Source organism: Williamsia sp. 1135 (assembly GCF_002095395.1).
GTDB lineage: Bacteria > Actinomycetota > Actinomycetes > Mycobacteriales > Mycobacteriaceae > Williamsia.
Map to the genome: position 1 here is coordinate 1 of NZ_MJEI01000090.1, position 57671 is coordinate 57671.

Here is a 57671-nt window from a genome sequence, read left to right on the forward strand (position 1 = left end):
TCCGAGTAATCCTCCCGATTCAAAATCTCCAGAACGGCCTCTTGTTCCTCGGTGGCCAACGCCGCCGGCTGAAACCTCTGAGACTGCGGGGTCGGGTCTTCAACGGGCGTGTAGTGCTTGTATCCCCGGGTGATCCGGTAGTAGGTCGAGCGGGCCACGCCGGTCAGATCACACGCCGCTGTGACCCCAATCCAGGTATGGGCGGTCAGTGCGGTGACCAGCTCGATCAGGACAGATGATGTCGCTTGAGCCAGGCCTGGTACTGCTCGGCGCTCATCAAAGCTGGTGGGATCTGCGGACCCTCGTCCTGGGTCGAGCTCTTGGTGATCCCGTCCAAGAGCTCGAAGGCTTTTCCCATGATCTCCAACGCCGCCTCGGACTGGTCGTTCTTCTTCTCCAACCGGGCGACTTTGGCGCGCAACCGGGCCAGCTCAGCGCGGTCTTGACTGTCCATGCGGTCCCTCGTCTTGGCGGCGGCAGCGACCATCGAGTCACTGAACGCACCGGACTCGCGGGCCTCTAACCACTCTCGCACGGTCGCCCTGGTCAAGTTGTACTCGCGCATCAACTGGGTTTTCGCGCCGCGCTGCACCGCAAGATCCCAGCGCTGCAAGAACGCAATCCGGAACGCAATCGGGAACGAACGGCGCCCTTTCGCTGACCGTCCAATCGGGATATCGATCGGGGTACTCAACAAATCCATGTCACACTCCATCCCCACCACCCCTACCACTCCTGCTGTCTTACAACCAGGGTGGCAGGGAGGGTTCAGACCCTTGGGTTTGACCAGAACGGTGGGTTTGAGGTCAGGGAGCGCCGCAGAGGGAGGTCTCGGCCTGGATCTGACCTGCGATGTGGAGCGGATCGAGTTGTTTGACACCGATCGTGACCGCGGTGGATCCGGCGAGACCGGGCAGGCAGAGACCGCCTGACAGGATCGTTTCCTGAGCCGCCAGCTGATCGACGATCTCGACGTTGAGCGCATTGATGGCTGTCCGCACCGGCCCTAGGTCGGGCGAGCCCGACGGGGGCATGCCTCCCGGCGATGACCACACCTCGAACAGGCCGCGCTGGACGGTCTTGCTGGCCTCGATCTGGTCTCGGAACACCATTCGGACGTAGGCGGGATCCAGCTCGCGTTCGACGGCGAGCAGCGATACCGAGTCCAGCACCACCTGTTCGCGGACGGGATCGTCGATTGCTGCACCGGACGCCCGCTTGGACGCGGCAACGGTGTCGGCGAGGGCGAGCCGGTCGGCGATCGCCGACGTCAGGCCGGTCAGATCAACGGTTGCGACCGAACCGCCCGGCGCTGCCTGGGCCGCGGTCGGGGCGAGCAACGCCGTTGCCGACACCGCAATGCCGATGAGCAAGGATCGAATCCGCATGGCGCGATGATATTCCCAAAGTGGTGGGTTCGGGCGAGGTCGACCTGGGCGAACGCTCGCCCGAACCCACCACTTCCGGGCTACTGGAGGAAGACCGCCGCTTGGTCGGCCAGGTCGAGGAGGGGTTGGGGAAAGATGCCGAGCAGCACTGTCACCACGACACACAACGCAATGGAGATCGTGGTCCCGATGCCCGGAATCACGACGGTGGGTGCGTCGGAATCGGGCTCGGAGAAGAACATCAACACGATCACGCGGACATAGAACACGACTGCGATCGCGCTGCTGATCACGCCGACGATCACCAGCGGCACGGCACCACCGGACGCCGCGGCCTGGAAGACCGCGAACTTGCTGACGAATCCGCTGGTCAAGGGAATGCCTGCGAACGCCAGTAAGAAGAGGGCAAAAACGCCTGCCACCAAGGGTGATCGACGCCCCAGCCCGGCCCAGCGGGACATGTCGGTGACCTCACCGGACTTGTCGCGGACCAGCGTCACGATGGCGAATGCCCCAGCAGTGCTGAACCCGTACGCGGCGAGATAGAACATGGTCGACGACAGGCCGGCCCGGTTGATGGCCACCACTCCGGTGAGGATGAATCCGGCATGCGCGACAGAGGAATACGCCAGCATGCGCTTCATGTCCGTCTGGGTGATGGCGGCGATCGAGGCGATCACCATGGTCAGGATGGCGATCACGATCAAGACCGGGCGCCAATCGTCCTTGAGTCCGGGCAATGCGACATAGAACAGACGCAGCATGGCACCGAAGGCGGCGATTTTGGTGGCTGCGGCCATGAATGCGGTGATAGGCGTCGGCGCGCCCTGGTAGACGTCGGGCACCCAGTAATGGAAGGGCACGGCCCCGACCTTGAACAGCAAGCCGACGGAGAGCAGTCCCGCGCCGATCAGCGCCAGGGTGCGGTCGTTTGTCTCGGCGTCGATGGCTGTTGCGATCTCGCTGAGCTGTACCGACCCCGCGTACCCGTACAGGAATGCCGCACCGAACAGGAAGAACGCCGACGAGAATGCGCCGAGCAGAAAGTATTTGAGCGCTGCCTCTTGCGAGATCAGGCGACGCCGCCGCGCGAGTCCGCACAGCATGTACAGCGGAAGCGAGAGGACCTCCAGCGCGATGAACATCGTCAGCAGGTCATCGGAGGCAGGGAAGAGCAGCATGCCCCCGACCGCGAACATCACCAGCGGGAAGACTTCGGTCTGCACAATTCCCGCCCGCGAGGCGTTCTGCTCCGCCGGACTGCCGGGCACGGTGGAGGCCGCAGAGGCGAACGCGTCGAGCACCTTCCGGTTACCGTCGGACCCAGCGCCTGAGCTCGCGCCGGCAGCCGCACCGGCCATGACCCCGGCCGTGGCGCGTTGGGCCATCAGTGGAATCGCCAGTGCGGAGACGACGAGAATCGTCCCCTGCAGCAGCAACGTGGGACCGTCCACGGCCACCGACCCCACCGCCGCCGACGAATTGGTCCCTGCCAGCGCGACCACCGCGACAAACGCGGCTGCCAGACCTCCGAGACTGAGCACCAGCTGACCGCTGTAGCGATACCGTGCGGGACCGAAGGCCTCGACCAAGACACCGACCACCGCGACGCCGAACACGATCAGCATCGGGGACAGTTGTGCGTACTCGATCGATGGCGCGGGCAGGACCTCCACCGCCATTGCCGGAGATGTCATCGCCCTCCTCCGTCCGGTTCGGCCACGGCAGGCGCCGGGTCATGCTGATCGATCACCGTGAGGGTGTGCCCGACAGCAGGATCGATCACGTCCATCACCGGTTTCGGGTATATGCCCAACACCAGGAGCAGTGCGATGAGTGGGGCGACCACCGCGAGTTCTCGCCGTTTGAGGTCGGGTATCTTCTCGTTCCCCGCCGTGACCGGGCCGGTCATGACCCGCTGGTACATCCACAGCACGTAGATCGCTGCGAGGACGAGGGCAATGGTGGCGCACACCGCCGCGACCGGGTAGCGGGTGAATGTGCCGATGAGAACCAGGAACTCGCTCACGAACGGTCCGAGACCGGGCAAGGAGAGGGTCGCAAGGCCGGCGACGAGGAAGGTGCCCGCCATGATCGGTGCGACCTTCTGCACTCCGCCGTAGTCCGCGATGTTGCGGGTGCCGCGACGGGTGATCAGGAAGCCCGCGATGAGCATCAGTGCGGCGGTGGCTATCCCGTGGTTGACCATGTAGAGCGTCGACCCTGCCTGCCCCTGGCTGGTCAGGGCGAAGATTCCCAGGATGATGAAACCGAAATGGGAGATCGAGGTGTACGCGATCAGGCGCATCATGTCGGTCTGCCCGATCGCCAGTATGGCGCCGTACACGATGCCTATCACCGCGAGTGTGATGACCAGTGGTGTGAAATACCTTGTGGCGTCCGGGAAGAGTTGAACGCAGTAGCGGAGCATCGCGAACGTTCCTACTTTGTCGACGACCGCCATCATGAGCACCGCACTGGCCGGGGTGGCCTGCACTGCGGCATCCGGGAGCCAGGTGTGCAGGGGCCACAGCGGGGCCTTGACCGCGAACGCGAACATGAACCCGAGGAACAGTGCCTTGGCGACGGTCGGGTCGATGTCGAGCGATCCCGAGGAGATGGCCGCGACGATCTCCCGGAAATCGAATGTCCCGCTGCCCATGTCGGTGGTGGCGGCGTACAGACCGATGACCGCGGCCAACATGATCAGCCCGCCGGCGAGGTTGTACAGCAGGAACTTCACGGCGGCGCGTGAGCGAAGGCCTGCCTCGGCGGGACCGCCGAAACCCGCGATGAGGAAATACATCGGGATGAGCATGGCTTCGAAGAAGATGTAGAACAGCAGGATGTCGAGAGCGGTGAACGAGATCATCACCATCGCCTCGACGAGCAACATCAGTGCGACGTAACGGTGGGTGGCCCGACGCCGGTCCTCATCAGCATCGTTCCAGCCGGCGATCAACAGTAGAGGGAGCAGTACCGCGGTGAGCACTACCAGGGCCAGTGCGATGCCGTCGACGCCCAGCGCGTACTTCGTTCCGAAGGCCGGTATCCAGGAGCGTGATTCGACGAACTGGTACTGAGCGCCGCCAGGGTCGAAGCCGACGGCCAGTCCGACGGAGATCGCCAGCACCACCAGCGATGCGCCCAGCGCCAACCACTTCACGTGGGGCCTCATTCGCGGCGGCAGGGTCAGGATGAGGACAGCGCCACCGGCGGGTACCGCCCACAGCAGGGTCAGCCAGGGAAAGTCGCTCACCACACCCTCACCACCATCATCATCGCGACGAGCAGTGCGGCGCCGGCGAACATCGAGAGCGCGTAGGAACGTACGAGTCCGGTCTGCAGGCGGCGCACGTGTGTCGACAGCCCGGACACCGCGGCGCCGACACCGCTGACCAGTCCGTCGACGCCCTTGGTGTCGGCCAGTCCGAGTGCGGTGGTGAGCTTTTGGCCGGGCCGCATGAAAGCTGCCTCGTTGAAGGCGTCGCCGTAGAGGTCGGCGCGGGCGGCCTCGGTCAGCGACGACACGTCGTCGGGTGCCGAGGTCGGGACAGTCCGGCCGGCGTACTGCCGATACGCGATACCGACACCGATGAGAACGACTGCCAGGGTGCTGACCGTGATGACCCAGACCGGGACCGACAGATGACCGTGGTGTTCGCCCACCACAGGCTCCAGCCAATGTTGCAGGGAGCCGCCGAGTACGAGCAGACCGCCGGCGAACACCGAGCCCAGCGCCAGCACGACCATCGGCATCGTCATGATGCCAGGGGACTCGTGGGGGTGGGTGTCGGGCTTCCAGCGCTTCTCGCCGAAGAACGTCAGCAGCATCACGCGGGTCATGTAGAACGCCGTGATCCCGGCGCCGAGGACCGCGACCGTGCCGAGGATGATGCCTTTGACCCCGCCTGCCGCCCAGGCGGTCTCGATGATCTTGTCTTTCGAGAAGAACCCCGAGAACGGTGGGATCCCGATGATGGCGAGGTAGCCGAGACCGAACGTCACGAACGTCACCGGCATCAGGGTGCGAAGCCCGCCGAAGCGGCGCATGTCTGTCTCGTCGTTCATGCCGTGCATGACCGAGCCAGCACCGAGGAACAGGCCGGCCTTGAAGAATCCGTGGGTGATCAGGTGCAAGATGGCGAAGGCGTACCCGGCGGGCCCGAGCCCTGCGGCGAGCACCATGTACCCGATCTGGCTCATCGTGGACGCGGCGAGTGCCTTCTTGATGTCGTCCTTGGCGCAACCGATGATCGCACCGAACAGCAAGGTCACCGCACCGACGATCACCACTCCCAGTTGAGCATCGGGCGCAAGGTTGAAAATGGGCCCGGATCGCGTGATGAGGTAGACACCCGCGGTCACCATCGTTGCCGCGTGGATCAGCGCCGACACCGGCGTGGGGCCCTCCATGGCATCGCCGAGCCAGGACTGCAGCGGCACCTGGGCCGATTTGCCGCATGCTGCGAGCAGCAGCATCAGCCCCAGCGCGGTGAGTGTTCCCTCGCCTGCCTCACCGGCGCCGCCGAAGACGTCTGCGAAGCCGACCGACCCGAAAGTCGCGAACATGATCATCATGCCGATCGCGAGGCCCATGTCGCCGACTCGGTTGACGATGAAGGCCTTCTTCGCGGCAGCTGCGGCGCTGGGTCGCTCATGCCAGAAACCGATCAGCAGATAGGACGCCAGACCGACACCCTCCCAGCCGAGATAGAGGCCCAGGTAGTTGTCGGCGAGGACCAACAGCAGCATCGCCGCGAGAAAGAGGTTGAGGTACGCGAAGAATCGGCGACGATCAGGATCGTCGGCCATGTAGCTGATGGAGTAGATGTGGATGAGTGTCCCGACGCCGGTGATCAGGAGGACGAAACACATCGACAGCTGGTCGAGCTGCAGTCCGAAGTCGACCTGCAGTTCCGCGACCGGAACCCAGGTGAACAACGTCTCGGTCATCGCCCGCTCGTCTGTGGCCCGACCGAGCATGTCGAAGAACAGCACCAGCCCGAAAGCGAAAGACGCCAACGCCATCAGTACGCCCAGCAGGTGACCCCACGCGTCGCTGCGCCGTCCGGCGAGCAGCAGGATCACGGCCCCGGCGAGGGGGAGTGCGGGGAGAACCCAGATCGCATTGTCCATGGCCGGCTCAGAGCTTCAGCAGGTCTGCGTCGTCGACCGAGGCCGAGTGGCGGGTGCGGAAGATGGTCATGATGATGGCGAGACCGACAACGACCTCTGCCGCCGCGACGACCATCGTGAAAAAGGCGATCACCTGGCCGTCGAGGTTGCCGTTCATACGAGCGAAGGTGACGAATGCGAGGTTGCAGGCGTTGAGCATGAGCTCGACACACATGAAGACCACCACGGCGTTGCGTCGTACCAGGACCCCGCCTGCGCCGATGGTGAACAGCAGTGCGGAGATGTAGAGGTAATTCTCGGGATTCATGAGCGACCCCGAGAGTTCGAGGCCCCGAGGTTGGGACCTGCCGGATCGCGCGGTTCCAGTACGTCGCTGACCGACAGCTCGGAGTACGAGCCGTCGGGTAGCAGCGCCGGCATGTCGACGGCGTTGTGCCGGGCATACACACCAGGGTTGGGCAGTGGGGTGCGCCGGGCGCCCTGGGCGAACCTGCGGATCGACATCTCCCGCTGGCTCTCCTTGTCGCCGAGTCGCTCTCGGTGCGCGAGGACCATGGCGCCGAGGGTGGCCGTGATCAGCAGGGCCCCGGTGAGTTCGAAGGCCCAGAGGTACCGGATGAAGATGAGCTCGGCCAGGCCTTCGACGTTGCCTCCGGCATTGGCCTCCTCGACACCCACGAACGCGGTGACGGAGGCGCTACCGATGCCGGCGATCAGGAGTATCCCGAACCCGAGCCCGACGACGATCGCGCCGAGTCGTTGTCCCCGAAGAGTTTCGACGAGGGAGTCCGACGAGTCGACGCCCACGAGCATGAGGACGAAGAGGAACAGCATCATCACCGCGCCCGTGTACACCACGACCTGCGCGACCCCGAGGAACAAGGCGCCCTGGGCGATGTAGAAGACCGCCAGGATGATCATCGTCATCGCCAGGAAGACCGCCGAGTACACGGCTTTCGTCGAACACACGACGCCGAGCGCGCCGAGTACCGCTATCGTCCCGAGAATCCAGAACTGTACGGCCTCTGCCGTGGAGGTCTGGGTCAGTGGTTCCGCGGCCAGAATTGGCGCGGCGAGCAGGGTGTTCACGACGCCTTCGGGGTGGGACGTGGTCGACGTTCTGATGGGCTGTCGGGCATGATCTCGCCGAGGACATTGCCGCGGTAGTAGTCCTCGTCAGTGCTGCCGGGCATCATCGCGTGCGGTGGCGCGGTCATTCCCTCGGCGAGTGGGGCGAGCAGTTTGTCCTTGCCGTAGATCAGGTCGGCACGGTTGTCATCGGCCATCTCGTAGTCGTTCGTCATCGTCAGCGCCCGCGTCGGACACGCCTCGATGCACAGTCCGCACCCGATGCACCGCAGGTAGTTGATCTGATACACCTGGCCGTATCTCTCTCCAGGGGAGTATCTTTCGTACTCGGTGTTGTCGGCTCCCTCGACGAAGATCGCATCGGCGGGGCACGCCCAGGCGCACAGCTCGCACCCGATGCACTTCTCGAGGCCGTCCGGATACCGGTTCAGCTGGTGCCTGCCGTGGTAGCGCGCTGCCGTCGGAGTCTTGACCTCGGGATAGAATTCGGTGTTGTTCTTCTTGAACATCGACGAGAACGTGACGCCGAAGCCGGCGAGTGGTTCCAGTGGGTTACGCATCGGTGCTCTCCCTTTCTGTGACACCTTCTGGGGTGCCCTCGACGACCGTCGGATGGGTGCGGTGGACTCGGCGCAGCCGCGGCGGGACCGGAGGCGCCATCGGGGGAATGGGGAACCCGCCCGCCATGGCGTCGAACGGTCGTGCCGCCTCGACGGCATCGGAATCGGCCTGCGCACGATCACGTTTGTTGCGCAACATCTTCCAGAGCACACCGACAAGCCCGAGAGCCACCACGACGCCGGCGACACCGATCACCGCGGTGCTGATTCCATAGCCCTCGTTGTGGAGGGCACGCACGGTGGCGACAATCATGACCCAGGCCAGCGAGACCGGAATGAGCACCTTCCAGCCGAGGTTCATGAACTGGTCGTAGCGTAGTCGCGGCAGGGTGGCCCGGAGCCAGATGAAGAAGAACAGGAAGCCCCAGACCTTGGCGACGAACCAGATCAGCGGGAACCATCCGGAGTTGGCGCCGTCCCAGAGCGAGATGGGCCAGGGCGCATGCCATCCCCCGAGGAACAGGGTTGCGGCGAGCGCGGACACCGTCGCCATGTTGATGTACTCGGCGAGCATGAACATCGCGAACCGCAACGACGAGTACTCGGTGTGGAATCCGCCGACCAGCTCACCCTCGGCCTCGGGAAGGTCGAACGGTGCACGGTTGGTCTCACCGACCATGGAGAACACATAGACGACAAAAGAAGGGAGCAGCAGGAATACGTACCAGGTGCCGTCTTGCGCGCCGACGATCCCCGACGTCGACATCGTGCCGGCATCGAGGAATACCGCGGCGAACGTCAAACCCATGGCTATCTCGTACGAGATCACCTGCGCGCTCGAGCGCAACCCGCCGAGAAGTGGATATGTCGAACCCGACGCCCAGCCCGCGAGCACGATGCCGTACACCCCGACCGAGGTCACGGCGAGGATGTACAGGACAGCGACGGACAGGTCGGTCAGTTGCAGCGGTGTCTGGTGACCGAAGATCGAGACCACCGGCCCGAACGGGATGACGGCGTAGGCCATGATGGCCGGCACCACCGCGATGATCGGGGCGAGGAGGTAGATGGGCTTGTCGACCCCGCTCGGGATGATGCCCTCTTTCAGCGCCAGCTTGGCCCCGTCCGCAAGGCTCTGCAGCAGACCTTTCGGTCCGACCCGGTTCGGTCCGACCCGGGTCTGCATCCAGGCCATCACCTTGCGTTCGGCGAGGATGGCGATGAGCGGGGTCAGGAGCAGGAAGACGAAGATACCGAGGGCTTTGGCGAGGATCAGCCACCAGGGGTCGTGGCCGAAGGCGGAGAGGTCGGTCATGCGTTCTCCGTCCGATCCACTCGACTGATCCGGACCGGTTGTCCGACAGCGGGCCCGAGGTCTCGGTAAACAGCGCTCCCGGGCGAGTTGAGAGGCACCCACACCACTCGATCGGGTAGGTGGGTCACCTCGAGGGGCAGCGTGATCGAACCCCGGTCCGTGCTGACCGTCACGAGTTCGTCGTCTGTCACCCCGTTTTCGGCGGCAGTCTCGGGTGAGAGCCTGATCACCGGTCGGTGGGCGGTGCCGGCCAGGTGCGGTTCTCCGTCCTGCAGGCGCCCCGCGTCGAGCAACATGCGCCAACCCGTCAGGATTGCTTCGCCTGCGTGCGCCACAGGCGGTGTGGCGGACGGTGTCGCCGTGGTCCCGGACAAGGTGTCCCGCAGCGAAGGTCCGCCGGGGAAGTCACCGTCCCATGGGCCGAGTCGGGCGAGTTCGTCGCGGGAGTCCTCGGCGGTAGGCAACCCGAGGACGTGGCCCATCTGGCGGGCGAGGGCGTCGAGGACTCGCTGGTCGGGCATGGCGCCGTCGCTGGGCAGCGCGGCGTCGAACGAGCGTGGCCTCCCCTCCCAGTCGACGAAGGTGCCGCTCTTGCGTACCACCGCCGACACCGGCAGCACGACGTCGGCGCGGTCGGTCACCGCGCTCTCCCGCAATTCCAGGCTGACCACGAACGGCGCGGCGACGACTGCCGCGAGGGCGGCCACCGGGTCGGGGAGGTCGGAGATGTCCACGCCACCGATGACAAGTGCTCCGAGAGCGCCTGAGGCCGCCTGCGCCAAGATCTCGTCGGTACCCAGTCCGGCCTCGGCCGGTGGTTCGGTTCCCCAGATCCGGGCGACCTGCCTGCGGGCTTCCGGGTCTACGACGGGACGGCCACCGGGCAGCAGGTTCCCCAGAGCGCCCACCTCGAGCGCTCCACGCTCTCCGGCGCGGCGTGGCACCCAGCCGATACGCGCACCCGTCGAGATGGCCAACGCCGCAGCAGCACTCAACGCCCCGGGCGAGGTGGCGAGTCGTTCCCCCGCCAGGATGACTGCGCCTGGCTGCCGGAGTAGTTCGGAGTCGCGGAGTTGTTCGAGCGCGGTGCGTTCCGTTCCGGGAATCGCCTGGATGAGACCACCGGACAGCTTCTGCAGACCTTTGCTCGCATGCGTCGCGATGGACACCACGGTCAGCCCGCCTTTGCGGACCGCCTTGCGCAAACGCAGGAAGATGATCGGTGATTCCTCTTCGGGCTCGAATCCGGCCAGGAGTACAGCCGGTGCCTTCTCGAGGTCGCCGTAGGTCAGGTTCATGGGGCGGCCCGCGATGTGGGTGGCCAAGAAGCCGGCTTCTTCCGCCGAGTGCGCGCGACTGCGGAAGTCGATGTTGTTGGTGCCCAGTGCTGTTCGGGTGAACTTCGCGTAGGCGTAGGCATCCTCGGCGGTGGCTCTGCCGCCCACCAGGACTCCGGCCCGGCCGTGTGCCGCCGTCAGCCCGGTGGCCGCGATGGCCAGCGCGGCGGACCACGACGCCGCCTCCAGGTTGCCGTCGGCGCCCCGGATCAGCGGGGTGGTGATCCGGTCACGCGCTGTTTCGTAGGTGAACGCCCACCGGCCCTTGTCGCAGTTCCATTCCTCGTTGACCTCGGGATCGTCACCGGCCAGCCGCCGCAGCACTTTTCCTCGCCGATGATCGGTGCGCTGCGCGCATCCGCTTGCACAGTGCTCGCACACACTCGGGGTGGAGACCAGGTCGAACGGCCGGGCCCGGAAACGGTAGGCCGCGCCGGTCAGTGCGCCGACCGGACAGATCTGCACGGTGTTTCCGGAGAAGTACGATTCGAATGGTTCGTCCTCGGCGATCCCGACCTGCTGCTGGGCGCCGCGCTCGAGGAGGTCGATGAACGGATCTCCGGCGACCTGCTCGGAGAAGCGGGTGCATCGCGCACACAGGACGCAGCGCTCGCGGTCGAGCAGCACCTCCGACGACAGCGGGATCGGTTTGGGGAAGGTACGTTTGACGCCTTCGAACCGGGATTCGGTGCGGCCTGCGGACATCGCCTGATTCTGGAGGGGACACTCGCCGCCCTTGTCGCAGACAGGGCAGTCCAGCGGATGGTTGATCAACAGCAGTTCCATCACGCCGCGCTGAGCCTTCTCGGCGCTCTCGGAGGTGAGCTGGGTCTTGACCACCATCCCTTCGCTCACCGTGGTGGTGCAGGAGGCGAGCGGTTTGCGCTGGCCTTCGACCTCGACCAGGCACTGCCGGCAAGCGCCCACCGGTTCGAGAAGGGGGTGGTCGCAGAATCGTGGGATCTGCACCCCGATGAGTTCGGCGGCGCGGATCACCAAGGTGCCTTTGGGTACCTGGAGCTGGGCCCCGTCGATGGTGATGGACACGAGGTCGGCAGGGGCCGTGGTATCGGGGGTCGAGTTGCTGGTCACCGTCATGGCGCGCCCACTTTCTCGAACAGGGTTGATCGGGCGGGATCGAAGGGACAGCCCCGGCCGTCCGCGTGCTCGATGAATTCGTTGCGGAAGTACTTGAGAGACGACATGATCGGGCTCGCCGCACCGTCGCCCAACGCGCAGAATGATTTGCCGAGGATGCTGTCTGCGATGTCGAGTAGCTTCTGCAGATCGTCGGCTGTCCCGGTGCCTTTCTCCAGACCCTGCAGGATCTGCACCAGCCAGTAGGTACCCTCCCGGCACGGCGTGCACTTGCCGCAGGATTCGTGCGCGTAGAACTCGGTCCAGCGCAGGACGGCCCGGACCACGCAGGTCGTCTCATCGAAGATCTGTAATGCCTTGGTACCCAGCATGGATCCGGAAGCACCGACGCCCTCGTAATCGAGGGTGACGTCGAGGTGCTCCGCGGTGAAGATCGGCGTCGACGAGCCGCCGGGAGTCCAGAACTTGAGCTCATGACCGCCCCGCACGCCGCCGGCGTAATCGAGGAGCTCACGCAGGGTGATGCCCAGCGGTGCTTCGTATTGCCCCGGTGTGGTGACGTGCCCGGAGAGCGAGTAGAGGGTGAAGCCGGGTGACTTCTCGGTCCCCATGCTCTGGAACCAGTCGTTGCCGTGCAGGATGATCGGCGGCACACTCGCGATCGACTCGACGTTGTTGACCACGGTGGGGCTGGCGTACAGGCCGGCGACCGCGGGGAACGGCGGACGCAGGCGAGGTTGCCCGCGCCTGCCTTCCAGCGAATCGAGCAGCGCCGTCTCCTCACCGCAGATGTAGGCCCCGGCGCCTGCGTGTACGACAATGTCGAGGTCGAAACCCGCACCGAGGATGTCGGTGCCGAGCAGGCCTGCCTCATGGGCTTCCGCCACGGCGGTCTGCAGCCTGCGCAGTACCGGAATCACCTCTCCTCGTACGTAGATGAACGCCTTGGCCGCGCGGATCGCGTACGCGGCGATGATGATTCCTTCGATCAGTACGTGTGGGGTCGCCAACAGCAACGGCATGTCCTTGCATGTGCCGGGCTCTGATTCGTCGGCGTTGACCACCAGATAGTGCGGCTTACCGTCACCTTGTGGGATGAATGACCACTTCATCCCGGTGGGGAAGCCTGCGCCGCCGCGGCCACGCAGGCCGGATGCCTTGACTCCCGCGATGAGGGCGTCGGGATCCATGTCGAGGGCCAGGCGCAGGGCCGCATAGCCGTCGTGGCGGCGATAGTTGTCGAGGGTCCACGACTCGGCTTCGTCCCAGTAGCGCGACAGCACAGGCGACAGTGACATGTCAGACTCCCTCGCCGGGCGGTGTGGTCTCCGACGATCCGGATCGCGGAGGTGCGGTTGTATCCGGTGCGGGCGCAGGTTTGTCGGCCGTCGTCTCCGCAGCGACCTGTTGGTCGTCCGGGCCAGTGGCGTCGCCCGAGGCGTTCGCCGAAGGTGCCTCCATGTCGAGCGCGCGCGCGATCCGCAGGCCCGCCAGTGTCGCATCGCCGGGTGCGGCGGCGTCCGAGGCGCCGGGACGGGTGTCCGGGAAACCGGCCAAGATCCGCGCGGTCTCACGGAAGGTACACAGCGGGGCACCGCGAGTGGGTGTCACCTGCTCGCCGCTGCGCAGCGCGTCCACCAGGTCACGACCGGAGCGGGGCGTCTGATTGTCGAAGAACTCCCAGTTGACCATCACCACCGGTGCGTAGTCGCAGGCAGCGTTGCACTCGATGTGCTCGAGGGTGATGGTGCCGTCCGCAGTCGTGCCGCCGGGCCCGATGTCGAGGTACTCGCTCAGGTCGGCCAGGATCTCGTCGCCGCCCATGACCGCGCACAGCGTGTTGGTGCACACCCCGACCAGGTAGTCGCCGGTCTCCCGGCGCCGGTACATCGAATAGAACGTGGAGACCGCGGTGACCTCGGCCGGGGTGAGGCCGAGTTGGTCTGCGCAGAAGCCGATCCCTGTCGGGGTGATGAACCCGTCCTCGCTCTGGACCAGATGCAGAAGCGGGAGCAGCGCAGACCGCGGACTCGGGTAGCGCGCGATGATCTCCGCGGCGTCGGTCTCGAGCCGAGCGAGGACATCGCCTGGGTAGGTACGAGTTGTGGTGACGTGGTGTGCCGCGAAGTCGATGAACACCGGTTCTGCAGTCATCGGTCGACGCCTCCCATCACCGGGTCGATACCGGCGACCGCAGCGATGACGTCCGAGATCATCCCGCCCTCGCACATCGCCGCCACCGCCTGCAGATTCGTGAACGACGGGTCGCGGAAGTGGACCCGATACGGCCGGGTGCCACCGTCGCTGACCATGTGCACCCCGAGCTCGCCCCGCGGCGACTCGACGGCGACATAGACCTGTCCCGGTGGGACACGCATGCCCTCGGTGACGAGCTTGAAGTGATGGATGAGACCTTCCATGGATGAGCCCATGATGTTGGATATGTGTTCGGGTGAGTTGCCGAGTCCGTCCGCACCGACGGTGAGATCGGCGGGCCAGGCAATCTTTTGGTCCGCCACCATGATCGGGCCCGGCCGCAGCCGATCGAGGCACTGCTCGACGATCTTCAGCGACTCCTTCATCTCTTTGATACGGATCTGGTAGCGGCCGTACGAGTCACACGCGGTGTCGGTGATTACGTCGAACTCGTAGTTCTCGTAGCCGCAGTACGGGGATGACCGGCGTAGATCGTGAGGCAGTCCGGTGGCCCGCAGAATGGGGCCGGTGATTCCCAGCGCCATACAACCGGTGAGGTCGAGATACCCGATTCCCTGCGTGCGGGCTTTCCAGATGTAGTTCTCGCTCAACAGGTCCTCGACGTCACGCAGTCGACCCGGCATCACCTTGAGCAGGTCACGGATCTTCTCCACCGCACCGTCGGGTAGATCCTGGGCCAGGCCACCGGGGCGAATGAATGCGTGGTTCATCCGCAGACCGGTGATCATCTCGAAGACGTCGAGGATCAGTTCCCGCTCCCGGAACCCGAACAGCATCGCGGTCACCGCGCCGAGTTCCATACCGCCGGTGGCCAGTGCGACCAGATGTGAGGAGACCCGGTTGAGTTCCATCAACATCACGCGGATGACGTTGACCCGCTCAGGGATGGCGTCGGTGATGTCGAGCAGCTTTTCCACACCCAGGCAGTACGCGGTCTCGTTGAAGAACGGGGACAGGTAGTCCATGCGCGTCACGAACGTGACGCCCTGGGTCCAGTTCCGGAACTCCAGATTCTTTTCGATTCCCGTGTGCAGGTACCCGATTCCGCATCTTGCCTCGGTGACGGTCTCACCGTCGAGGACCAGGATCAGCCGGAGCACTCCGTGTGTGGACGGGTGCTGCGGCCCCATGTTGACCACGATGCGTTCTTCTCCGGCCTCGGCGGCGGCGCTTGCCACCTCGTCCCAGTCCTGCCCGGACGCACTGTAGAGGCTCCCGTCAGGTTCGGTGTAGCTGTCCTGTTCGACGTGCTCGCTCATCAGTTGTACGACCTCCGCTGATCGGGCGGTGCGATACGAGCGCCCTTGAACTCGACCGGGATACCGCCGAGGGGGTAGTCCTTGCGTTGGGGATGCCCCTCCCAGTCGTCGGGCATCTCGATCCTGGTCAGCGACGGATGGCCGTCGAAGATGATCCCGAAGAAGTCGTACGTCTCCCGTTCGTGCCAGTCGCAGGTGGGATAGATGTCATACAGCGATGGGATGTGAGGATCGCTGTCGGGCACGGCGACTTCCAGCCGGACCCGCCGGTTGTGGGTGATCGACAACAGGGGGTACGTCGCGTGGAGCTCACGGCCGGTCTCGTCCGGGTAGTGCACACCGCTGACGCCCAGGCTCAGTTCGAATCTCAGTGCGGGGTCGTCTCGCAGGACCGAGGCGACCACCGGAAGGTGCTGCGCGCGCATGTGCAGCGTCAGTTCGTCCCGAAAGACCACGACCTTCTCCAATGCTTCCTCAGCGCCCGGATTCCCCTCGGACGACAACGCCTCGGTCAGCAGATCGACGACCTCGTCGAAGTAGCCCCCGTAGGGCCGTGGTGTGCTGCCGGGCAGCGAGACGGGGCGGATCAGGCGGCCGTAACCCGAGGTGTCGCCGCTGCCGCGGACCCCGAACAGTCCGCGCCGGATCCCAATGACCTCGCGGTCGCCCTCGCGGTCGTTGTCGGTGTCACCGGACGTCATCGCAGTAGGCCCTTCATCTCGATGGTCGGCGTCGCCGACATCGCGGCCTGCTCGGCGGCTGCGATCGCCGCTTCGCGGTCGACGCCGAGCGGCATCTCCCCGATCTTCTCGTGGAGCTTGAGAATTGCGTGCAGCAACATCTCCGGCCGGGGCGGGCAACCCGGGAGATAGATGTCGACCGGCACGACGTGATCGACGCCCTGGACGATGGCGTAGTTGTTGAATATCCCGCCAGAGGATGCGCAGACGCCCATGGCCAGAACCCATTTCGGCTCGGCCATCTGGTCATATATCTGGCGTAGCACCGGGGCCATCTTCTGGCTGACCCGGCCCGCGACGATCATCAGATCGGCCTGCCTGGGGGAAGCGCGGAAGGCCTCCATCCCGAAGCGGGCGATGTCGAAACGACCGCCACTGGTGGCCATCATCTCGATGGCGCAGCAGGCCAACCCGAACGTCGCCGGCCACAACGAGCCTTTCCGCATGTACCCGGCCAGTCCCTCGACAGTGCTCAGGAGGAATCCGCTCGGTAGCTTTTCTTCCAGACCCATGATGGTCACTCTTTCCGAAACTGCTTGGTGTGCGGTCAATCCCAGCTGAGGCCGCCACGCCTCCACTCGTAGGCATACGCCACGGAGACGTTGAAGATGAACAGCGCCACGGCGATGAGGCCGAAGATTCCGAGTGAGTCGAAGTACACGGCCCAGGGGTAGAGGAACACGATCTCGATGTCGAAGATGATGAACAACATGGCGGTCAGGTAATACTTGACCGGGATGCGCTGGCCGGTGCCGCTGGCCGCGAGGTTTCCAGAGCCCAAGCCGCCCAGTGGATTTGGAACGGGCTCGATGCCGCACTCGTATGCTTCGAGTTTGGCTCGGTTGTATCGGCGTGGACCGACCAGATTCGCGAGCATGGCCGACACTACGGCGAAGGCGACCGCGATCGCGCCGAGAACGAGGATGGGGACGTAGAGATTCATCGGTGCGGGGTCCTCCTTTCGCGCAGACGGCGGGCGGAGATGTGGTCGGGCGATCGGGCGGACGAATCAGAGCGTCCGGTCGCGGTGACCACTCAGGGCTGTGTGTGATCTGAAACACACACTACCGGCGGCCCCGCCGTCGCCGTCGGCGATCTGAGGGCTGCGGACGGTGCCGATTTGTAATTGCAGTTATCTGTTTTGCTCATAAATGACGGCTGCGGGCGCGGATCGCTGTAACACCAAATCAGGGTGTGGCAGCGGATTACGGGGTGGGTGCGAAGATCCCGACGACCGCGGCGGTGAGCCGGAAGGGATCGATCGGCCGCGGCACCACGGCTTCGGCCTGCGACCACCTCGCCAACCAGCGGTCTTCTGGGCGACCGGTCAGGACCAGGACGGGTGGGCACCGGTCGATCTCGTCCTTGAGCTGTTTGGCGATGCCCAGACCCCCGGCGGGCGCTGCCTCGCCGTCGAGGATCACCAGATCGATCGCCCCCGCATCCATCTCGCGGAGTACGCCGGGTGCCGTGGCGACCTCGACGTAGACGAAGGGAGCCAGACCTGACGGCGGATGGTCCCCGAGCGCGGCGATGACCTGCCGACGAACACTCGCGTCATCGCTGTAGACGAGGACGCGCGTGGCATCGAGGCGATTGGTGGCGCGTACCGGGGCGTCGGTCACCTCGCCGATGCTACTCGTCCGGCAGTGGGCGGCACGTCGCGTTCAGGATTTGACCAGTGATGAATCGTCCGGACTCGTCGGGCCGTCCGGGAGTTCCGCATCCTCCTCGGGGCCTGCGGGTTTGGCCTTGTTCGCGGGCCACCAGAACGCACTGCGTTGCAGCACCGACAATCCGGGTACCAGCATCGGCGCCATCACCAGCGACGCCAGCAGGACCCCGATCGCCACACCGGCACCGAGTTCCCGGAGGTTGTCCAGACCGGTGAGCACGAGGGAGGCGAAGGTCAACGCGAGAATCGTGCCGGACGCGGCAACGGTGGGGCCGTCGTTGGCGATGGCGATCTCCGCGGCCTTCTGCGGCGAGTGCCCGTTCTGGAATTCTTCGCGTAATCGTTCGGCGAGCAAGATGTTGTAGTCCGTCCCGATCGCGATGACGAAGAGGTAGAGCACGATCGGCGTCGAGAAGTCGATCCCTACGAGGCCGCCGCCATGCAGGAAGACGATCACCAATGCCCCGAGCGTTGCCGCAAACGTGAGACCGACACAGACGAGCAGATTGAGCGGCGCGAGCAGCGACATCAACAGCAGTCCCAGGATCAACCCGACGATCACGAACGCCACCGGGAAGACGAGTCGGGTGTCAGAGCCGAGTTGGGATCGAACGTCGACCAGTGTCGATGTCTGTCCGCCGACCTCGACCTCTGCGTCGGGGATCGAACTGTGTGCGGTGTCGCGAACGGGCCCCTCGACGGTGTCGAGGGCATCGGTGGTGTACGGCCCCTCGGTGAGGATCACGTTCACCAGCGCAGCGGTACCGTCGGTGCTGAGTTTGGGCGGTTGCACCGACGCGACACCGGGAACTTTACTCAGATTTGTTGTGAGTGTTGTCAATTCATCAGCAGGCACGGGTCCAGGCGTCTTCACATAGACCTGGGTCGGGCTGAGTGCACCGGGTGGCAGAGAATCGGAGAGCGTGTTGAAGGCCTGCTGCGACGGGGTGTCGGAAGGCATCTCCTCGAGTGTGTCGTAGGTGGCCTTGTAGCCGGAACTGAACACCGCCAACACGATGAGGCCACCGATGATGGTGGTCACCACGACCGCGGGGCGCCTCCCGACGAACCGGCCGATGGGACCGAACGGCGAGCGTTTCGGCTCATTGCCCGGACCGAGCGGCCAGAAGAGATGCTTACCGAGGACGGTGAAGATGGCCGGGATCAGGGTCAGGGCGGTGATCAGCATGAGAGCAACCGCGATGATCAGTCCGGGCGCAAGGGAACTCAGCGAGCCGAGCTTCGCCAGGAACAGCGCGGAGAAGGCGCCGATCACCGTCAGTGCGGAGGAGGCGACGACCCGGCCGACCACCCTGGTCGACAGCGCGATGGCATGGGTCGGATTGTCGCCCTGTCTCAGCTCTTCTCGATATCGGAACAGCAGGAAGACGATGTAGTCGGTGCCCACGCCGAACAACACGACCACGAGGATGGCGTCCAGAGAGGTACTCACCTCGAAGTCGAAAAGACCTGCGGCCATGGCGGTCACACCTTGAACCGCGGTGAACACGAGTCCGATGATGACGATGGGCAAGATCGCGATGATCGGGCTACGGAACACCAGTCCCAGCGTCAGCAAGATGACGATGACGGTGGCGATCGTGATGACGTTCTCGGCGTTGTCATACGCGGTGTTGCTGTCGACGAGGATGGCGGCGTTGCCGGTCAGGCCCGCCTGTAGGTCGGTTCCTTCCAGCGCCTTGTCGGCATCGTCACGGACCAGCGGCACGGCATCGTCCACCGCATCGTCTCCGGGTTGTCCGGCGAACGACACCTGCAGAGCGGCGACCTTGCCGTCGGGTGAGAACGACTGCGGGCTGCCGAGGACGCTGACGACGCCTGGGATCTTTTCGTTCTGCAGGGTGGTGGCCAGATTGAGCGCGGCCTGCTGATCGTCGGGTGACATCGGGGCGCCGTCGGTCCGGGAGACCACCAACGATCCCGTTGCTCCGGCGGTCGCGGGGAAGTACTCGTTCCCGATGTTCTGTGCCTTGATCGACTCGAACGACGTCGGCAGGAAGTTCTGTTGGTTGCCGGTCGTGTGGTCCTCGAGGTTGGGCGAGAAGATGACGATTGCGAGTGCCACGACTATCCACCCGGCGATGACACGCCAGGGATGGCCGACCACGACTCGCGCTATGAATGCGAACATTTTCTCGATTCCATTCGAAAGCACCGGCCTGAACTTGCCTTTTGTCGACTCTTGCCGACCTGAGCTGCGCAATTTTAACGCGAAACAATTTCGGACGTGCGATGTCTCGGCATACGAGTGCTTCCACTCGGAGCCGATGCGGTGCCCTTTTCAGGTCGGGATGAGCTGCGTCCGGAGACGGTCTTTGCGTACTTTGCCGCCTGCATTGCGCGGTAGTTCATGCGTCAGCGTGATGTGTCGCGGACACTTGTACGCGGCCAGGCGCGCCCGACACCACTGCTCGACTTCGGCGTCGGCTGGGGGAGTGGCACCTGGACGCGTGACGATCACCGCGTGCGGGACCTCGCCCCACTTCGGATCCGGCAGTCCGACGACTGCGACCTCGGCGACCGCCGGATGCGCGGCGATGGTGTTCTCGACTTCTGCGCAGTAGATGTTCTCGCCCCCGGAGATGATCATGTCCTTGAGGCGGTCGACGAGATAGAGGTAGCCGTCCTCGTCCTCGCGCACCAGGTCGCCCGAGTGGAACCAGCCACCCCGAAACGCTGCGGCGTTCTCTTCGGGTTTGTTCCAATATCCGCTCATCACCGACGGTCCGCGATAGACGATCTCGCCCACCACTCCCTGTGCGACGTCGTTCATCTCGGCGTCGACGACGCGAACCTCCACGTTGAGAAGTGGGGTGCCGATCGATCCGATCTTGCGGGTCGCGTCAGCGCCGCGGAGCACTGTGGTCACCGGACTGCACTCGGTCTGTCCGAAGGACGTACTCAGCTCCGCCCTTGGGAAGGTGTCGATCAGGGTGCGCAACAGTGTCGTCGAAGCGGGGGCGCCGCCCCACGCGATGGCTGTCAGAGCGGACAGATCGCGCTCCGCGATGCCGGGTACGGCGCAGACCGCCTGCCACTGCTGAGGGACAAGAAAACACGACGACACCCGTTCGCTCTCGAACAGTTCCACGATGGCGGCGGGATCGAACGTGCGTGACCCGGCGATCACCAGGGTGCCGCCGAGGTATATCGAATGCAGTACTGCGCTGATACCCCCGATGTGGAACAGCGGGGTCGCGACAAGCCAGACCCGGCATGTGGTCGGGGTACCGGAATGAGCGATGCGGCTTGTCACCTGAACGAAGAGATTGTGGTGGCTGAGCACCGCGCCCTTCGGCCGTCCGGTGGTGCCGGAGGTGTACATGATCAGCGCCGGTGTCCCTTCGTCCACCACGGACTCGACCGCTGCGTCGGACGCACCGGCCAGCGAGTCGGCGTAGTCGTCGAAGGGCAGTCCGGCACTCGTACCCGGACTCCCGACGACGAGGCCGCCGCGGACGCCGTCCACGGCAGGGAGAGCTGCGGCGGCCACCGCGGCGCAGTGGGTGTCGACCATGAGGAACACTGCGCCGCAATCGGCGAGCATGTACTCGATCTCCGCGGCCACACACCGGAAGTTCAGTGGCACCGCGATCGCGCCGATCCGGGTACAGGCCAGTATCGCGACGACGATCACGGGATGGTTGTGCGCCAGTACCGCGACCCGATCGCCGGGCCCGATCCCGCGGTCGCCGAGCACTCGGGCCAGGCGGTTGACCTCATGGTCCAGCTCGCGGTAGGTGGTCCCGGTGCCGTCGTGGCGGATGGCGACCGCGTCCGGCGTCCGGCGCGCGTGCCGGGCCATCTGATCGCTGAGCGTCATGCCGCCGCCCGCGGATGGCGAATCTCGAAGCTGCATCCTCCACTTGTATCGCGGTGCGGTGGTTAGGCTGGGTCGTTGCGCTGAATTGGTGGTACGCCGACCCTGCAGCGGGTCGATCCGCGCCGTACGACCCCCGACCCGAACGGATCGAATGATGTCTGAATCGACCGATGTCGTCCTCGCCCACACCGAGGGGCACGTCACCACCTGGACCCTGAATCTCCCGGATTCCCGGAACCCGATCTCTGGGGATGACGTGGTGGAGCGGCTGGTGGAATTGGTCGAGGCCGCGAACACCGATCCGCAGGCTCGGGTGGTGATCTTGACCGGTGCGGGCAGCGCCTTCTCGGCGGGCGGCAACGTCAAGGACATGGTCGACGGAAACGGGATGTTCGGGGGGAAGCCGCACCAGATCTATCAGGGGTACCGGCGGGGCATCCAGAAGCTGGCCCGTGCGGTGTACTCGTGTGAGCTTCCGTTGATCGCTGCGGTGAACGGGCCCGCGGTCGGCGCGGGGTGCGACCTGACGCTGATGTGCGACATGAGGATCGCTTCCACCAAGGCGTTCTTCGCCGAGAGTTTCGTCAAACTCGGCATCATCCCCGGAGACGGCGGTGCCTGGCTGCTGCCACGCGCCGTGGGCGCTGCTCGCGCCGCGGAGATGGCCTTCACGGGAGATCGGGTCGACGCGGCCACCGCGCTCGAGTGGGGGTTGGTGTCCAGGGTGGTCGAACCCGATGACCTCCTGACCGCCGCGCAGGAATTGGCTGCGAGGGTCGCCGTCAACCCGCCACATGCGTTGCGGGCGACGAAGCGGCTCCTGCGCGAATCCGGTAGGCAGGACTTCGACGGATTCCTCGAGCTGTCCGCTGCGATGCAGGCACTCTCGCACCCCACCGACGATCACCGCGAGGCGCTGGCTGCCTTCGGGGAGCAACGGACCGGAGAGTTCACCGGTGAGTGAGCTGCCGTCGCCGGAACAACTCGATGAGTTACGCGGTGAGGTGCGCGCGTTCCTGAATCGCTGTGTGGCCGAAGGTGTTTTCGTTCCGTCCGTCGATTGCTGGCTGACCGGTTGGGACCCCGACTTCAGCCGGATGTTGGCTGAGCAGGGGTGGCTGGGGATGACCATCCCGGTCGAGCTCGGCGGTCACGGCCGTGGATTCGTGGAGCGATTCGTGGTGACCGAAGAACTTCTTGCCGTGGGCGCCCCGGTGGCGGCGCACTGGATCGCCGATCGTCAGGCGGCGCCGACGCTCGTTCGGTTCGGAACCGATGCCCAAAAGTCCCGTTTCCTGCCGGCCATCACCGAGGGGGAGCTCTTCTGGGCCATCGGGATGAGCGAATCGGAGTCCGGATCGGATCTCGCCAGTGTGCGCACCAAGGCGACCCGGGTCGAGAACGGCTGGCAGATAAGCGGAACCAAGCTCTGGACGTCGGGGGCCCACCTCGCACACGGGTTCTTCGCTCTGGCGAGGACTGAACCCGTCGATCCCAAGAATCGGCATGCCGGTCTCAGTCAGTTCATCGTGATGCTCGATTCACCGGGCGTCGAGATCAGTCCGATCATCACGATGGGCGGGGACCACCATTTCAACGAGGTGCGTCTCGACGGCGTGTTCGTACCGGACGATCTGGTGCTGGGAAAGATCGGCGACGGCTGGCATCAGGTGACGTCGGAGTTGGGGTTCGAGCGCAGCGGACCCGAGCGGTTCATGTCGACGTTCGGGGTGCTGGCGTCGGCGTGCGACGAGATGTCCGCAGGACGCCTGCCGGTGGACGCGTCGGTCGGCCAACTGACCGCCCGGATGTTCGGTCTGCATCAGCTCTCTCGCAATGTGGCCACCACCCTGTCGCGTGGAGAGGACGCCGATGTCGAAGCCGCTGTCGTGAAGATGCTCGGTACCGGAACAGAAGGCGACGTCGTGGATCTGTTCGACCTCATGGTCGACGACAGCGGAACGGCGAGCGTCGACTTCCGGCGCAAGGTTGACGTGGGCGTGACCCAGAGGCCGGGGTTCACCTTGCGCGGCGGTACCACCGAAGTGCTGCGCGGCGTGATCGCACGCGGATTGGGGATGCGCTGATGAGCACGCCCAACCACGAACTCGCTGAGCTGCTCTCGTCGCTCTTCGGGCGCCATGTGGATTCCGACTCGGAGTCGGCCGAGATCGACCGGAACCTGTGGGCGACCTTGTGCGAGACCGGTCTCGACCGGCTGACCGGTGGCCCTGACAGAGAAGGTGGGGACGCCGGATGGGCCGAGTCCGCCCTGCTGCTGTGCGCTGTGGGGGCGAACGCCGCCAGGGTGCCGGTCGCCGAGAACGACTTGCTGGCTGGTTGGCTCCTCGACACGGCAGGTATTGCCGCCCACGACAGCGACATCCGTGTTGCCGCACTACTGGACTCCGACGGCCGGGCCGGCGCCGTGCCGTGGGCGAGCCAGACCGACAGGCTGGTTCTGTTGTGGCGCAACGGAGATGATTGGCAGGTCTCGGACCTCGCGCGGTCGGAGGTTGGTGTCGAGTCCGGTCGGAACAGGGCGGGTGAATCACGCGATGCGGTGGTCGTGGACACCCCACGCCTGGACGGAACCCCTGTATCCGCGACGGTGGCAACCGAATATCGCTTGCGCGGTGCCTTGACGAGAAGCCACCTGATGGTCGGCGCGATGAGCCGCATTCAGCAGATCGTCATCGAACATGCCGGAGCCCGCGTGCAATTCGGCCGCCCACTGGCGAAGTTCCAGGCGGTGCAGCACATGGTCGCCGCACTCGCTGCCGAGGCCGCGCTCGCGGCTGCCACCACCGCCGCTGCCGCAGACCTGGCCGGGACACACGGCTTCGGTGATCCGCGAACAGCTCTGGTGGTCGCGGCGTCGAGGTCTGTGACCGGTCACGCCGCCTCGGTGGTGGTACGCAACGCCCACCAGGTCCTCGGTGCCATCGGCTTCACCCGCGAGCACGAGCTGCATCGCTACACCAACAGGTTGCTTTCGTGGCGAGCCGAATACGGATCTGTCAGGTCGTGGGATGACGAGCTCACCCGGGTGGCGGTAGACGCCGGCACGAAAGGGCTCTGGCCTTTGCTGGCGAGTGGCGGCTGAGAACTGAAGTGGCACGTGGTCGCGTGAGCGCAGGGGAGGGCCGCGCGTGATGCAGAGAGGAACGCGGGCGCGAAGCGTCCACGTGACGAACGAAGAACGCGCACCAAGGCCCGCGACGAAGCGAACCATCAAACACAGGCAGCTAGCAGAGCTCCAGGATGGTGGCGTTCGCCATGCCGCCACCCTCGCACATCGACTGCAGCCCGTACTGAATGCCGTTGTTACGCATGCGGTGGATCATCGTTGTCATCAGGCGCGCTCCGGAACCGCCGAGGGGGTGACCGAGCGCCATGGCGCCGCCGTCGGGGTTGAGCCGGCTGTAGTCCGCTCCGGTGCTGCGTTGCCATCCCAGGGACACCGACGCGAATGCCTCGTTGATCTCGAAGGTGCCGATGTCGTCGATCGACATCCCGGCTCGTGAGAGCACCTTGGCGGTGGCGGGGATGGGGCCTTTCAGCATGGTGATGGGATCGGCGCCGACGACGGATACCGAATGCACTCGTGCGATCGGCGTCCAGCCGTACACCGTTGCCAATTCGCTGGTGGTGATCAGCAGTGCCGCCGAGCCGTCGGAGATCTGCGAGGCATTGCCCGCGGAGATGACGCCGTCCTCTTTGAAGGGGGTCTTGAGCCCTGCCAACTTGTCGAGGTTGCCGCCGCGACGAATGCCTTCGTCGGTGCTCACCACCGTGGTGGTGCCGTCCTCCGCGGTCACGGTGATCGGCGCGATCTGGTCCACGAAACGGCCCTCATCTGTGGCGGCGGCGGCTTTTTCGTGGGAATCGAGGGCGTGCTGGTCCAGATCTGTTCGGCTCAAACCGAATTCGTCGGCGATCATCTCGGCGCCGATGCCCTGGTTGAACGCAAAGTTGTCGTATCGCTCGCGAACCATGGGCCCGAACGGCTTTCCGTGTGCACCCTCGGCTTTCGCCGCACCCATCGGCACCCGCGACATCGACTCGACACCGCCTGCGATCGCGACGTCGTAGTGGCCGGCGATGACCCCGGCGACAGCGAGATGCACGGCCTGCTGCGACGACCCGCACTGGCGGTCGACGGTGAAGCCCGGTACCTCTTCGGGCCAGCCGGCCGCGAGTACGGAGTACCGGCCGATGCAGCCGGCTTGTTCACCGACCTGGGACACGCAACCCCAGACGACGTCGTCGACCCGCGCCGGGTCCAGATTGTTGCGGGCGGCCAGCGCCTGGAGAACCTGGGCTGACAGGTCCACCGGATGCAGACCGGACAGTCCGCCTCCTCGCTTGCCGACGGGGCTCCGGACGGCGTCGACGATCACAGCATCGCGCATGTGAATTTCACTCCTGAAAGGTTGTACCGGCGAGATTAATTAGATACCAAGGGATTTTGCGATGATGGTCTTCATGACCTCGCTGGTGCCGCCGTAGATCCTCGAGACGCGCGAATCGGCGTAGAGCCTGGCGATCGGGTACTCGGTGACGTACCCGTAGCCGCCGTGCAGCTGTAGGCACTTGTCGATGACGCGGCCTGCGCCCTCGGTGCAGAACAGCTTCGCTTTGGCGGCATCGGCCACCGACAGGTCGCCGGCGTCGTGCAGTTCCAGCGCGCGATCGGCCATCAGGACGATGGCGTCGACGTCCGTCGCGCATTCGGCCAGTACGAACTTCGTATTCTGGAACGCCGCGAGTGGCTTGCCGAAGATCGTGCGTTCTCTGACGTAGTTGATGCCGTGCTGCAGCGCTGCCTGGGCGGACGCGGATGCCTGCAGGGCGATCGTGAGGCGTTCCTGCGCGAGGTTGTGGGTCAGATAGTTGAAGCCTTCGCCTTCGTCGCCCAGGCGGTCGGTGACCGGTACCCGGACGTTGTCGAAGTTCAGTTCGGCGGTGTCGGAGGCCTTCAACCCGATCTTGTCGATCTTTCGGCCGACAGAGAAGCCTTCGGATTTCGTGTCGACGCACAAGATCGTCAATCCGGACCGGCGGTTTTCTTCCGTGCTGGTGGCGGTGCGGCAGATCACGAGGATGAGATCGGCGAGCGCTCCGCCGGTGATGATGGTCTTGCCGCCGTTCAGGATGTAGTGGTCATCCTCTTCGGACAGCTTGGCCGTCGTGGAGATGTTCGCCAGATCGGAGCCGGTTCCGGGCTAGGTCATCGCGATCGCGGTCATGATGTCGCCCGAGACGAATCCAGGTAGCCAGCGCTGTTTCTGTTCCTCGGTCGCGTACTCGACGAGATACGGGAGGATCAGGTTCGAGTGCACCGAGTACGAACCAAAGGTGACTCCGGCGCGGGCCGCTTCCTCGGTGACGACTGCGGTGAACTTGAACGTCTTCGCGCCGCCGCCGCCGAACTCTTCTGGGGCCTCGATGCCGAGGATGCCGAGCTCGCCGAGTCTGTTGCAGAACTCGCGCGGCGGATGGCCCTGCAGTTCCCAATCGTGGTGCACGGGTGCGACTTCTCGACTGATGAAGTCGCGCAAGCCTTGCGAAAAGCCTCATGTTCCTCGTCGAACACTGTCCGAAGCACTGCCCCTCCATCCACAGATGCCTAGGCCGCAGGCAGTGCGACACAGGTACGAATTCGAACTTAGAGCACCTGTGGATGAAGTGAGGGCAGTATCGGTTTTCTCAGCCGAGAGGAATCTGCACGGTGCCGTTGTTGAAGCAGCCCTTGCCGGTCTGGAAGTCGCCTGCGAAACCGAGGCCGCCCACGCAGGTCGGAGCGGTTTGGCCGTCCACGGTCACTTCGCCACCGGGGCCGGCGATGCCGATCGAGAGACCGGGGTTGACGCCGGTCATGTTAACTGTGGCTCCTTCGCCGATGGCGATGGCAGCGGGGCCGGAGAAGTTGTCGCCCTGCACGCTCGCCTGGCCACCGTCGACGGTGATGGCCAGTGTGAGTCCGGTGGGGCCGGAGCTGACGATGCACTGGTCGGTGGACGTCGCCTGGCCGGGAAGGCCTGGACAGATGGACACCTGCGGCGGCGCTGCCGAGGCTGCGGGTGCGGCGGCGAACGCCAGTGCGGCGGTGCCGGCCGTGGCAGCGAGAACACCCAGGGTTGTACGCGCGATTCGAATCATTTGAACTCTCCTCATCATGTGCGGTGTAGCGGACTTCTGTTATTCGAAGCCGCACCTGATAGGGATGGTTCCTAAACTATAGATTTTCTAAACTACCGCTGACGTTCAACCCGGCCTGCAGAGCGAGTGAGTCGAGCATCTGCTGAGCCACCCACCCGAGCGAACTCACGTCGTGCGGCATTGCGGCCTGCTCGTAGCCGATGAGGATGTAGATCGCCCAGCTGGCGAACCCCTGCGCCTTCTCGAGGTCGCCGAGCAGGTCGAACGCCGATTCGTAGACGATGGCGTAACGGTTCTTGTCCACTTCTTCCTGGATCGGCCGCACCTCGGGGCTCACACTGCTCCAGGTGCGGATCGCTGCCTCGGCGCCGTGCGGGAGTGCCAGGCCCACCTGGATGAGCAGGCTGACCCGCTCGAAGGGGTCGGGGATCGCCCGGGCGGCCTCCATCTGACTCACCGTCCGGGTTTTGAGCCAGTATTGGAGCAGTGCCTCGGTGTAGGCGCCCCAGTTCTTGAAGAAGTGGTAGAAGGACCCGGTGGTGACACCGAGACGGTTACACACCTCTGACAGTTTGAGAGTTCCGTAACCCTCGTTGGCAAGGATGTCGAGCCCGGTCTCGAAGTACGCGTCGCGCGACGCCGGTGTTCCCATGGCTATTCGATCGAGAATCCGAAGGCGTCGCTGCCCTTGGTGCAGCGTGAGAGCACTCCGCGGGTCTGCGACGGGCCACAATCCCAACCGCTCACCTGTTGGGGACTCCCGGTAGCGATCTTCGGGCCGTACTCCTTGGCGATCGGCATCACCACTGCGCAGTCCACAGAACCTCCAGGAAAAATGATGACGTGCAATGCACCGTCGGGGCCGTTCACAGTCTCGCACCGGGTGCCCTCGACATCGGGCAGTTTCTTCGAATCGGGTATCGACGTCGCCGGGGGAAGCGAGGGTCCGGGCACCGCCGGGGCGTTGGAATTCTGGGCGGACGCGGTGCGGCTCGGGCTGGGGTCCGCCGGCGCAGACGACGCAGGGCCCGTCGTATCGGACGGTGTTTCCGACGCGGTCGAATCATCGCCTCCGCAAGCGGTCAGGGCGGCCACCAGACCTCCGACCATCACAGCACTTCCGATGAACCGAGGTAGGCGTGTGCGCATGGTGACAACCGTATCGAACGAAACACCCCTTAGTGACCCTTGGTGACCGTGGCAGTCAAGTGTGACGCCGGTCATCGGCGGGATGACGAGTGACCGATTCGACAAAATTGCACTACCAGCAAAATTTGCAGTGCCCTGCAATTTCCGTACGCTGGCAGTCATGCAGCAGATGGGTCTACGGGAATCGAAGAAGGCAGCCACCCGGCTGGCCTTGGCGACCGCGGTGCTCCGTCACGCGGCGGACCGCGGGCTCGAGTCGGTCTCGGCGGACACGGTTGCGGCGGAGGTCGGCGTCTCGACCCGGACCTTCCACAACTACTTCTCGGGTAAAGAAGACGCACTGATCTACTTCGTGGGCGTGATGCTCGAGCGACTGGCCGAGCTCATCGAATCCCGGCCGGCGACAGAAGTGCTCTGGGACTCGGTCGAGTACGCGCTGACCGAGATCGCCTGCAGCCCCGACGCCGAGCCCGGACAGTTCATGACCCTGATCCGGTTGCTCGTGAGCGAGCCGGCCCTGGCCGACCATCACACGCACGACGGTGTGGTCTCCGAGCAGAAGGCCAGGTTCGAAGGGGTCATCAGTGCTCGCGGACAGCAGACCGAACTGGGTCTGATCGAACGGCTCGTTTTCACCAATGCGGTCGGCACCATGCGCGTCGCGCTGGAGATGTGGACCGAGGGCCTGGTGCCGGCGGAGACAGATCTGCGCACGTTCCTCGGAGAAGCCTTCCGGCTCACCAAAAGTGGCCTGGCCGGACCTGTTCCGGCGACGCCCCACCAAACCTGAGTTCGCACACGCGACCTCGCCGACAAACCTACCTGTACGACCAAGAACGGAAGGACCAGCACGTGGCCACTTATCTCTATCGGATAGGCAGATGGGCTTATCTGAACAAATTCAAGATGATCGCGATCTGGTTGCTGGTGCTCGTCGGGATGGGAGTCGCCGCTGCGACTCTGTCGAAGCCCACGTCCGAGAGCTTTTCGATCCCTGGTATCCCGTCGGAAAAGGCGCAGAACCAGATGATCGAAGCCTTCCCCGAGAAGCCCAAGTTCGACGAGAACGTCAGCGTCAAGTACGTCATCAAGGCTCCCGACGGGTCGAACCTGACCGAGCCGCAGTATCAGTCCGCGATCAACACCATGGTCGAGCAGATGAAGCAGTTCGATGGGGTCAAGGCTCCTGAGGAGTCGATTGCCAATCCGTTCGATACCTTTGGAACGCAGCAGAATCCGGGTCCCGGTCGGGACGCGATCGTGCAGTACCAGGAGCAGACCTTCGGGAAGACGCCGCAGCAGGCAGAGGCTGACGCGCAGGCGAGTTCACCGATCAACTCCGATGCCACGATCGCTCAGCTCGGTGCGGCCTTCGACGTCGAGGCAGCAGCGGACGTTTCCTCCACGGCTCACACCCAGATGGAGGACGTCGCGAACTCGGCGCGGGCCGGTGGTCTGACGGTCGAGATGTCGGGTACTGCGTTGCCGCAGCCGGCAATCGGGTTCACCTCCGAGTTGATCGGTATGGGCGTCGGGGCCATCGTGATGATCCTGACCTTTGCCTCGCTCGTGGCGTGGGGTATGCCGCTCATCACCGCGCTCGTCGGCGTCATCATCGGCATGCTCGGCGTCACCGCGGCGACGTTCTTCTTCGACTTGAGCTCGGAGACCCCGATCCTCGCGACGATGATCGGTCTCGCGGTCGGTATCGACTACGCACTGTTCATCGTCTCGCGGTATCGACATGAGGTGCACACGTCGAAGTCCCGGGCCGAGGCGGCCGGTAAGGCCGTGGGCACAGCGGGTTCGGCAGTTGTCTTCGCCGGCGCCACCGTGTTCATCGCCCTAGCGGCCCTGTTCATCGTGAACATCCCTTTCTTGACCGCCATGGGTCTGGCTGCTGCCGGCACAGTGTTGGTGGCCGTGTTGGTCGCCTTGACCCTGCTGCCCGCGATCCTCGGGATCTTCGGCGACAAGGTGTTCGCCGGACGGCTCAAGTTCCTCAACCCGCCGGACGTCACGCCGCACGACCCGGCCCGTCGCCACAACGGTCAGCGCTGGGTCAACCAGGTCGTCAAGCGTCCCGCGATCTTCGTGATCGGGTCGATCGTGATCCTCGGCCTGCTCGCCATCCCGATCGGTGGGCTCAAGCTCGGCCTGCCGAACGACGGCAACGGAGACCCCAGCACCACCCAGCGGAAGGCCTACGACCTCGTGGCCGAGGGCTTCGGCCCGGGCCAGAACAACCCGTTCGTGGTGGTGGCCGACGGCAGCGGTATCGCCGACGAGGGCCAGCGGATCGAGGCCTTCAACGGCCTGGTGAACCAGATCAAGGGTGTCGACGATGTCGCCACCGCGGTCATCAGCCCGGGTGATCTGAATGAGGCCAAGGACACCGCGATCATCTCGGTGCTCCCGGCCAGTGCGTCCGGCGACGATGCCACCCAGCAGTTGGTCAAGGACCTGCGTGGCCTCGAATCGAGTGTCACCGACAGGACCGGCCTGACCTACGGCGTGACCGGTCAGACCGCCATCGAGATCGACGTCTCGGACCAGTTGTCCTCGGCGCTCATCCCGTACCTGATCGTCGTCGTCGGCCTGGCATTCATCCTGCTGATGATCGTCTTCCGGTCGATCCTGGTCCCGCTCACCGCCGCACTGGGCTTCCTGCTCAGCGTCGGTGCGACCTTCGGCGCCACGGTGGCCATCTTCACCAACGGTGACTTCGGTCTGGTGGGCAACCCGCAACCGCTGGTCAGCTTCCTGCCCATCATCCTGATCGGCATCGTGTTCGGTCTCGCGATGGACTACCAGGTGTTCCTGGTGAGTCGAATGCGTGAGGCGTACGTACACGGAACGCCGGCCAAGGAGGCCGTGGTCAGCGGGTTCAGTCACTCGTCTCGGGTGGTTGCTGCCGCTGCTGCCATCATGATCTCGGTTTTCGCCGCATTCATGCTGCAGGACATGGTGTTCATCAAGGCGATCGGATTCGCCCTTGCCGTGGCGGTCATCTTCGACGCTTTCATCGTCCGGATGACCCTTATCCCGGCGGTGCTCGCGATGCTCGGCGACAAAGCCTGGTGGCTGCCGAAGTGGCTGGACAAGATCCTGCCCAACGTCGACATCGAGGGTGAGAATCTGAACAAGACCCTCGCCGCCGAGCAGGCGGAGTACGACGAGCGCGAGGCATTGAAGGTCTGATCGTCCACCGAGCGTTTTGCCGGGCAGGGCTGCTGACTGGGAAGATGCATCGGTGAGCGATACCGATCAAGGTCCCGACCGTACATTTACGGTCGGGACCTCTTTGTCCGGCACCCTCGGCCGTACCGGGGTGATCAGCACCCCGCACGGGCAGATCAACACCCCCGCGTTCGTGCCGGTCGGAACCAAGGCGACCGTAAAAACGGTTGTGCCCGAGGCCGTCAGCGACCTGGGTGCGCAGGCGGTGCTCGCCAACGCGTATCACCTGTACCTGCAGCCTGGCCCCGACATCATCGACGAGGCCGGCGGTCTCGGGCGATTCATGAACTGGCCTGGCCCCACCTTCACCGACAGCGGCGGATTCCAGGTGATGTCGCTCGGCGCGGGGTTCAAGAAGGTCATCGCCATGGATGTGACCGGCATGCAGAACGACGAGGTGATCGCCGAGGGCAAGGAGCGCCTGGCCAGGGTCGACGACGACGGCGTCACGTTCAAATCGCATCTGGACGGGTCCACCCACCGGTTCACCCCGGAGATCTCGATGCAGATCCAGCATCAGCTCGGCGCCGACATCATCTTCGGGTTCGACGAGCTGACCACGCTGATGAACACCCGTGACTACCAAGAAACCTCGCTCGAGCGCACCCGTTTGTGGGCGATCCGCTGTTTGGCCGAGCACAATCGCCTCACCGCGGCCCGTGCTCACCGGCCGATGCAGTCGCTGTGGGGTGTGATCCAGGGGGCGCAATACGAGGACCTGCGCCGCAAGGCGGCGCGCGACCTCGTGGCGATGAGCGACCTCGACGTCGCCGAGGGTGGCCGGGGGTTCGGTGGCTACGGCATCGGGGGCGCGCTCGAAAAGCAGAACTTGGGGACGATCGTCCGGTGGGTCAACGAGGAACTGCCCGAAGACAAGGCGCGGCATCTGCTGGGGATCAGTGAGCCCGACGACATCTTCACCGCGATCGAGAGCGGCATCGACACCTTCGACTGCGTGTCTCCGTCGCGGGTTGCGCGCAACGGGGCCATCTATTCACTCGATGGCCGCTACAACGTGACCAACAGCCGCTTCCGCCGCGACTTCAGTCCGCTGGACCCCGAGATGGACAACTACACAACGCAGTACACCCGCGCGTACATCCATCACCTGTTCAAAGCCAAAGAAGGCCTGGCAGCAACCCTCTGCACCATTCACAACGAACATTTCATCGTCACGTTGGTGGAGCGGGCGCGCCAGGCCATCATCGATGGCACCTACTACGAGTACCGGGACGAGTTTCTTCGTCGGTACTACGCGGGCACCAAGAAGGTGTGAACTAGCCGGTCCGGACGACGGTGGTTCCGCCGGCGAACTTGTCGTGCCAACCCTGGTTTCTCGGGTCGCTGTTGATGGTGACGGCGATGGCGATGACCAGGCCGAGCCAGATCAGGCCGAAGATGAATCCGAGGAAGATGATCGGCAGCGACGACAGGACACCCAGCAACATCCAGCTGTTGCGCTTGGCCGATTCGTCCGTCGTCGGTACGCCGCCCTGGGCGCCCACGACCTTGAGCTTCAGCAGCTTCTTGCCGACGGTGGTGCCCTGCTTCTGCGTCTCGAAGTACACGAAGTAGAGGAACCCGGCGAACGCCAGCACGATCGAGACGAGCAAGGCCAGGATCCACGGCGCCGTCCAGAACAGCACCAGGTTTATGACGTAGACCGGGATTCCGACCACAAGCGAGTCGATGACGCGCGCTCCGAAGCGAACTCCGAGGCCGGCCGCCTCGCCGACACCGGCGACGGCGCCCGGCTGTCCGTACTGTCCGGCGTTCACCGGCGGCGCGGGTGGCGGGAAGCCTCCCTGCTGCGGTGGCGGCGGGTAACTGCCCTGCGGCGGCGGATAGCTGCCCTGGGAAGGAGGGGGATAGGAACCGGGAGGCGGACCCGCGGGACCGCCCTTGCCCAGATCCGGGCCCTGGGGAGGATTGCCGCCGGGATTGCTGGGGTCGGGGCCTGGGTATTGCGGTCCGCTCATGTCGTTAGGTCCTCTCACGCGAAGCAGGTCTCCGCGGTTCGCCGATGTGTGGTGTGAGTGTAAACCGGACACACCTGCGTTGCCGCCGGATTCAGGCCCGGGAGCGCCTCCACGAAGTGACGTCAGTGATCGCTGACGCATCGTCCTCCTCGGCGTATGCACTGGTGAGAGGGTTGGATATCGCTCCCGGATTTGCCTATTCGACGGCGGCGCGCCCTTATTCGCGTCATGAGCCGAACACCTGATGAAGTTCTCTTGTCTGAATGACGCACCACCGCTGAGGCCGAACGCGATTCACCGACCCCGAATCGACTGGTGTGAAAGTGTCGGGCTCGAAAAGCTTTTCGCGCCTGCCACGCCACACCTGGCCGGTATGGTTGTCGCGTGCTCCGGGGCGCATCTGTGGTCCGGGCCGCCCGCTGCACCGCCGGCGACAACGACACAGGGAGTTTCGATGACCAGCAATTATCCCCCGAATGACGACGAACCAAATCTGAACAAGCCGGATGGCGCGAATCCGCCTCCGCCCCCTCCCGGTGGTTATCCGCCGCAGGAAGGCAATTACCCACCACCGCAGGGCAGCTACCCACCACCGCAGGGCAGCTACCCACCACCGCAGGGCCCGGGCCCCGGGGGATTCCCGCCGCCGGGACAGGGGCCGGGTGGATTCCCGCCGCCCCCACCGCCGTCCTACGGCGATCCGGGTCAGTCAGGTTTCGGGGGACAGCCCGGATACGGCGGTCAGCCTGCCACGGTGAGCATCGGTGACGCACTCGGTTACGGCTGGGCCCGCTTCAAGGGCAACGCCGGCGTCTGGATCGGCATGTGCCTCATCGCCGTCGTGGTATCGGGCGTGATCAATGCGGCATTCAGCTGGGACAGGTACACCAATTCGGATGATCTGACCGTGGCCGCCAGCTTCTCTATCCTCAGCATCATCGGCTCGCTGGTCTCGGTCATCGTGTCGATCATCTTCCAGGCTGCGTTCACGCGCGGTGCGCTCAGCGAAACCGACGGTGTGAAACCCGGTTTCGGTGATTTATTCCGATTCAAGAGCTTGGCCCCGGTCTTCGCCGTGGCCATCCTGGTCGGATTGATCAACGCGGTCGCGTTCATACTCTGCTTCCTGCCGGTTCTGATCACCGGTTACCTGCTCTGGTACTCGCTGACATTCGTGATCGATCGTGATCTGGATCCGATCGCTGCGATCAAGGCGAGCTTCAAGTTGACGACAGACAACGTGGGCCAACTGCTCCCGCTTGCCCTGGTGTGTGTCCTGTTGAACATCGGCGGTGCGATCCTGTGCCTCATCGGTCTGCTCGTCACCATCCCGGTGACCTTGCTCGCCGGTGTCTACGCGTATCGCGTGCTCACCGGTGGGCCGGTGGCTCCCGTCGCCGCTTGATCTTCTCCACCAGTTCAGCCGGTTCGATCCGCCACGGATGCTTCGGCAGCGTCCGCGGATCGAACCGGCTGAGCATCTCTTGTGCGGAGACCTCCTCGCCCGGCGCACCCAGCCCCAGCGATTCGGCGACAAGTGACAGAACCTGGTGCGCGTCCACGCTTTTCGTAGCCAGATCATCGAGTGTCACGGCGCCATCTCGCTTGGCCAGCCGTTTTCCCTCGGTGTTCACAACCAGCGGTACGTGGGCGTAGGTCACGGCCGGAAGTCCCAACAGCTCGGCGAGATAGCTCTGCCGAGGAGCCGAACTCAATAGATCGTCGCCGCGCACCACCTGGTCGACACCTTGGGCGTGGTCGTCGATGACGACGGCGAGGTTGTACGCGGCGATCCCGTCTCCCCGCCGGAGAACGAAGTCGTCGACAACGCCTGTGTGCACACCCTTGATCACGTCTGTGACAGTGAACTCGTCACGCTCGCAGCGGAGTCTGATCGCAGGGGGCCGGCCGGCGTCGATCTTCGCCTGGCGAGCGGAGGTGCTGAGGTCGCGGCAGGTCCCCGGGTATGCGCCTGCTGCGGCGTGCGGCGCCGTCGGTGCCTCCAGGATCTCGCGTCGGGTGCAGAAGCATTCGTAGGTCAGACCGCGCTCGCGGAGGCCGTTGATGACGGCGTCGTAGTGGGGTAGTCGCTGTGACTGCCGCATCACGGGTCGGTCCCAGTCGATCCCGAGCGTCGCGAGATCGTCGAGCTGGCGTTGCTCCGATCCGGGGCGGACCCGATCGAGATCCTCCACCCGCATCATGAAGGCGCGATCGGTGGTACGCGCAAACATCCAGGCCAGCAAGGCCGTCCGCAGGTTTCCGAGATGCAGGTCTCCCGACGGTGACGGCGCGTAGCGTCCGGCGGGGCGTTTTTCCACGGCACCGAGCCTACAAGTGGAAGTATGGAACATCATGGACCTACCAGTGATGCCCCCGGTGACGCCGATGCTGGCAAAGGCTGCCGCCAAGATCCCGGATGAGGCGGGCGCAGCGGTGTGGTCGCACGAACCGAAATGGGACGGGTTCAGGGCAATCATCTTTCGTGACGGCGACGAGGTGGTCATCGGCTCCCGAGGTGGCAAGGACCTGGGCCGGTATTTCCCGGAATTGGTCGAGGCGGCGCGAGATGAGCTGCCCGACAAGGTCGTCGTCGACGGTGAGATCGGGGTGCAGGCGGTCTTCGACGGGGTCCGCCGACTCAGCTGGGACGCCCTCTCGGTTCGGATCCACCCGGCGAAGTCCCGGGTGACCATGCTCGCCGAACAGACGCCGGCGATGTTCATCGGTTTCGACGCACTGGCAGCTCGCGGCAAGGATCTGACGCGGGAGCCGTTCTCCACCCGCCGCGAAGCGCTGCTCGAATCCATCCCGGGCACCGAACGGTGCCGCGTGAGCCGCGTGACCACCGATGCAGACCTGGCCCAGAACTGGTTCTCTGAGTTCGAGGGAGCCGGCCTCGACGGGGTGGTCAGCAAGCGGCTCGACGGACTCTATGTGCCCGGCAAACGGGAGATGATCAAGGTCAAGCACAAACGCAGCGCCGATTGCGTGGTGATCGGCTATCGCGTTCACAAGAGCGGGACCGGACTGGGTTCGATGCTGCTGGGTCTGTACGCCGACGGAGACCTGCGCATGGTCGGTGGTGCGGGTGCGTTCTCCGACGCGAAGCGGATCGAACTGCAAAAGCTGCTCGAACCGATGCGCCTGGACCCCGACAACGTCGCAGAGGGCGAGCCGAGCCGCTGGAAGGAAAAGGGCTCCGCGCAGTGGATTCCGGTCAGACCGGAGCTCGTGGTCGAGGTCGGCTACGACCAGATGGAAGGGCCGCGCTTTCGGCACACCGTCCAGTTCGTGCGGTGGCGTCCCGACCGGGACCCCGAGAGTTGCGGCTATGAGCAGCTGGAAGTGCCGTTGACCTACGATCTGTTCGACGTGCTGGAGGGACAGGACTGATGGCCAGATCACCCGCTGAGGAACTCGACGTCGACGGCACCCCCGTCCGGCTGTCCAACCCCGACAAGATCTACTTCCCGCAACTCGGCGAAAAGGGCGGTCGCAAAAGAGATCTGGTGGAGTATTACCGCGCTGTAGCGCTGCAGGGTGCGTTGTTGACGGCGCTGCGGGATCGGCCGACGTTCCTGCAGCGCTTCCCTGATGGCATCGAGGGCGAGGAGATCTACCAGAAGCGGGTTGCGGCAAAACGTCCCGAGCACGTGCAGTCGACCTCCATCACCTTCCCGTCCGGGCGTAAGGCCGACGCCATCCGCACCACCAGCGCCCAGGACATCGTCTGGGCAGCCAACCTGGGGACGGTGACATTCCATCCATGGCCGACCATCGCACCCGACAACGATCACCCGGACCAGTTGCGCATCGACCTCGATCCCCAGCCGGGGACCGACTTCTCCGATGCCCGCCGCGTCGCGATCGACGTGTTGCGGCCGCTGCTCGACGAACTCGGACTGCACGGCTACCCCAAGACCTCGGGCGGCCGTGGACTGCACGTCTATGTGCCGATCGAACCGAGGTGGGATTTCATCGTGGCCCGGCGTGCGGTGATCGCGTTGGCCCGCGAGCTGGAACGTCGTGACAACTCGGCGATCACGACCTCGTGGTGGAAGGAAGAGCGCGGGGAGCGGATCTTCATCGACTTCAACCAGAACGCCCGCGACCGCACGATTGCCGCCGGCTATTCGGCACGGCGGACCCCAACCGCGACCGTCTCCACCCCGGTGAGCTGGGACGAGCTGGTCGACGTCGACCCGCTGGACTGCACCATCGCCACCGTTCCGGCCCTCCTGGAGCGCCGCGGCGATCCGATGGCCGACATCGATTCGCGCCGCGGCAGTCTCGACTCGTTGATCGAACTGGTCGAGAGGGACGAGGCTGCCGGGCTGGGGGACATGCCGTATCCGCCGAGCTATCCGAAGATGCCGGGGGAGCCCAAGAGGGTTCAACCGTCCCGGGCGCGGCCTGAGGAGCCGGGTGGCGACGACTGACGGTCAGGTCGTAGCGGCGGACCGACACCCAGCGAAAACGCAGCCCAGCTGACACAATCCGCCCATGGAACTGCTCCTTCTGGTGCTGGTGGGCGCCGTTGTCGTCACTGCGTTCGCGGATCGCCGTGGCATGCAGCCGGCCTTGATCATCCTGGTGGTCGGACTGCTCATCTCATTCATCCCGGGCCTGCCTCGGGTCGAGCTCGAGTCGCACATCCTGCTGACGGTGGTGTTGCCGCCGCTGTTGTATTCGGCGGCGCTGAACTTCTCGTTCCCCAGCTTTCTGCGGAACATCAAACCGATTCTGGGCCTCGGTGTGGCGATGGTGGTGGTCACCGCCTTCACCGTGGGTTTGGTGGCAACCCTCTTCATCCCCGAGTTCACCTTCCTGCTGGCCTTGCTGCTCGGCGCGATCGTGGCACCCCCGGACGCGGTCACGGCCGTGGCGATCGGTCGAAAGCTGGGCCTGCCCAAACGGGTCATGGCGATCCTCACCGGTGAGTCGCTGGTGAACGACGCGGCGGCGCTGTCCCTGTTCGCCATCGCGGTGTCGCAGATCGCGGGTACCCACTCGTTCATCGGTAATCCGTTGCTGCTCTTCGGGTACAACGCGGTCCTCGGGCCCATCGTCGGTGTGGTCATGGGATTCGGGACGCTGTGGATCCGCCGTCACCTCAAGAACCCGGCACTGGAAACGGTTCTCGGGTTCGTGGTGCCGTTCGCGGCCTTCGTTGCCGCCGAGCACCTGCACGCCTCGGGCGTGCTGGCCGTCGTGATCGCAGGCTTCGTGGTGGGGTCGGGGTCCGTGCACGCCGGGTACCAGACGAGGTTGCAGGAGCGGTACGTGTGGAACTCGGTGGATGTCCTGCTCGAGGCATTTGTGTTCGCCTACATCGGATTACAGCTCCGGTTCATCATTGACGACCTGCGGGAGGCGCGGGAATCGCTGGTGGGGGTCGCCGTCGCCTCGGTGGTCGTCCTGTTCGCGGTTCTCGTGATCCGGCCGCTCTGTGTCTTCCTCATGTTCGGTCGCGGGTTGCTGAGCAGTCATATGTCCAGCACTGCGGCGGAGATGGAGATCTCTGCAGGTCCGCGGTCACCTCGTCCGCGAAAGAAGACGGCCGACAAACCCGACAGACCTCCGCGACGCTCCGGTGAGAAGATGCGGTCGTGGCGGGACAAGATAGACCGCAGAAAGCTGACTTTTCAGGAAAGCCTGGTGGTTTCGTGGACCGGCATGCGCGGGGTGGTGACGTTGGCGGCCGCGTCAGGCATACCGGCGACGCTCGAATCGGGTGAACCGTTCCCAGAGCGATCGGCGATTCAGGCGATTGCGTTCGTGGTGGCGGTCGGGACGATCCTGATCCAGGGCACCACGCTGCCGTGGATGATCGCCAGACTCCATCTGCACTCGGAGGAAGAAGAACGCTACGTCCAGCGGGAGACATCGAAAGCCGAGAGCATCGTGCACTTCGCATCGGACGGCGTGATCGAGGACTTCGTCGCCGCGCCGCCGGACGGTCTCGACTCCTCCACCGTGGACTACATCCGCACCACGGTCGCCAGGCAGTCGCGCGACGCCGAACAGATGCCGGATCCCGAAGCGCACACAGAACGGGCCGAGACCTTCGCGACGCTGTATCGCCGTGTGCTGCAGGCACAACGGGACGCTCTCATCGACAGTCGCGACGCGGGTGACATCGACGATGAGGCCGTCCGCGCGATGCTCGAGCGGCTCGATCTCCAGGAGGCCGGCCTGTCGGCGCGCCTGGAGAGTCGGCTGTGATCACTCAGTGTGCGGCGTCGAATGCTTCGATGATCTGGGCCGGGACGCGCCCACGGGCATTGACCTCGTAACCGTTCTCGCGGGCCCACTCCCGGATCACGGACACATCCCGGGAGGGCTGGGTGGGGCGAGAGGTGTTGCGGCTCTGACGGACCGAATCCGCTCGACGGGATATCGCCGCATACTTCTCGAGCGACTCATAGAACTCGTCGGCATGCTCCGGCGAGGTGTCGAACTCGTACTGCTTGTCGCCCAGTGCCCACCTGACCGTGACGAAATCGTCGAGCACGCTCCCGTCGATGTCGTCGATGAATTGAACGATCTGTTTCCTTGCCATCGAGCCCCCACTATTCGCGCCACATGTTGGACGTATCCGTCTCAGACGTCAAAACTATAGCAAAAGCCTCCGTAGGATCGCTTATTGCGATGCATTGGGGAATTTTCAATTCTCCGAAACCGGGAGGCGAGTATGCCGTCGAAGGCCGCAGGTGGAGGCGATATTCGCGAAAGGCAAAAGAAAGCCGACGCACACTGCTCGTGTGCGCCGGCTCGGTCGTGCCGTGGCGGAGGATAGGGGATTCGAACCCCTGAGGGCTATTAACCCAACCCGCGTTCCAGGCGAGCGCCATAGGCCACTAGGCGAATCCTCCGTCCGGCAGCCTACCGGTAATTTCGTGACCTCCCAAAACCTGCCTGCTCGGAGCTCGACCAGTCGGCGGAGACGCAGCGCAGCGGAGCTCGACCAGTTGGTGGGTTTTCGCCTGTGGATTGAGCCCGCTACACTCGACAACGGATCCCGCGCGGCGTGCATCCTGTGAACTCCCCCAGGGCCGGAAGGCAGCAAGGGTCAGCGGGCTCTGTCGGGTGCGCGGGGTCCCCTACTTTGTTCGGAGCAATAACGCCGTCGAGGGTGCTCGCGCCCACAACTACAGTTCCGGGGCGAGCGATGTTCCGGGCGAAAGGCCGTCGTGAACTTTCACTCGATGAGTGCCAGCCAGCTGACCGCCACCCAAGCGGACCTGCGCGAGCAGTATCAGAAGCTCATCGAAGCCGGTCTGAAGCTCGACCTCACCCGCGGCAAGCCGTCGCCGGAGCAGCTGGATCTGTCGGCCGACCTGTTGTCGCTGCCGGGGGCCGATGTCTACCGGGATGCGAACGGGACCGATTGCCGCAACTACGGCGGTCTGACCGGTCTGCCCGAACTTCGCGAGATCTTCGGTGAACTGCTGGGCATCCCCGCCGACAATCTGCTGGCCGGCGGCAACGCCAGCCTGGAATACATGCATGACCTGGTGATCTTCGGGCTTCTGCGCGGAACCCCGGACTCGGTGGCGCCCTGGGTGCACGGCCCGATCAAGTTCCTGTGCCCGTCACCGGGCTACGACCGGCACTTCTCGATAGCCGAGTCGTACGGAATAGAGATGATCGCGGTCCCGATGAATCCCGACGGCCCCGACGTCGCGGTGTGCGCCGAACTCGTGGCGGCCGATCCCCAGATCAAGGGCATCTGGTGTGTCCCGACATACTCCAACCCGACCGGCGCCACCTACAGCGACGAGGTTGCCCGCGCGCTGGTGTCGCTGCCCGCGGCAGCCCCCGACTTCCGGATCTTCTGGGACAACGCCTACGCCGTCCACACCCTGCTCGAGGCGCCGCCCGAACCGATCGACATCCTTGGTCTCGCGGCCGAGGCAGGCCACCCCAACCGCGTCTACCTGTTCGCCTCGACCTCGAAGATCACCTTCGCAGGCGCCGGCGTCGCCTTCTTCGGGTCATCGGCGGAGAACCTGGCCTGGTATCAGCGTCACGCCGGGGTGAAGACGATCGGCCCGGACAAGCTGAACCAGCTGCGGCATCTGCGCTTCTTCGGTGACGCCGACGGCGTCCGGGAGCACATGGCCAAGCACCGCGCACTGCTGCTGCCGAAGTTCGCGTTGGTCTTGGAGATCTTGTCCGACCGGTTGGGAGATGCGAAGGTCGCGTCCTGGACCGAACCTGACGGCGGTTACTTCATCAGCCTCGACGTGGTCGACGGCACCGCACGCCGGGTGATCGAACTCGCCAAAGAGGCGGGGATCTCGCTGACCGGTGCCGGTTCGGCATTTCCCTACAAGAGCGATCCCGACGACCGCAACATCCGCTTGGCGCCCACATTCCCCGGTATCGAAGAACTCCGTTCGGCGATGAACGGGGTGGCAACGTGTGTGTTGCTGGCTGCAGCGGACAAGTTGCTTGCAGAACAAATCTGACCCGACACTGCCGCGCCCGGCCCTGATCATCGCGGGTGCGGTGGTCCTCGGCCTGCTGGCCGTGTACCTGCAGCATCTGGCGGTCCCGCTCGACACCCCTTATTGGGGCCTGTTCGGCAACCAACTCGATCTCGAGGTGTACCGGCAAGGTGCACAGGCGGTCCTGGACGGTCACCGGCTCTACGAGGCGAAGTTCGTCGGAGTCATGGACTACACCTACGCCCCGGCATCGGTGGTCGTGTTCATCCCGTTCGCGTTGATGACGGTCGAGATGGCGCGGGTGGTCTGGATGGCAGGCATCTTCGTCGCGCTCTATTTCGTGATCGTCATGTGCTTCAAGTATCTCGGTTATCGGGTCGATTGGCCGATCCGGACGTTGTCGGTCGCGTTGGTCCTGGTGAGCACGCTCATGGAGCCGGTTCGCACCACCATGTGGTACGGCCAGATCAACGTCTTCCTGATGCTGCTGATCATGTGGGATCTGTTGCAGGGCAAACACAGTCGTATCCGCGGGCTGGGCGTCGGCATCGCAGCCGGGATCAAGCTGACGCCATTGATCTTTGTGCTCTATCTGGTGATCAACCGGAACTGGCGGGCGGTGTGGCTGGCCTGCGCCGGATTCGCCGGAACCATCGCGCTGGGTTTCGCGATCCTGCCCCGCGATTCGTGGCAGTACTGGACCGGTACGTTCATCGACTCCAAGCGTGTCGGTGCGCCCAACACCGTCGGGAACCAGTCGATCCGTGGCGCGCTGGCCAATCTCTGGCAGACCGAGCACCCCAACGCGCTGGTCTGGATCACCCTGGCGGTGGCTGCGCTCGTACTGGGGATGGTGGCCGCCTCTATGGCCCATCGCCGGGGACACGAGTTGCTGGCGGTGACGATGGTCGGTATGACCGGCACCGTCGTGTCTCCGATGTCGTGGGGCCACCACTGGGTCTGGGTGGTTCCGCTGCTGGTCATCGGGGTGCACGTGGTGCTGCAGTCGCGGCGGTGGGTGACGCTGGTGCTGTCCGGTTCGGCCGTGCTGGGCCTGTTGCTGGCGACATTCATCTGGCGGACCTATCGCGGGTTTCCGGTCACCCAGATCGACCGCATGGTCCCCGACGCCTACTACACGGGCCTGTTTCACAAGTTCGGGATCCCCTGGCTGCGCTGGTTCACCTACGACCCCTACAACTGGGTTTTCGTGGTCGCCGCCGTCGCGGCCGTCATCTGGCTGAAATCTCAGTCGCCGGTGGTGCGGCCTGTGGAGGTCGAAGCGCGCTAGCATCCTGGGCAACGGGGTGAGGAGTTCAGGCGTGGTTACAGACCAGGTGGGGACCGGTGGACAGACGGTGGATCGCGCACGATTCCCGAGTAACCCACTGGTGTTGGCGGCGTTCGTGGTTGGTGCGCTAATCGCGCTGTATGTACAGGCGAGGTTCATTCCCCTCGACACCCGACATTTCGGACTCTTCAAGAACCAGGTCGATCTCGACGTTTACCGCGCGGGTGCCGAACATCTCGCCGACGGCAGGCCCCTCTACGACATCCCGATGCTCAGGAACGGGCTCCTCTACACCTACACGCCATTCTCGACGATCGTGTTCCAGCCGACCACCTGGGTGAGCGTCGGGATGGCCGTGAAGCTGTGGAGCGCAGCGATCTTCGTGACGCTCTACTGGGTGGTCGTCGCATCGTTCCGGAGCCTCGGTTACCGCGTCGACTGGAGACTGCTGGTGGTGGCCGGGGCGATCGTCTGCATCTCGACGCTGATGGAGCCGGTGCGAACGACGATCTGGTACGGCCAGATCAACGTGTTCCTGATGGCCATCGTGCTCGCCGATCTCCTACGCCCGGATGGCAGTCGGCTCAAGGGAATCGGGGTCGGGCTCGCGGCCGGTATCAAACTCACCCCCGGTTTCTTCGTCGTCTATCTCGCCATCACTCGGCGCTGGCGGGCGGTGGTGGTGGCGATCGCCACCTTCGCGGTGACCGTGGTGATCGGCGCACTCGTGACCCCGCAGCAGTCGTGGAACTACTGGACCGATCGGGTGATCAACTCGGGCCGGGTGGGGCCGACCGACGCCCCGAGCAACCAATCCATCAAGGGTGCGCTCGCGACGGTGTTCCACACGGCCACGCCCAGTGGTGCGCTCTGGCTCCTGCTGTCCGCGATCGCCGTCGTGCTGGGCCTGTCGGCCGCCTATTTGGCGTACCGCCACGGTCAGGAACTGCTGGCCCTGTGCCTGACCGGGATGACGACCACTGCGGTGTCGCCCTTCACCTGGGGCCACCACTGGGTGTGGTTCGTCCCCCTCCTGGTGATCGCTGTGCATCTGCCCATCGCAGCCTGGCGAAGGGGCAGCAGAACCACTGCCGGTTGGTTGCTGTTCGCGGCGCCGGCGCTGTTCGTCACGGTGTTCGTCTGGCGCAACTATCTGCCCGGCGGTGCGCTGGGCATGAAGCCGTTCTACGGCACCGGCATGTTCATGACCCCGTTCCCGGATTGGCTGCGCTGGTTCTCGGCGGCCCCGTATCTCTGGGTGTTAGGCGTGAGCGCCGTCAGCACGCTGATCGTGTGGGGACCGGGCGAAATTCGCGGGTGGCGTGTGCGCGCCGCTGACGAACGTGCGTCGGCTTCTGCCTGACGCCGCGGCCGAACATTTGGCGTTGTTTGTCTGATCCGGTGAGTATTCCCAGCTAGCGGCGTCCTCCTTCGGAGGTGAACTGGCGCAATGAGCTCGGCATCTGGGGGTTGCACTCCAGTCATCAGCGACCGCTTGAGTGGTAGACGCAGCTCACAAACTCAATGGAGGGGCATACGATGCAGGTCACCATAGTGGCGGGCAACCCTAAGCCGCGGTCGCGAACGCTGAAGGCAGCTGGACTGGTCGCGGAGTCTCTGCGGGCCGGCGATTCTGATCAGCCGATCGAGACGGTCGACGTCATCACGCTCGGCGCCGGCCTATTGGGGTGGGGTGACGCCGCGGTGGCCGACGCTGTGTCGACCGTGGCCTCCTCGGACCTGGTGGTTTTCGCGAGTCCGACGTTCAAGGCGACATACACCGGGGTCCTCAAGCTCTTCCTCGATCAGTTCGCCGGCGGCGAAGGTCTTCGGGACGTGGTGGCGGTACCGCTGATGCTGGGCGCCGGCCCCGCCCATGCGATGGCACCCGACCTCCTGCTCAAACCTGTACTCGCCGAACTGGGTGCGGCCTGTCCCGCGCCTGGTCTCTACCTGCTGGACAGCACATACACCACCGATGACCGCATCACCGACTACGCGCACAGATGGGGCCCGGTGATACGGACCTGCACGAGTTCGGTCTCGGTCCGAACGGAGACATCATGACACCGACCACCACACCCACTGAAGCCCGAGTCTTGCGAGATGCGTTCGGGCACTTCCCCAGTGGCGTCATCGCCATCTGTGCCGTCGTCGACGGCATCCGGACCGGACTGGCAGCCAGCACGTTCGTGCCGGTCTCGCTGGATCCGCCGCTGGTGGCCTTCTGCGTCCAGAACAGTTCGACGACGTGGCCACGGCTCCGCACCGCCACGAATTTGGGTATCAGCGTGCTGGGGGAGGCGCATGACGCCGCCGCCAAGGTCCTCGCCGCCAAGACCGGCGACCGGTTCGCGGGTCTGGTCACCGAGACCACCGAAGCGGGCGCCGTCTTCATCGAGGGCACCAGCGTGTGGCTCGACACCGCCGTCGTCGAGGAGGTCCCGGCCGGCGACCACGCCATCGTGGTCTTGTCGGTGAACGGACTCGAGGTCTTCGACGATGTCAGGCCGATCGTGTTCCACCGCAGCACGTTCTCGCGTCTCGAGCAGAAATCCGCATGAGTCGCGACGGCATCGGCCGGGCGCTCGAATCGTTGCGCACCGGTGCTCCCGTGCTGGTGACGGACGATCACGACCGCGAGAACGAGGGCGACGTCGTCCTGGCCGCCTCGACCTCGACGCCCGAGTGGGTGGCCTGGACGGTCCGCAACACGTCGGGCCTGTTGTGTGCACCGATGTCTGCCGAGCGCGCGGACGCCCTCGCGTTACCTCTCATGGTGACCGACAACCGCGATCCGCGACGGACCGCCTACACGGTCACGGTCGATGCGGGGTCCGGCGTCACCACCGGCATCAGCGCCGCCGATCGCAGTCGCACGCTCAACGTGCTGGGTGCCCCGGATTCCGTTGCGGCGGACCTGATCCGCCCCGGTCACGTGCTGCCGCTGCGGGCCCGTCCGGGTGGCGTCCTCGAGCGCGCCGGCCACACCGAGGCGGCAGTCGATCTGTGCAGGCTCGCCGGCGTCGAACCCGTTGGCGCGATAGCCGAGCTGGTCTCCGAAGACGGTGCCATGATGCGGATGCCGGAGATCCGCGAGCTGGGCGTCCGAAAAGGACTACCGGTACTTACGATTGCTGAACTCATCCGATATCGCGAACTCCACCCGGAGGAGCTCCCCACCACGTCGGCACCACGCGTTCGCCGGGGTGCGAAGACAACGATCGACACCAAGTACGGTCGGCTCACCGTCATCGGTTACGAGGACCTCCAGACGGGCGCTGAACACGTCGCGCTGACACGTGGCGAACCCGGGCCGGGCGCGATGGTTCGTGTCCACTCCGAGTGTGTGACCGGCGAGTCGTTTCATTCGATGCGTTGTGAGTGCGGGCCACAGTTGGACGTGGCACTCGGTCGGATCGCCACCGAGGGGGGCGTCGTCGTCTACCTCCGCGGGCATGAGGGCCGGGGCATCGGACTGCTGAAGAAGTTGGCCGCCTATCGCCTTCAGGACGGTGGTATGGATACGGTGCAGGCCAATCTCGAACTCGACGAGCCTGCTGACGGCCGCGAATACGGTGCGGCGGCGGGCATCTTGCATGATCTCGGTGTGGAGTCTGTCCGGTTGCTCACCAATAATCCGGATAAGGTCTCCGGACTCGAGCGAGGTGGAATCTCGGTGGTTCGACGGGTGCCCCTGATCGTCGGGGTGTCCCCGCCCAACGTCCGGTATCTCGAGACGAAGGTGAAAAGAATGGGTCATCTGCTGCCGCTCCGCGAATTATCTTGATCCGCTTCATCCTTGACGAGGGCACGTGCCACCGCTGCGGTGGGCGTGCCCTCGTTCTCGTGGCCGTTGCACAATCGGCGTTAGAACGTGCGTCGGTGTATCGCCAGAGCTGAAACTGCTGGTCCGCGCGTCTGTGACCAGATGCTGACCCTATTCGAGCGGCGAAATCAACTCGTGAAGCCCGGGCAATACCGCAGACTCGCCCGCGACGTGGAATGGGTGCATCGCCGATCCAGGTGGTCTCGATTTCGGACGTTGGGAGAGTACATGTTTCACCTCGGGTGGTTCTTGGGTCAGGGTTTCGGAATCCAACCGTGGCGCGGCACGTTCGACGGCAATGCGGCGCACGACTGGATGAAGCCCGAACGCTATGTCGACCTGACCTCGTCGCTCGAACGGGGCGGATACGACTTCGTGTTCATCGAGGACACCGCCATGGTCGAGGACACCTACGGCGGTTCCGCGGCATTCACGCTCGCCCACGGGGAGATGGCACCGAAGAACGATCCGCTGCCCCTTGTACCGCTCATGACCCAGCGTTCCAAGCACATCGGGGTCATCAACACGATGTCGACCATCCAGTATCCGCCTTACCTCGCAGCCCGGTTGATGACCACTCTCGATCATCTGACCGACGGCCGCGCGGGGGTGAACGTGGTGACGTCGGTGACACACCGAGTGGCCCAGAACTTCGGGTACGACGAGCACCTGCCGCACGACGAGCGGTACGCGATGGCCGAGGAGTGGATGGACGTCGTCAGCGGTCTCTGGGAATCGTGGGAACCCGGCGCCGTCGTGGCGGACACCCAGACCCCGATGTATGCCGATGCCTCGAAAGTGCACCCGATCGACCACAAAGGCAAGTATTTCTCCAGTCGTGGGCCGTTGAACACCATTCCCGGGCCGCAGCGTCGACCGGTGGTTGCGCAGGCCGGCAACTCGATCCCGGGTCGAGAGCTGGCTGCGGCGCATGCGGACACAATGCTGGCGATGGGTCGTGATGTGGCCCAGATGAAGGCATTTCGTGAGGACATGCACGAACGGCTGATCGCTCACGGCCGCAAACCGACCGACTGCAAGGTCTTGTTCCTGGTGACGCCGGTCCTCGGTGAGACCGACGCGCACGCCGCCGAACGCGAACGCGAGCGGGTCCGTCGCACCCACGATCAGGAGAGCATCGAGATGGTCCTCTGGGGGATGTCCTACATCAGCGGTGGCACAGTTGATTTCAGCAAGTTCGATCTGGATGCGCTGATGCCTGACATCGTCGGCAACGGTGAACAGAGCTCGATGCAGCAGTACGTCAAGGGCAACGAGGACAAGACGCTGCGCGAAGTCGTCACCGGCGTCCGCCAGATCGGTGATCTCGGGCTCATCGGATCACCGGACACGGTTGCCTCGAAGATGGGCGACATCATGGACGAGGTCGGCGGCGACGGATTCCTCTTCTACGATCCGCTGAACCTGAACCGGCGCACGATCGCCGAGTACACCGACGGTCTGAGCCCGGCATTGCGTAAGCGTGGGCTGATCCGGGACGGGTTCGACGATGTGACGTTCCGCGAGAACCTGCTCGCATTCTGACCATTTCACACACGAGAGAGAGGACCCCTTACGTGGCAACACAACCTTTCCGCCTCGGCTGGTTCGGCAATCTGACCGCGCCGGAGTGGCGGGACGGCTGGTCCGAGCAGGACGCGACCGGCTGGACCGACGGCCGATTCCATGTCGAGATGGTGCAGGCCATGGAGCGGGCCGGTTTCGATTTCATGATGCTCGAAGACTCGCTGATGGTGCCTGACATCTACGCGGGCACAGCCGAACTGGAACTCAAGCACGCGGTGTACGCACCCAAACTCGACCCGGTCCCGGTCGTCTCGATGCTGGCCTACGCGACCGAGCACATCGGTATCGTCGCCACCGCATCGTCGACGTTCTATCCGCCGTATCTGCTCGCCCGGACGTTCGCGACCCTCGACCACGTCACGCGGGGCCGGGTCGGCTGGAACGTGGTGACCTCCAGCGAGGATCGTGCAGCACAGAACTTCGGCATGGACGAGATTCCCGAGCACGACAAACGGTACGACGTCGCGGCCGAGTTCCTCGACGTCACCACCAAGCTCTGGGATTCCTGGGATCCCGACGCGATCGTCGCCGACCCGGTGACCGGATACTATGCCGATCACACCAGGGTCAATCCGATTCATCATGACGGGGAATACTTTTCGGTCCGCGGTCCGCTCAACACGCCCCGCGGACCGCAGGGCAAGCCGGTGATCTGCCAGGCGGGTTCATCACCGAGAGGCCGCGATTTCGCCGCTGCGAACGCGGACATGCTGCTGACCATCCCCAACGGTCTGGAAGAGATGAAGAAATACCGGGACGACATCCGGGCGCGAGCCGAGAAGTTCGGCCGCGACCCCGACGAGATCAAGGTGTTCTTTGTCGTCGCCCCGGTGGTGGGGCGGACCGACGAGATCGCTGCGGCCAAGCAGGAGGAGTTCCTCTCACAGAAGCAACGGAACTACGAGTTCCAGATGTGCAACTTCGCCGCGACGATGGAAATCGACTTCTCGGTCTTCGACCCGGATCAGCCGATCCCCGATGACGTCACCACCAACGGGCACCAAGGGCAGTTCGCCATCTGGAAAGACATGTTCGGCGGACGGTCGATAAAGGATGCCGCGTCCGCGATGCGGATCGCGAGCCTGGAGATGATCGGCAGCCCGGAGACCATCGCGAACACGATGGAGGAGGCGATGGACTACGTCGGCGGCGACGGCTTCATGTTCTTGTCGCAGCCACCGAGCCGGTCCTACATCGCCGACATCACCGAGGGGCTGTGCCCAGAACTGGCACGTCGTGGTCTGATCCGGACCGGTTTCGGTCACAAAACCTTTCGGGAGAACCTGCGTGCCTTCTGACGTCCGGGCGCCGCTCCTGACCGCCGGAACGGCCGCCGGGTTCGTCCTCGTGATCTGCGGATCGAATGCCCTGACCCCGCTGCTGCCGTACTACCAGGACGAGCACGGGCTCGGCGCGATCGAATCCGCGGCCATCTTCAGCATGTACTTCGTGGCGCTGATGACGGTGCTGATGCTGTCGGCGCGGACATCGCTCGTTCGGCATGCCCGCCGCATCCTACCGGTGGCGCTGCTGACCGGGGTGGTCGCCGACCTGCTGCTGATCACGGGTGATCGGGTTCCTGCGCTGCTGTATCCCGGGCGCCTGCTCACCGGAACCAGCGTCGCGTTGGCGACGGGAGCGGCGGCCGCCGTGATGGTCGCCATCCGTGGGGAACGAGGTCGGGCGTTCATCGGCACCGGCTCCTTGCTCGGGGCCGGCGGCGGTCTGGCCCTCGCGATCGCGATCGTCGTCTTCCTGCCCCGGCCGGCAGTGACCGTCTATGCGCTGCACCTGGTCTGCCTGCTCGTCTGTCTGGGAGTGCTCGCCGTCGGTCTGCGCCAGTCGCCCTGGGTGCTCGCGACGACCCCGAACGGGCCACCGCCCGCTCCGACGACCCCGCCCAGTCGGCCGCCGGTGCGGCTGCGGATCGGTGCCCATCTGCTCGGTGGATCGGCCTGGGCCGTAGGCGCACTCGCGGTAGGGGTGCTTCCGGCGGCGCTGCTCGATCGCGGGGTGACCGACTCGCTGCTCATCGCCTACACCCTTACGGGATCATGTTTGTTCGCCTCCACACTGGCTGGATTCCTGGGTTTCGGCACGCGGACCATGGTGTCGCCGGGTCCCGCGATCATCGTCCTCACCCTGGGTTGGTCGGTGGCGGTCTCCGGACTCCTGCTGGGCTGGGCGGCACCGGTGTTGATCGGGTGCATCATGTGCGGCTTCGGGCAGGCCGCGGGCTACCGGGTGGGCTTGGTCCACCTCACCCGAGGCCTGGAACCGGTTCGCCAGGGTCAGGTGGCCTCCGGCTACTCCGCTGCGGCGTACGCAGCCGCGGGTGTGTTCGTCCTGAGCGCCGGTGTTTCGGTGTCTCTGCTGGGCACGTTGAACGGGATGCTGACCATCAGCGTGATCTTCACGCTCTGCTGTGGTGCCTGCGCCCTGACCCTGCGAGGCACTCATCGAGAGGCCAACCCGGCGGACATGGTGGTGGCCACTTGTGAAATACCAGCTCAGCGGCCATTTCCGGTTGCCGTCAACCGGCTTAATTGACTAGCTACCCCGGCGAAGCGCCGCCGACATCGCGCCAGAGTTTGCTCAGTTCATACACACCGCATGTGAAAGGACATCTCGCCATGGCAGCATCACCGTTTCGACTCGGCTGGTTCGGCAACCTCACCACACCCGAATGGCGAACCGGTTGGTCGACGGACGCGCTGAACTGGAGCGATGCCCGCTACTACATCGACATGGTTCGTGACATGGAGCGCGCCGGCTTCGACTTCATGATGCTCGAGGACTCGCTGATGGTGTCCGACATCTACGCCGGTACCGCGGAACTCGAACTCAAGCATGCGATGTACGCACCCAAACTCGACCCGGTGCCGGTGGTGTCGATGCTGGCGTACGCCACCGAACAAATCGGGATCGTCGCGACGGCGTCGACAACGTTCTATCCGCCCTATCTGCTCGCGCGCACCTTCTCCACTCTCGACCACGTCACCAGGGGTCGAGTGGGCTGGAACATCGTCACCTCCAGCGAGGACCGGGCCGCGCAGAACTTCGGTATGGACAAACTCCCGTTGCACGACAAGCGTTACGAGATCGCCGAAGAGTTCGTCGAGGTCGTCGATGCGCTGTGGAACTCCTGGGACGCCGACGCGATCGTGGCCGACCCGGTGAGTGGTTACTACGCCGACCACACGAAGGTGCGTCCCATCAACCACAAGGGTGAGCACTTCTCGGTTCGCGGACCGCTCAACACCCCGCGCAGCCCGCAGGGCAGGCCGGTCATCTGCCAGGCCGGGGCGTCACCGCGGGGCCGCGATTTCGCGGCCAAGAACGCCGACCTGCTGCTGTGTATCCCGAACGGTCTCGAAGGGATGAAGGAGTATCGCGACGACATCCGGGCGCGCGCAGAGAAGTTCGGCCGCAATCCCGACGACATCAAGGTGTTCTTCGTCGTGTCGCCGATCATCGGACGCACGATGGACGAGGCGCTCGCCAAGCGTGACGAGTTCATGGCGAACAAGCAGAAGAACTACGAAGCCCAGATGGTTCACTTCGCCGCGATCATGGAAATCGACTTCTCCGTACTCGATCCCGACAAGCCGATTCCCGACGACGTCACCACCAACGGACACCAGGGCACCTTCGAGGGGTGGAAGCAGGCCTTCGGTGGCCGGACGATCAAGGACGCCGCCAGCCAGATGCGCGTGGCGAGTATGGAACTCGTCGGCACGCCCGATCACATCGCCGACGAGATGGACAAGGCGATGGAGTACGTCGGTGGTGACGGCTTCCTGTTCCTGGCCCAACCGACGAGCAGGCAGTACATCCGGGAGATCACCGAGGGACTGTGTCCGGCGCTGCGCCGTCGCGGCCTGATCCGCGAAAAGTTCGCTCACAAAACCTTCCGCGAAAATCTGTCGTCGTTCTGACACGCCGACAACATACGAGGAGATGACAATGTTCAGACTTGGCTGGTTCTTGGGTAACGGCTTCGGTATGCAGCCGTGGTACGGCAACTGGGCTGGGCGGGCGATGACGGATTGGACCCAACCGGGTCTCTACGTGGATCTCACGACGTCACTCGAGCGCGCCGGTTTCGATCTTCTCTTCATCGAGGACACGTCGATGGTCGAGGACACGTTCGGGGAGTCGATGGAGACCACTCTCAAGTACGGGCTGATGGCGCCGAAAAATGATCCGATCCCGTTGGTGCCGTTGCTCACCGCAGCCACCGAACACATCGGCGTCGTGGCCACGATGTCGACGATCCAGTATCCGCCGTTCCTCGCGGCCCGCTCGATGGTGACCCTCGACCACCTGACACAAGGCCGGGTGGGCATCAACGTGGTGACCTCGGTGACGCACCGGGTGGCGCAGAACTTCGGCTACGACAAGCACTTCGCGCATGCCGAGCGGTACGCGATGGCCGAGGAGTGGATGGAGGTCGTGAGTCTGTTGTGGGATTCCTGGGAGCCCGGCGCCCTGGTGCACGACCAGGAGACGCCGAAGTATGCCGATCACACCAAGGTCCACACCATCGACTTCGAAGGCAAGTACTTCAGTTGCCGTGGTCCGCTCAACACCATTCCGGGTCCGCAACGCCGGCCCGTGGTCGCTCAGGCCGGAAACTCCACGCCGGGCCGGGAATTGGCCGCGAAGCAGGCAGACACCATGCTGGCACTGGCCAAATCGCCCGCCGAGATGAAGGCCCTGCGCCAGGACATGGACACCCGGCTCATCAAACACGGCCGTAAACCCCAAGACTTGAAGATCCTGTTCATGGCGACCCCGTACCTCGGCGACACCGACAGCGAGGCGCAGGAACGATTCAACAGGTTCAATGCCGCGAAGAAGGACCCGGACAACATCGAAAAGCGGCTCTGGTACTTGTCCTACGTCAGCGGTGGTGTTGTCGATTACGCCAAGTACGACCTCGACAGCCCCGTGCCTCAAGAAGTCGGCAATGGTGAGACGACCACCGCGAAGGCCTGGCTCGAAGGCTCCAAGGAGCTCACCCTGCGCGACCTCGCCGAAGGCCCGTCCAATTACGGCATGGAGTTCATCGGATCGGCCGACACCATGGCCGGCGAGATGGCCGAGGTCATGGAAGAGGCCGGCGGCGACGGATTCCTCATGTACCCGGACGTCACGAGGCGCTCGATCATGGAGGTGTGCGACGGTCTCGCTCCTGCGCTCCGCAAGCGTGGTGTCATCCGTGATGGGTACGCTCACAAAACCTTCCGAGATAATCTGCTCGATTTCTGACCCTCCCCTCATCGGTCACCGTCGACCGACTGCGCCTCTCCCAATTCCCAGTTCGAGGAGCTGACGACCATGTCAACAGCCGTGACCACCATGACTGAGTCCACGACCGACGTACCGACACCTGCGAGCCTGCTGAACGTCAGTGGACTCACGATCACCTACCCGACCCCTACCGGATCGTTCACGGCGGTGGACAACTTCTCGCTGACCATGCAACCCGGCAAGCGAGTCGCGATAGTGGGCGAGTCGGGATCGGGAAAGACCAATGCCTGCATGGCAATCGCCGGTTTCCTGGCGGCCGAGGCGAATGTCACTGCCGACGCCCTGAGTTTCGAGGGTCGTGATCTGTTGGTCCGCAAGAAGCTGGCGATCCCGGAACGCATCGAAGGGGTCTCGGTGGTCTTCCAGGACGCCATGACCTCCTTGGATCCCGTCTGGACCATCGGTAGCCAACTCGTCGCGGTGATCCGCAACAACGAGAAGATCACCCGGAAGAAGGCGAAAGAGTCGGCGGCGGAATGGCTCCGAAAGGTCGGGCTGACCGATACCGAGCGCGTCTTCGCGGCCCGGCCTTATGAACTGTCCGGCGGTATGCGGCAGCGCGTCATGATCGCGATCGCGCTGTGCGGGAAACCGCGACTGCTCATCGCCGACGAACCCACCAGTGCCCTCGACGCCACCCTGTCGAAAGAGCTGATGCATCTGCTGGTCGGGCTGACCGAGGAACTGGGGACCGCACTGCTGATGATCAGCCACGACATCGCGTTGTGTCAGGCCTTCACCGACTGGACGGTCGTGATGCACCGCGGGGTCGCGGTCGAAGAGGGTCCGTCGGCGACGTTGGCCCAGCGGGCCGAGCATCCCTACACCCAGGGACTCATCTCGTGCATCCCCACGCTCGACAACGCGAGCTGGGACCGGTTGCCCACGATGCACAAGGAGTCGGCATGACCGCCTTGACGACCATCCAGTTCACCTCGGCCACCAAGCGCTTCGCGGGCCGCGGCAACAACATCCATACGGCGGTCGATGCGGTGGACCTGCTGATCACCGCGGAGAGTCGCATCGGGATCGTCGGGGAGTCGGGCTCTGGAAAGTCGACGATGGTCCGGATGATGGTGGGCCTGGAGGGTCCCAGCGAGGGCAGCGTCGAGTTCCGTGGCCGTTCCATCTCCGCACTGGGACGCGGCGACATGCGTCAGTTCCGCCGAGAGGTCCAGCTCGTCGCCCAGGACACGTCCTCCTCGTTCGACCCGCGCCGCACCCTGCGCGATTCCATTCGTCGTCCGGTGCTCGAGCTGCTCGGGTTGAAGGGATCGGCGGCGGATGACGCCGTGGATGCCACCGTGCATTCGCTCGATCTCGATCCGTCTCTCACACAGCGGTTTCCACACCAGGTGTCCGGTGGCCAGCGCCAACGTTTTGCCATCGCCCGGGCGTTGGTGGTCAACCCCAAGATCATCATCTGCGACGAGGCGGTATCTGCGCTCGACGTGTCCGTGCAGGGATCGGTCTTGAACCTGCTCAAGCAACACTGCGAAAACAACGAGGCGGGACTGGTATTCGTGTCCCATGGTCTGCCGGCGACCGCGTTCATCTCGGAGGAACTGATTGTCATGTACCAGGGCAACATCGTCGAGCGGGGCCGCACCGAAGACGTGATCTTCTCCAGCACCCACGAATACACCCGCACCCTGATCGACGCCTATCGGACGACGTCGGACACGCCGCACAAGCCCGGGCCGCGACTGACAAAGGTGACCGCATGAAAGCGATCTGGCGCCGACAGAGCTGGTGGATCAAGCGATTGGCGATGTTGCCGGTGCACCTGTTCATCTTTGCGATCGTGGTGTTCTTTCTCGTCCGGCTGGTCCCCGGCGATCCGGTCCGGGTCATCTCGGGCGGCCAGACGATGACACCCGAGCAATACGACGCCGCCCGGGAATCGTTGGGACTGACCGGCAGTGTGTTCACCCAGCTCACCACATTCCTCGGGAACGTCGGCACCGGAGACTTCGGGGAATCGATCATCAACGGCGCCGGCGTCATGGACGAGATGAAACGCCGTCTACCCGAGACGGTGGAGCTGGCATTGCTCGCGATGATCGTGGCGTCCGTGCTCACTCTCGTGCTCGGATTCTTCGTGGTGCTACGTCCTCGCAATGTGGTGTCGCGGGTCATCGCCGGGTACGCGCGCGCCGCCGGTGCGATCCCCGACTTCTGCCTCGGGGTGCTCGGTATCTTCGTCTTCTACTCGGTACTGCACTGGGCGCCCGCCCCGATCGGCCGCTACGACACCATGCTCAACCCGCCGCCGCAGGTGACCGGATTCCCGCTCCTCGACGCCGCGTTGTCGAGTGACACCGTGTTGCTCACATCAATGGCCGGTCACCTCTGGCTGCCGGTGGCGGTACTCGTCATCGCCTACGCGCCGATGTTGCTCAAGCTGTTCATCCGATCTGTGGGTCAGGCGAAGGACGCGCAGGCAACGAAGTTCCGTATCGCGTCCGGAGCGTCGAATCGAATGGTGATGACGAGCATCGCCCGTCGTGGACTGCCGTCGACGATCGCGATGTTCGGAACCATCTTCGGTTTCATGCTCGGTGGTGCGGTGGTCGTCGAGCAGCTCTTCGCGCTGCCCGGTATGGGCGAGTATGCCGTCCAGGCCGTGACCCGGTCCGATTTTGTTGCACTGCAGGGCTTCCTGTTGATCGTCGCGGCAGTGTCGCTGCTCATATTCTTTTTTGTCGACGTGGTCAACATGATGCTCGACCCCCGACGCCGTCCCGGCGTCGTCACCGAAGGGAGCTGAGCCCGATGACCATCACCCCCGAATCAACCCACGCCGAGCCCACCGGCACGCCGATCCCGAACGAGCCGGCCGGAACGGACACCCCGGATCTGCAGCGCAGGCGATTTCACCTACCGCTGATCGGTTATCTCACGCTGCTGCCTGCGGTCGTGCTGGTGATCGTCGCCATCATCGGTCCGTGGATCATCCCGTACAGCGCGACGGAGGTGGTCGCAAAACCCGATCTGT

General features: G+C 64.6%; 51 protein-coding genes, 1 tRNA gene, 1 other RNA gene and 1 pseudogene (1 of these 54 running past the window's edge). 26 read left to right on the top strand and 28 right to left on the bottom strand.

Features of this window, described 5'->3' with window-relative positions; translation table 11 throughout:
• Positions 1 to 226 precede the first annotated feature (226 nt).
• The 19 genes from BFL43_RS12285 to BFL43_RS12375 form a co-directional block, all read right to left on the bottom strand.
• Entirely contained in the window at positions 227 to 703 is a 477-nt protein-coding gene (locus BFL43_RS12285; protein WP_084889796.1) for a hypothetical protein, read from the bottom strand.
• A 103-nt stretch (positions 704 to 806) separates the two neighbouring features.
• On the bottom strand, positions 807 to 1388 hold the full coding sequence (gene aroQ / locus BFL43_RS12290) for a gamma subclass chorismate mutase AroQ (protein WP_084892831.1): 582 nt from the start codon (positions 1386 to 1388) through the stop codon (positions 807 to 809).
• 80 nt (positions 1389 to 1468) lie between these two features.
• Positions 1469 to 3085, bottom strand: coding sequence for an NADH-quinone oxidoreductase subunit NuoN (gene nuoN / locus BFL43_RS12295; RefSeq protein ID WP_240498219.1), 1617 nt, complete (start codon positions 3083 to 3085; stop codon positions 1469 to 1471).
• A complete protein-coding gene (locus tag BFL43_RS12300; protein WP_084892896.1) occupies positions 3082 to 4647 on the bottom strand; it encodes an NADH-quinone oxidoreductase subunit M in 1566 nt (521 codons plus the stop codon). Before BFL43_RS12300 ends, nuoN begins: the two co-directional genes overlap by 4 nt.
• Positions 4644 to 6527 (bottom strand): NADH-quinone oxidoreductase subunit L, encoded by a 1884-nt coding sequence (nuoL, locus tag BFL43_RS12305; protein ID WP_084892833.1) that lies wholly within the window; start codon positions 6525 to 6527, stop codon positions 4644 to 4646. The genes BFL43_RS12300 and nuoL overlap by 4 nt, the downstream gene beginning before the upstream one ends.
• 7 nt (positions 6528 to 6534) lie before the next feature.
• Positions 6535 to 6834, bottom strand: coding sequence for an NADH-quinone oxidoreductase subunit NuoK (gene nuoK, locus BFL43_RS12310; protein WP_084892834.1), 300 nt, complete (start codon positions 6832 to 6834; stop codon positions 6535 to 6537).
• Positions 6831 to 7592 (bottom strand): NADH-quinone oxidoreductase subunit J, encoded by a 762-nt coding sequence (locus BFL43_RS12315; RefSeq protein ID WP_084892897.1) that lies wholly within the window; start codon positions 7590 to 7592, stop codon positions 6831 to 6833. The genes nuoK and BFL43_RS12315 overlap by 4 nt, the downstream gene beginning before the upstream one ends.
• A 20-nt stretch (positions 7593 to 7612) precedes the next feature.
• Entirely contained in the window at positions 7613 to 8176 is a 564-nt protein-coding gene (nuoI, locus tag BFL43_RS12320) for an NADH-quinone oxidoreductase subunit NuoI (RefSeq protein ID WP_084892835.1), read from the bottom strand.
• Complete coding sequence (nuoH, locus tag BFL43_RS12325) at positions 8169 to 9491, bottom strand: NADH-quinone oxidoreductase subunit NuoH (RefSeq protein WP_084892836.1); 1323 nt, start codon at positions 9489 to 9491, stop codon at positions 8169 to 8171. The genes nuoI and nuoH overlap by 8 nt, the downstream gene beginning before the upstream one ends.
• Complete coding sequence (locus BFL43_RS12330; protein WP_084892837.1) at positions 9488 to 11926, bottom strand: NADH-quinone oxidoreductase subunit G; 2439 nt, start codon at positions 11924 to 11926, stop codon at positions 9488 to 9490. The genes nuoH and BFL43_RS12330 overlap by 4 nt, the downstream gene beginning before the upstream one ends.
• On the bottom strand, positions 11923 to 13224 hold the full coding sequence (nuoF, locus tag BFL43_RS12335; protein WP_084892838.1) for an NADH-quinone oxidoreductase subunit NuoF: 1302 nt from the start codon (positions 13222 to 13224) through the stop codon (positions 11923 to 11925). Before nuoF ends, BFL43_RS12330 begins: the two co-directional genes overlap by 4 nt.
• Position 13225: 1 nt before the next feature.
• A complete protein-coding gene (gene nuoE / locus BFL43_RS12340) occupies positions 13226 to 14080 on the bottom strand; it encodes an NADH-quinone oxidoreductase subunit NuoE (RefSeq protein ID WP_084892839.1) in 855 nt (284 codons plus the stop codon).
• Positions 14077 to 15402: an NADH dehydrogenase (quinone) subunit D gene (gene nuoD / locus BFL43_RS12345; RefSeq protein WP_084892840.1), complete on the bottom strand. Its 1326-nt coding sequence runs from the start codon at positions 15400 to 15402 to the stop codon at positions 14077 to 14079. Before nuoD ends, nuoE begins: the two co-directional genes overlap by 4 nt.
• The gene (locus tag BFL43_RS12350) at positions 15402 to 16103 is read right to left on the bottom strand and encodes an NADH-quinone oxidoreductase subunit C (protein WP_084892841.1); all 702 of its coding nucleotides are present in this window, start codon (positions 16101 to 16103) and stop codon (positions 15402 to 15404) included. Before BFL43_RS12350 ends, nuoD begins: the two co-directional genes overlap by 1 nt.
• Entirely contained in the window at positions 16100 to 16654 is a 555-nt protein-coding gene (locus tag BFL43_RS12355) for an NADH-quinone oxidoreductase subunit B (protein WP_084892898.1), read from the bottom strand. The genes BFL43_RS12350 and BFL43_RS12355 overlap by 4 nt, the downstream gene beginning before the upstream one ends.
• Positions 16655 to 16689: 35 nt before the next feature.
• Positions 16690 to 17085, bottom strand: a complete 396-nt coding sequence (locus tag BFL43_RS12360; RefSeq protein WP_084892842.1) for an NADH-quinone oxidoreductase subunit A — start codon at positions 17083 to 17085, stop codon at positions 16690 to 16692.
• Between the two features lie 262 nt (positions 17086 to 17347).
• Positions 17348 to 17767 (bottom strand): response regulator transcription factor, encoded by a 420-nt coding sequence (locus BFL43_RS12365; RefSeq protein WP_084892843.1) that lies wholly within the window; start codon positions 17765 to 17767, stop codon positions 17348 to 17350.
• 42 nt (positions 17768 to 17809) lie between these two features.
• Positions 17810 to 19969 carry an MMPL family transporter gene (locus tag BFL43_RS12370; RefSeq protein WP_084892844.1) on the bottom strand — a complete coding sequence of 720 codons (2160 nt, stop codon included), beginning with the start codon at positions 19967 to 19969 and terminating at the stop codon, positions 17810 to 17812.
• Between the two features lie 150 nt (positions 19970 to 20119).
• Positions 20120 to 21697 carry a long-chain-fatty-acid--CoA ligase gene (locus tag BFL43_RS12375; protein WP_084892845.1) on the bottom strand — a complete coding sequence of 526 codons (1578 nt, stop codon included), beginning with the start codon at positions 21695 to 21697 and terminating at the stop codon, positions 20120 to 20122.
• Positions 21698 to 21815: 118 nt separating this feature from the next.
• On the opposite strand from BFL43_RS12375, the gene BFL43_RS12380 reads away from it, so the two are divergent.
• The 3 genes from BFL43_RS12380 to BFL43_RS12390 are packed head-to-tail and all read left to right on the top strand — an operon-like array spanning position 21816 to position 24767.
• Complete coding sequence (locus BFL43_RS12380) at positions 21816 to 22625, top strand: crotonase/enoyl-CoA hydratase family protein (RefSeq protein WP_084892899.1); 810 nt, start codon at positions 21816 to 21818, stop codon at positions 22623 to 22625.
• Entirely contained in the window at positions 22618 to 23748 is a 1131-nt protein-coding gene (locus BFL43_RS12385) for an acyl-CoA dehydrogenase family protein (RefSeq protein WP_240498220.1), read from the top strand. The genes BFL43_RS12380 and BFL43_RS12385 overlap by 8 nt, the downstream gene beginning before the upstream one ends.
• The gene (locus BFL43_RS12390; RefSeq protein WP_084892846.1) at positions 23748 to 24767 is read left to right on the top strand and encodes an acyl-CoA dehydrogenase family protein; all 1020 of its coding nucleotides are present in this window, start codon (positions 23748 to 23750) and stop codon (positions 24765 to 24767) included. Before BFL43_RS12385 ends, BFL43_RS12390 begins: the two co-directional genes overlap by 1 nt.
• A gap of 142 nt (positions 24768 to 24909) precedes the next feature.
• On the opposite strand, the gene BFL43_RS12395 is transcribed toward BFL43_RS12390, so the two are convergent.
• The 5 genes and pseudogenes from BFL43_RS12395 to BFL43_RS28960 form a co-directional block, all read right to left on the bottom strand.
• Positions 24910 to 26076, bottom strand: a complete 1167-nt coding sequence (locus BFL43_RS12395) for a thiolase family protein (protein ID WP_084892847.1) — start codon at positions 26074 to 26076, stop codon at positions 24910 to 24912.
• Between the two features lie 39 nt (positions 26077 to 26115).
• Positions 26116 to 27272 (bottom strand): annotated as a pseudogene (locus BFL43_RS12400) (acyl-CoA dehydrogenase family protein).
• 101 nt (positions 27273 to 27373) lie between these two features.
• A complete protein-coding gene (locus tag BFL43_RS12405) occupies positions 27374 to 27826 on the bottom strand; it encodes a DUF6764 family protein (RefSeq protein ID WP_084892848.1) in 453 nt (150 codons plus the stop codon).
• A 76-nt stretch (positions 27827 to 27902) separates the two neighbouring features.
• Positions 27903 to 28478: a TetR/AcrR family transcriptional regulator gene (locus BFL43_RS12410; protein ID WP_084892849.1), complete on the bottom strand. Its 576-nt coding sequence runs from the start codon at positions 28476 to 28478 to the stop codon at positions 27903 to 27905.
• A gap of 2 nt (positions 28479 to 28480) precedes the next feature.
• The gene (locus tag BFL43_RS28960) at positions 28481 to 28975 is read right to left on the bottom strand and encodes a hypothetical protein (protein WP_084892850.1); all 495 of its coding nucleotides are present in this window, start codon (positions 28973 to 28975) and stop codon (positions 28481 to 28483) included.
• A gap of 160 nt (positions 28976 to 29135) precedes the next feature.
• Here BFL43_RS28960 and BFL43_RS12420 point away from each other — a divergent pair, with 160 nt between their 5' ends.
• The 3 genes from BFL43_RS12420 to tgt all read left to right on the top strand — a co-directional run bounded on the left by BFL43_RS12420 (position 29136) and on the right by tgt (position 33491).
• A complete protein-coding gene (locus BFL43_RS12420; RefSeq protein ID WP_143695281.1) occupies positions 29136 to 29765 on the top strand; it encodes a TetR/AcrR family transcriptional regulator in 630 nt (209 codons plus the stop codon).
• A gap of 62 nt (positions 29766 to 29827) precedes the next feature.
• Positions 29828 to 32176 (top strand): MMPL family transporter, encoded by a 2349-nt coding sequence (locus BFL43_RS12425; RefSeq protein ID WP_084892852.1) that lies wholly within the window; start codon positions 29828 to 29830, stop codon positions 32174 to 32176.
• Positions 32177 to 32228: 52 nt separating this feature from the next.
• Positions 32229 to 33491 (top strand): tRNA guanosine(34) transglycosylase Tgt, encoded by a 1263-nt coding sequence (gene tgt, locus BFL43_RS12430; protein ID WP_084892901.1) that lies wholly within the window; start codon positions 32229 to 32231, stop codon positions 33489 to 33491.
• A gap of 1 nt (position 33492) precedes the next feature.
• On the opposite strand, the gene BFL43_RS12435 is transcribed toward tgt, so the two are convergent.
• Positions 33493 to 34194 (bottom strand): RDD family protein, encoded by a 702-nt coding sequence (locus BFL43_RS12435; protein WP_168176626.1) that lies wholly within the window; start codon positions 34192 to 34194, stop codon positions 33493 to 33495.
• A gap of 454 nt (positions 34195 to 34648) precedes the next feature.
• Here BFL43_RS12435 and BFL43_RS12440 point away from each other — a divergent pair, with 454 nt between their 5' ends.
• Complete coding sequence (locus tag BFL43_RS12440) at positions 34649 to 35599, top strand: hypothetical protein (RefSeq protein WP_143695282.1); 951 nt, start codon at positions 34649 to 34651, stop codon at positions 35597 to 35599.
• Here BFL43_RS12440 and gluQRS read toward each other — a convergent pair.
• Positions 35565 to 36515: a tRNA glutamyl-Q(34) synthetase GluQRS gene (gene gluQRS, locus BFL43_RS12445; protein ID WP_240498221.1), complete on the bottom strand. Its 951-nt coding sequence runs from the start codon at positions 36513 to 36515 to the stop codon at positions 35565 to 35567. The two genes, BFL43_RS12440 and gluQRS, sit on opposite strands and share 35 nt — an antisense overlap.
• 34 nt (positions 36516 to 36549) lie before the next feature.
• Between gluQRS and BFL43_RS12450 the strand changes: the two genes are divergently transcribed.
• The 3 genes from BFL43_RS12450 to BFL43_RS12460 all read left to right on the top strand — a co-directional run bounded on the left by BFL43_RS12450 (position 36550) and on the right by BFL43_RS12460 (position 40422).
• Entirely contained in the window at positions 36550 to 37590 is a 1041-nt protein-coding gene (locus tag BFL43_RS12450) for an ATP-dependent DNA ligase (protein WP_084892856.1), read from the top strand.
• A complete protein-coding gene (locus tag BFL43_RS12455; RefSeq protein ID WP_084892857.1) occupies positions 37590 to 38636 on the top strand; it encodes a DNA polymerase domain-containing protein in 1047 nt (348 codons plus the stop codon). Before BFL43_RS12450 ends, BFL43_RS12455 begins: the two co-directional genes overlap by 1 nt.
• 64 nt (positions 38637 to 38700) lie before the next feature.
• The gene (locus BFL43_RS12460; protein ID WP_084892858.1) at positions 38701 to 40422 is read left to right on the top strand and encodes a sodium:proton antiporter; all 1722 of its coding nucleotides are present in this window, start codon (positions 38701 to 38703) and stop codon (positions 40420 to 40422) included.
• A gap of 4 nt (positions 40423 to 40426) precedes the next feature.
• Here BFL43_RS12460 and BFL43_RS12465 read toward each other — a convergent pair whose 3' ends face one another.
• Positions 40427 to 40759 (bottom strand): Lsr2 family protein, encoded by a 333-nt coding sequence (locus BFL43_RS12465; RefSeq protein ID WP_084892859.1) that lies wholly within the window; start codon positions 40757 to 40759, stop codon positions 40427 to 40429.
• Positions 40760 to 40983: 224 nt separating this feature from the next.
• Positions 40984 to 41072, bottom strand: a tRNA-Ser gene (locus BFL43_RS12470).
• 138 nt (positions 41073 to 41210) lie between these two features.
• Between BFL43_RS12470 and ffs the strand changes: the two genes are divergently transcribed.
• From ffs to BFL43_RS12550, 16 genes are all read left to right on the top strand, one after another.
• Positions 41211 to 41305: signal recognition particle sRNA small type (gene ffs / locus BFL43_RS12475), an RNA gene on the top strand.
• 85 nt (positions 41306 to 41390) lie between these two features.
• Complete coding sequence (locus tag BFL43_RS12480; protein ID WP_084892860.1) at positions 41391 to 42671, top strand: aminotransferase class I/II-fold pyridoxal phosphate-dependent enzyme; 1281 nt, start codon at positions 41391 to 41393, stop codon at positions 42669 to 42671.
• A complete protein-coding gene (locus BFL43_RS12485; protein ID WP_240498222.1) occupies positions 42655 to 43941 on the top strand; it encodes a glycosyltransferase 87 family protein in 1287 nt (428 codons plus the stop codon). The genes BFL43_RS12480 and BFL43_RS12485 overlap by 17 nt, the downstream gene beginning before the upstream one ends.
• Positions 43942 to 43972: 31 nt before the next feature.
• The gene (locus tag BFL43_RS12490; protein ID WP_240498223.1) at positions 43973 to 45304 is read left to right on the top strand and encodes a glycosyltransferase 87 family protein; all 1332 of its coding nucleotides are present in this window, start codon (positions 43973 to 43975) and stop codon (positions 45302 to 45304) included.
• A 176-nt stretch (positions 45305 to 45480) separates the two neighbouring features.
• Positions 45481 to 46008, top strand: a complete 528-nt coding sequence (locus BFL43_RS12495; RefSeq protein WP_084892863.1) for an NAD(P)H-dependent oxidoreductase — start codon at positions 45481 to 45483, stop codon at positions 46006 to 46008.
• Positions 46005 to 46505, top strand: a complete 501-nt coding sequence (locus BFL43_RS12500) for a flavin reductase family protein (RefSeq protein ID WP_084892864.1) — start codon at positions 46005 to 46007, stop codon at positions 46503 to 46505. The genes BFL43_RS12495 and BFL43_RS12500 overlap by 4 nt, the downstream gene beginning before the upstream one ends.
• Positions 46502 to 47731: a GTP cyclohydrolase II gene (gene ribA, locus BFL43_RS12505; RefSeq protein ID WP_084892865.1), complete on the top strand. Its 1230-nt coding sequence runs from the start codon at positions 46502 to 46504 to the stop codon at positions 47729 to 47731. The genes BFL43_RS12500 and ribA overlap by 4 nt, the downstream gene beginning before the upstream one ends.
• A gap of 267 nt (positions 47732 to 47998) precedes the next feature.
• A complete protein-coding gene (locus BFL43_RS12510; protein ID WP_084892866.1) occupies positions 47999 to 49315 on the top strand; it encodes an NtaA/DmoA family FMN-dependent monooxygenase in 1317 nt (438 codons plus the stop codon).
• A gap of 32 nt (positions 49316 to 49347) precedes the next feature.
• Positions 49348 to 50655, top strand: coding sequence for an NtaA/DmoA family FMN-dependent monooxygenase (locus BFL43_RS12515; RefSeq protein WP_084892867.1), 1308 nt, complete (start codon positions 49348 to 49350; stop codon positions 50653 to 50655).
• Positions 50645 to 51907, top strand: a complete 1263-nt coding sequence (locus BFL43_RS12520; protein ID WP_084892868.1) for a hypothetical protein — start codon at positions 50645 to 50647, stop codon at positions 51905 to 51907. Before BFL43_RS12515 ends, BFL43_RS12520 begins: the two co-directional genes overlap by 11 nt.
• A gap of 83 nt (positions 51908 to 51990) precedes the next feature.
• On the top strand, positions 51991 to 53295 hold the full coding sequence (locus tag BFL43_RS12525) for an NtaA/DmoA family FMN-dependent monooxygenase (RefSeq protein ID WP_084892869.1): 1305 nt from the start codon (positions 51991 to 51993) through the stop codon (positions 53293 to 53295).
• Positions 53296 to 53323: 28 nt separating this feature from the next.
• Entirely contained in the window at positions 53324 to 54631 is a 1308-nt protein-coding gene (locus BFL43_RS12530; RefSeq protein ID WP_084892870.1) for an NtaA/DmoA family FMN-dependent monooxygenase, read from the top strand.
• A 69-nt stretch (positions 54632 to 54700) separates the two neighbouring features.
• Complete coding sequence (locus BFL43_RS12535) at positions 54701 to 55582, top strand: ABC transporter ATP-binding protein (RefSeq protein ID WP_084892871.1); 882 nt, start codon at positions 54701 to 54703, stop codon at positions 55580 to 55582.
• Complete coding sequence (locus BFL43_RS12540; RefSeq protein WP_084892872.1) at positions 55579 to 56400, top strand: ATP-binding cassette domain-containing protein; 822 nt, start codon at positions 55579 to 55581, stop codon at positions 56398 to 56400. The genes BFL43_RS12535 and BFL43_RS12540 overlap by 4 nt, the downstream gene beginning before the upstream one ends.
• Positions 56397 to 57443, top strand: a complete 1047-nt coding sequence (locus BFL43_RS12545) for an ABC transporter permease (RefSeq protein ID WP_084892873.1) — start codon at positions 56397 to 56399, stop codon at positions 57441 to 57443. Before BFL43_RS12540 ends, BFL43_RS12545 begins: the two co-directional genes overlap by 4 nt.
• A gap of 5 nt (positions 57444 to 57448) precedes the next feature.
• On the top strand, positions 57449 to 57671 hold the beginning of the coding sequence (locus tag BFL43_RS12550; protein WP_084892874.1) for an ABC transporter permease. 692 nt of this gene lie beyond the right edge of the window; 223 of the gene's 915 nt are visible here — the first part of the coding sequence; the start codon lies at positions 57449 to 57451; the stop codon falls past the right edge of the window.

What these genes read in the sequence shown, in the direction of transcription:
- BFL43_RS28960 (WP_084892850.1), bottom strand. Translation starts at nt 28,975, where the DNA reads ATGCGCACACGCCTACCTCGGTTCATCGGAAGTGCTGTGATGGTCGGA.
- BFL43_RS12410 (WP_084892849.1), bottom strand. Translation starts at nt 28,478, where the DNA reads ATGGGAACACCGGCGTCGCGCGACGCGTACTTCGAGACCGGGCTCGAC.
- BFL43_RS12540 (WP_084892872.1), top strand. Translation starts at nt 55,579, where the DNA reads ATGACCGCCTTGACGACCATCCAGTTCACCTCGGCCACCAAGCGCTTC.
- nuoE (WP_084892839.1), bottom strand. Translation starts at nt 14,080, where the DNA reads ATGACTGCAGAACCGGTGTTCATCGACTTCGCGGCACACCACGTCACC.
- nuoF (WP_084892838.1), bottom strand. Translation starts at nt 13,224, where the DNA reads ATGTCACTGTCGCCTGTGCTGTCGCGCTACTGGGACGAAGCCGAGTCG.
- BFL43_RS12405 (WP_084892848.1), bottom strand. Translation starts at nt 27,826, where the DNA reads ATGATTCGAATCGCGCGTACAACCCTGGGTGTTCTCGCTGCCACGGCC.
- BFL43_RS12525 (WP_084892869.1), top strand. Translation starts at nt 51,991, where the DNA reads ATGGCAGCATCACCGTTTCGACTCGGCTGGTTCGGCAACCTCACCACA.
- BFL43_RS12360 (WP_084892842.1), bottom strand. Translation starts at nt 17,085, where the DNA reads ATGAATCTCTACGTCCCCATCCTCGTTCTCGGCGCGATCGCGGTCGCC.
- BFL43_RS12455 (WP_084892857.1), top strand. Translation starts at nt 37,590, where the DNA reads ATGGCCAGATCACCCGCTGAGGAACTCGACGTCGACGGCACCCCCGTC.
- BFL43_RS12435 (WP_168176626.1), bottom strand. Translation starts at nt 34,194, where the DNA reads ATGAGCGGACCGCAATACCCAGGCCCCGACCCCAGCAATCCCGGCGGC.
- nuoI (WP_084892835.1), bottom strand. Translation starts at nt 8,176, where the DNA reads ATGCGTAACCCACTGGAACCACTCGCCGGCTTCGGCGTCACGTTCTCG.
- BFL43_RS12285 (WP_084889796.1), bottom strand. Translation starts at nt 703, where the DNA reads ATGGATTTGTTGAGTACCCCGATCGATATCCCGATTGGACGGTCAGCG.
- BFL43_RS12510 (WP_084892866.1), top strand. Translation starts at nt 47,999, where the DNA reads ATGTTTCACCTCGGGTGGTTCTTGGGTCAGGGTTTCGGAATCCAACCG.
- BFL43_RS12530 (WP_084892870.1), top strand. Translation starts at nt 53,324, where the DNA reads ATGTTCAGACTTGGCTGGTTCTTGGGTAACGGCTTCGGTATGCAGCCG.
- BFL43_RS12465 (WP_084892859.1), bottom strand. Translation starts at nt 40,759, where the DNA reads ATGGCAAGGAAACAGATCGTTCAATTCATCGACGACATCGACGGGAGC.
- BFL43_RS12370 (WP_084892844.1), bottom strand. Translation starts at nt 19,969, where the DNA reads ATGTTCGCATTCATAGCGCGAGTCGTGGTCGGCCATCCCTGGCGTGTC.
- BFL43_RS12375 (WP_084892845.1), bottom strand. Translation starts at nt 21,697, where the DNA reads ATGCAGCTTCGAGATTCGCCATCCGCGGGCGGCGGCATGACGCTCAGC.
- BFL43_RS12460 (WP_084892858.1), top strand. Translation starts at nt 38,701, where the DNA reads ATGGAACTGCTCCTTCTGGTGCTGGTGGGCGCCGTTGTCGTCACTGCG.
- BFL43_RS12500 (WP_084892864.1), top strand. Translation starts at nt 46,005, where the DNA reads ATGACACCGACCACCACACCCACTGAAGCCCGAGTCTTGCGAGATGCG.
- nuoD (WP_084892840.1), bottom strand. Translation starts at nt 15,402, where the DNA reads ATGAGCGAGCACGTCGAACAGGACAGCTACACCGAACCTGACGGGAGC.
- BFL43_RS12350 (WP_084892841.1), bottom strand. Translation starts at nt 16,103, where the DNA reads ATGACGTCCGGTGACACCGACAACGACCGCGAGGGCGACCGCGAGGTC.
- aroQ (WP_084892831.1), bottom strand. Translation starts at nt 1,388, where the DNA reads ATGCGGATTCGATCCTTGCTCATCGGCATTGCGGTGTCGGCAACGGCG.
- nuoL (WP_084892833.1), bottom strand. Translation starts at nt 6,527, where the DNA reads ATGGACAATGCGATCTGGGTTCTCCCCGCACTCCCCCTCGCCGGGGCC.
- BFL43_RS12450 (WP_084892856.1), top strand. Translation starts at nt 36,550, where the DNA reads ATGGACCTACCAGTGATGCCCCCGGTGACGCCGATGCTGGCAAAGGCT.
- BFL43_RS12355 (WP_084892898.1), bottom strand. Translation starts at nt 16,654, where the DNA reads ATGGGTCTGGAAGAAAAGCTACCGAGCGGATTCCTCCTGAGCACTGTC.
- ribA (WP_084892865.1), top strand. Translation starts at nt 46,502, where the DNA reads ATGAGTCGCGACGGCATCGGCCGGGCGCTCGAATCGTTGCGCACCGGT.
- BFL43_RS12535 (WP_084892871.1), top strand. Translation starts at nt 54,701, where the DNA reads ATGTCAACAGCCGTGACCACCATGACTGAGTCCACGACCGACGTACCG.
- BFL43_RS12395 (WP_084892847.1), bottom strand. Translation starts at nt 26,076, where the DNA reads ATGCGCGATGCTGTGATCGTCGACGCCGTCCGGAGCCCCGTCGGCAAG.
- BFL43_RS12390 (WP_084892846.1), top strand. Translation starts at nt 23,748, where the DNA reads ATGAGCACGCCCAACCACGAACTCGCTGAGCTGCTCTCGTCGCTCTTC.
- nuoK (WP_084892834.1), bottom strand. Translation starts at nt 6,834, where the DNA reads ATGAATCCCGAGAATTACCTCTACATCTCCGCACTGCTGTTCACCATC.
- BFL43_RS12545 (WP_084892873.1), top strand. Translation starts at nt 56,397, where the DNA reads ATGAAAGCGATCTGGCGCCGACAGAGCTGGTGGATCAAGCGATTGGCG.
- BFL43_RS12330 (WP_084892837.1), bottom strand. Translation starts at nt 11,926, where the DNA reads ATGACGGTGACCAGCAACTCGACCCCCGATACCACGGCCCCTGCCGAC.
- nuoH (WP_084892836.1), bottom strand. Translation starts at nt 9,491, where the DNA reads ATGACCGACCTCTCCGCCTTCGGCCACGACCCCTGGTGGCTGATCCTC.
- BFL43_RS12420 (WP_143695281.1), top strand. Translation starts at nt 29,136, where the DNA reads ATGCAGCAGATGGGTCTACGGGAATCGAAGAAGGCAGCCACCCGGCTG.
- BFL43_RS12440 (WP_143695282.1), top strand. Translation starts at nt 34,649, where the DNA reads ATGACCAGCAATTATCCCCCGAATGACGACGAACCAAATCTGAACAAG.
- nuoN (WP_240498219.1), bottom strand. Translation starts at nt 3,085, where the DNA reads ATGACATCTCCGGCAATGGCGGTGGAGGTCCTGCCCGCGCCATCGATC.
- BFL43_RS12495 (WP_084892863.1), top strand. Translation starts at nt 45,481, where the DNA reads ATGCAGGTCACCATAGTGGCGGGCAACCCTAAGCCGCGGTCGCGAACG.
- BFL43_RS12380 (WP_084892899.1), top strand. Translation starts at nt 21,816, where the DNA reads ATGTCTGAATCGACCGATGTCGTCCTCGCCCACACCGAGGGGCACGTC.